The 56408-nt window shown below is 66.3% G+C and carries 56 protein-coding genes (1 of these 56 running past the window's edge); 17 read left to right on the forward strand and 39 right to left on the reverse strand.

Features of this window, described 5'->3' with window-relative positions; genetic code table 11:
- Positions 1–107 precede the first annotated feature (107 nt).
- From fdxA to dapA, 3 genes are read right to left on the reverse strand one after another with little or no spacing between them, the layout of a single operon-like run.
- Positions 108–431: a ferredoxin FdxA gene (gene fdxA, locus F3N42_RS13685; RefSeq protein WP_150865052.1), complete on the reverse strand. Its 324-nt coding sequence runs from the start codon at positions 429–431 to the stop codon at positions 108–110.
- Positions 428–1045, reverse strand: a complete 618-nt coding sequence (locus F3N42_RS13690) for a hypothetical protein (protein ID WP_150865053.1) — start codon at positions 1043–1045, stop codon at positions 428–430. Before F3N42_RS13690 ends, fdxA begins: the two co-directional genes overlap by 4 nt.
- Positions 1046–1050: 5 nt before the next feature.
- On the reverse strand, positions 1051–1941 hold the full coding sequence (dapA, locus tag F3N42_RS13695; protein WP_150865054.1) for a 4-hydroxy-tetrahydrodipicolinate synthase: 891 nt from the start codon (positions 1939–1941) through the stop codon (positions 1051–1053).
- 101 nt (positions 1942–2042) lie between these two features.
- Between dapA and F3N42_RS13700 the strand changes: the two genes are divergently transcribed.
- Positions 2043–2510, forward strand: coding sequence for a peroxiredoxin (locus F3N42_RS13700; protein ID WP_150865055.1), 468 nt, complete (start codon positions 2043–2045; stop codon positions 2508–2510).
- A gap of 70 nt (positions 2511–2580) precedes the next feature.
- On the forward strand, positions 2581–3975 hold the full coding sequence (locus F3N42_RS13705; protein ID WP_150865056.1) for a PhoH family protein: 1395 nt from the start codon (positions 2581–2583) through the stop codon (positions 3973–3975).
- 201 nt (positions 3976–4176) lie between these two features.
- On the opposite strand, the gene F3N42_RS13710 is transcribed toward F3N42_RS13705, so the two are convergent.
- The 7 genes from F3N42_RS13710 to F3N42_RS13740 all read right to left on the reverse strand — a co-directional run bounded on the left by F3N42_RS13710 (position 4177) and on the right by F3N42_RS13740 (position 9311).
- Complete coding sequence (locus F3N42_RS13710) at positions 4177–5241, reverse strand: AI-2E family transporter (RefSeq protein ID WP_150865057.1); 1065 nt, start codon at positions 5239–5241, stop codon at positions 4177–4179.
- Between the two features lie 74 nt (positions 5242–5315).
- Positions 5316–6425: a hypothetical protein gene (locus tag F3N42_RS13715; RefSeq protein ID WP_191621439.1), complete on the reverse strand. Its 1110-nt coding sequence runs from the start codon at positions 6423–6425 to the stop codon at positions 5316–5318.
- 333 nt (positions 6426–6758) lie between these two features.
- Entirely contained in the window at positions 6759–7769 is a 1011-nt protein-coding gene (locus F3N42_RS13720) for an isocitrate dehydrogenase (RefSeq protein WP_150865059.1), read from the reverse strand.
- Positions 7770–7922: 153 nt separating this feature from the next.
- The gene (locus F3N42_RS13725; protein WP_150865060.1) at positions 7923–8264 is read right to left on the reverse strand and encodes a TusE/DsrC/DsvC family sulfur relay protein; all 342 of its coding nucleotides are present in this window, start codon (positions 8262–8264) and stop codon (positions 7923–7925) included.
- The gene (locus F3N42_RS13730; RefSeq protein ID WP_150865061.1) at positions 8261–8581 is read right to left on the reverse strand and encodes a DsrH/TusB family sulfur metabolism protein; all 321 of its coding nucleotides are present in this window, start codon (positions 8579–8581) and stop codon (positions 8261–8263) included. The genes F3N42_RS13725 and F3N42_RS13730 overlap by 4 nt, the downstream gene beginning before the upstream one ends.
- A 5-nt stretch (positions 8582–8586) precedes the next feature.
- Positions 8587–8958: a DsrE family protein gene (locus F3N42_RS13735; protein WP_150865062.1), complete on the reverse strand. Its 372-nt coding sequence runs from the start codon at positions 8956–8958 to the stop codon at positions 8587–8589.
- The gene (locus tag F3N42_RS13740; protein WP_150865063.1) at positions 8958–9311 is read right to left on the reverse strand and encodes a DsrE family protein; all 354 of its coding nucleotides are present in this window, start codon (positions 9309–9311) and stop codon (positions 8958–8960) included. The genes F3N42_RS13735 and F3N42_RS13740 overlap by 1 nt, the downstream gene beginning before the upstream one ends.
- Before the next feature lie 72 nt (positions 9312–9383).
- On the opposite strand from F3N42_RS13740, the gene F3N42_RS13745 reads away from it, so the two are divergent.
- The 7 genes from F3N42_RS13745 (at position 9384) to epmA (ending at position 18677) form a co-directional block, all read left to right on the forward strand.
- Positions 9384–10898: a M48 family metalloprotease gene (locus F3N42_RS13745; protein ID WP_150865064.1), complete on the forward strand. Its 1515-nt coding sequence runs from the start codon at positions 9384–9386 to the stop codon at positions 10896–10898.
- Between the two features lie 83 nt (positions 10899–10981).
- Entirely contained in the window at positions 10982–11680 is a 699-nt protein-coding gene (phoB, locus tag F3N42_RS13750; RefSeq protein WP_224784941.1) for a phosphate regulon transcriptional regulator PhoB, read from the forward strand.
- 6 nt (positions 11681–11686) lie between these two features.
- Positions 11687–12997 carry a phosphate regulon sensor histidine kinase PhoR gene (gene phoR / locus F3N42_RS13755; RefSeq protein WP_150865065.1) on the forward strand — a complete coding sequence of 437 codons (1311 nt, stop codon included), beginning with the start codon at positions 11687–11689 and terminating at the stop codon, positions 12995–12997.
- The gene (locus F3N42_RS13760; protein ID WP_150865066.1) at positions 12994–14022 is read left to right on the forward strand and encodes a PstS family phosphate ABC transporter substrate-binding protein; all 1029 of its coding nucleotides are present in this window, start codon (positions 12994–12996) and stop codon (positions 14020–14022) included. The genes phoR and F3N42_RS13760 overlap by 4 nt, the downstream gene beginning before the upstream one ends.
- A 32-nt stretch (positions 14023–14054) precedes the next feature.
- Entirely contained in the window at positions 14055–16187 is a 2133-nt protein-coding gene (gene ppk1 / locus F3N42_RS13765; protein ID WP_150865067.1) for a polyphosphate kinase 1, read from the forward strand.
- Positions 16188–16199: 12 nt separating this feature from the next.
- Positions 16200–17723, forward strand: a complete 1524-nt coding sequence (locus F3N42_RS13770; protein WP_150865068.1) for a Ppx/GppA phosphatase family protein — start codon at positions 16200–16202, stop codon at positions 17721–17723.
- Between the two features lie 3 nt (positions 17724–17726).
- Positions 17727–18677, forward strand: coding sequence for an EF-P lysine aminoacylase EpmA (gene epmA, locus F3N42_RS13775; protein ID WP_150865069.1), 951 nt, complete (start codon positions 17727–17729; stop codon positions 18675–18677).
- A gap of 21 nt (positions 18678–18698) precedes the next feature.
- Here the strand turns inward: epmA and F3N42_RS13780 are convergent, their stop codons facing one another.
- From F3N42_RS13780 to F3N42_RS13790, 3 genes are all read right to left on the reverse strand, one after another.
- Complete coding sequence (locus tag F3N42_RS13780; protein ID WP_191621440.1) at positions 18699–19730, reverse strand: DUF481 domain-containing protein; 1032 nt, start codon at positions 19728–19730, stop codon at positions 18699–18701.
- Positions 19731–19806: 76 nt separating this feature from the next.
- Positions 19807–21129 (reverse strand): sensor histidine kinase, encoded by a 1323-nt coding sequence (locus tag F3N42_RS13785; protein WP_150865071.1) that lies wholly within the window; start codon positions 21127–21129, stop codon positions 19807–19809.
- On the reverse strand, positions 21129–21821 hold the full coding sequence (locus tag F3N42_RS13790) for a response regulator transcription factor (protein WP_224784942.1): 693 nt from the start codon (positions 21819–21821) through the stop codon (positions 21129–21131). The genes F3N42_RS13785 and F3N42_RS13790 overlap by 1 nt, the downstream gene beginning before the upstream one ends.
- Positions 21822–22031: 210 nt before the next feature.
- Between F3N42_RS13790 and F3N42_RS13795 the strand changes: the two genes are divergently transcribed.
- A complete protein-coding gene (locus tag F3N42_RS13795) occupies positions 22032–22523 on the forward strand; it encodes a Spy/CpxP family protein refolding chaperone (RefSeq protein WP_150865072.1) in 492 nt (163 codons plus the stop codon).
- A gap of 240 nt (positions 22524–22763) precedes the next feature.
- Here the strand turns inward: F3N42_RS13795 and F3N42_RS13800 are convergent, their stop codons facing one another.
- The 12 genes from F3N42_RS13800 to F3N42_RS13855 all read right to left on the reverse strand — a co-directional run bounded on the left by F3N42_RS13800 (position 22764) and on the right by F3N42_RS13855 (position 38733).
- On the reverse strand, positions 22764–24494 hold the full coding sequence (locus tag F3N42_RS13800) for a hypothetical protein (RefSeq protein WP_150865073.1): 1731 nt from the start codon (positions 24492–24494) through the stop codon (positions 22764–22766).
- 133 nt (positions 24495–24627) lie between these two features.
- Positions 24628–27807, reverse strand: coding sequence for a carboxypeptidase regulatory-like domain-containing protein (locus tag F3N42_RS13805; RefSeq protein WP_150865074.1), 3180 nt, complete (start codon positions 27805–27807; stop codon positions 24628–24630).
- Entirely contained in the window at positions 27798–28958 is a 1161-nt protein-coding gene (locus F3N42_RS13810; protein ID WP_150865075.1) for a tetratricopeptide repeat protein, read from the reverse strand. The genes F3N42_RS13805 and F3N42_RS13810 overlap by 10 nt, the downstream gene beginning before the upstream one ends.
- Positions 28959–28962: 4 nt before the next feature.
- Entirely contained in the window at positions 28963–29607 is a 645-nt protein-coding gene (locus F3N42_RS13815) for an energy transducer TonB (RefSeq protein ID WP_224784943.1), read from the reverse strand.
- A 1-nt stretch (position 29608) separates the two neighbouring features.
- Positions 29609–30019, reverse strand: coding sequence for an ExbD/TolR family protein (locus F3N42_RS13820; RefSeq protein ID WP_150865076.1), 411 nt, complete (start codon positions 30017–30019; stop codon positions 29609–29611).
- Positions 30020–30023: 4 nt separating this feature from the next.
- Positions 30024–30668: a MotA/TolQ/ExbB proton channel family protein gene (locus tag F3N42_RS13825; protein ID WP_150865077.1), complete on the reverse strand. Its 645-nt coding sequence runs from the start codon at positions 30666–30668 to the stop codon at positions 30024–30026.
- A 3-nt stretch (positions 30669–30671) separates the two neighbouring features.
- On the reverse strand, positions 30672–32087 hold the full coding sequence (locus tag F3N42_RS13830) for a MotA/TolQ/ExbB proton channel family protein (protein ID WP_150865078.1): 1416 nt from the start codon (positions 32085–32087) through the stop codon (positions 30672–30674).
- Positions 32084–32863: a DUF3450 family protein gene (locus tag F3N42_RS13835; protein ID WP_150865079.1), complete on the reverse strand. Its 780-nt coding sequence runs from the start codon at positions 32861–32863 to the stop codon at positions 32084–32086. Before F3N42_RS13835 ends, F3N42_RS13830 begins: the two co-directional genes overlap by 4 nt.
- 373 nt (positions 32864–33236) lie before the next feature.
- Entirely contained in the window at positions 33237–33959 is a 723-nt protein-coding gene (gene phoU, locus F3N42_RS13840) for a phosphate signaling complex protein PhoU (RefSeq protein WP_150865080.1), read from the reverse strand.
- Between the two features lie 25 nt (positions 33960–33984).
- On the reverse strand, positions 33985–34812 hold the full coding sequence (gene pstB / locus F3N42_RS13845) for a phosphate ABC transporter ATP-binding protein PstB (protein ID WP_150865081.1): 828 nt from the start codon (positions 34810–34812) through the stop codon (positions 33985–33987).
- 5 nt (positions 34813–34817) lie between these two features.
- Entirely contained in the window at positions 34818–36476 is a 1659-nt protein-coding gene (pstA, locus tag F3N42_RS13850; protein ID WP_150865082.1) for a phosphate ABC transporter permease PstA, read from the reverse strand.
- 7 nt (positions 36477–36483) lie between these two features.
- Positions 36484–38733, reverse strand: coding sequence for an ABC transporter permease subunit (locus F3N42_RS13855; RefSeq protein ID WP_150865083.1), 2250 nt, complete (start codon positions 38731–38733; stop codon positions 36484–36486).
- A 118-nt stretch (positions 38734–38851) separates the two neighbouring features.
- Here F3N42_RS13855 and F3N42_RS13860 point away from each other — a divergent pair, with 118 nt between their 5' ends.
- Positions 38852–39529 (forward strand): TIGR00153 family protein, encoded by a 678-nt coding sequence (locus F3N42_RS13860; protein WP_150865084.1) that lies wholly within the window; start codon positions 38852–38854, stop codon positions 39527–39529.
- A 30-nt stretch (positions 39530–39559) separates the two neighbouring features.
- Positions 39560–40813 (forward strand): inorganic phosphate transporter, encoded by a 1254-nt coding sequence (locus F3N42_RS13865; protein WP_150865085.1) that lies wholly within the window; start codon positions 39560–39562, stop codon positions 40811–40813.
- A gap of 54 nt (positions 40814–40867) precedes the next feature.
- Here the strand turns inward: F3N42_RS13865 and F3N42_RS13870 are convergent, their stop codons facing one another.
- Genes F3N42_RS13870 through F3N42_RS13885 form a run of 4 tightly spaced genes read right to left on the reverse strand, consistent with a single transcriptional unit; the run spans position 40868 to position 45472 of the window.
- The gene (locus F3N42_RS13870; RefSeq protein WP_150865086.1) at positions 40868–41965 is read right to left on the reverse strand and encodes a DUF4340 domain-containing protein; all 1098 of its coding nucleotides are present in this window, start codon (positions 41963–41965) and stop codon (positions 40868–40870) included.
- A complete protein-coding gene (locus F3N42_RS13875; protein WP_150865087.1) occupies positions 41962–43830 on the reverse strand; it encodes a Gldg family protein in 1869 nt (622 codons plus the stop codon). Before F3N42_RS13875 ends, F3N42_RS13870 begins: the two co-directional genes overlap by 4 nt.
- The gene (locus F3N42_RS13880) at positions 43827–44561 is read right to left on the reverse strand and encodes an ABC transporter permease subunit (RefSeq protein ID WP_150865088.1); all 735 of its coding nucleotides are present in this window, start codon (positions 44559–44561) and stop codon (positions 43827–43829) included. The genes F3N42_RS13875 and F3N42_RS13880 overlap by 4 nt, the downstream gene beginning before the upstream one ends.
- Positions 44561–45472: an ABC transporter ATP-binding protein gene (locus F3N42_RS13885; RefSeq protein WP_150865089.1), complete on the reverse strand. Its 912-nt coding sequence runs from the start codon at positions 45470–45472 to the stop codon at positions 44561–44563. The genes F3N42_RS13880 and F3N42_RS13885 overlap by 1 nt, the downstream gene beginning before the upstream one ends.
- Positions 45473–45746: 274 nt before the next feature.
- On the opposite strand from F3N42_RS13885, the gene F3N42_RS13890 reads away from it, so the two are divergent.
- From F3N42_RS13890 to F3N42_RS15670, 3 genes are all read left to right on the forward strand, one after another.
- A complete protein-coding gene (locus F3N42_RS13890; protein ID WP_150865090.1) occupies positions 45747–45980 on the forward strand; it encodes a hypothetical protein in 234 nt (77 codons plus the stop codon).
- 104 nt (positions 45981–46084) lie between these two features.
- Positions 46085–46324 carry a hypothetical protein gene (locus F3N42_RS13895; RefSeq protein WP_150865091.1) on the forward strand — a complete coding sequence of 80 codons (240 nt, stop codon included), beginning with the start codon at positions 46085–46087 and terminating at the stop codon, positions 46322–46324.
- A gap of 200 nt (positions 46325–46524) precedes the next feature.
- Positions 46525–46680 carry a hypothetical protein gene (locus F3N42_RS15670; RefSeq protein ID WP_191621442.1) on the forward strand — a complete coding sequence of 52 codons (156 nt, stop codon included), beginning with the start codon at positions 46525–46527 and terminating at the stop codon, positions 46678–46680.
- A gap of 177 nt (positions 46681–46857) precedes the next feature.
- Here F3N42_RS15670 and F3N42_RS13900 read toward each other — a convergent pair whose 3' ends face one another.
- Both F3N42_RS13900 and F3N42_RS13905 read right to left on the reverse strand, forming a co-directional pair.
- Positions 46858–47499 carry a response regulator gene (locus tag F3N42_RS13900; RefSeq protein WP_150865092.1) on the reverse strand — a complete coding sequence of 214 codons (642 nt, stop codon included), beginning with the start codon at positions 47497–47499 and terminating at the stop codon, positions 46858–46860.
- A gap of 5 nt (positions 47500–47504) precedes the next feature.
- Complete coding sequence (locus F3N42_RS13905) at positions 47505–48695, reverse strand: sensor histidine kinase (RefSeq protein WP_224784944.1); 1191 nt, start codon at positions 48693–48695, stop codon at positions 47505–47507.
- A gap of 46 nt (positions 48696–48741) precedes the next feature.
- Between F3N42_RS13905 and F3N42_RS13910 the strand changes: the two genes are divergently transcribed.
- Positions 48742–49269: a hypothetical protein gene (locus tag F3N42_RS13910; protein ID WP_224784946.1), complete on the forward strand. Its 528-nt coding sequence runs from the start codon at positions 48742–48744 to the stop codon at positions 49267–49269.
- A 24-nt stretch (positions 49270–49293) separates the two neighbouring features.
- Here the strand turns inward: F3N42_RS13910 and F3N42_RS13915 are convergent, their stop codons facing one another.
- From F3N42_RS13915 to F3N42_RS13950, 8 genes are all read right to left on the reverse strand, one after another.
- Positions 49294–50166 (reverse strand): class I SAM-dependent methyltransferase, encoded by an 873-nt coding sequence (locus F3N42_RS13915; protein ID WP_150865095.1) that lies wholly within the window; start codon positions 50164–50166, stop codon positions 49294–49296.
- Positions 50167–50231: 65 nt separating this feature from the next.
- On the reverse strand, positions 50232–50780 hold the full coding sequence (locus tag F3N42_RS13920; protein WP_150865097.1) for a hypothetical protein: 549 nt from the start codon (positions 50778–50780) through the stop codon (positions 50232–50234).
- The gene (gene ispF / locus F3N42_RS13925; RefSeq protein ID WP_150865139.1) at positions 50777–51250 is read right to left on the reverse strand and encodes a 2-C-methyl-D-erythritol 2,4-cyclodiphosphate synthase; all 474 of its coding nucleotides are present in this window, start codon (positions 51248–51250) and stop codon (positions 50777–50779) included. Before ispF ends, F3N42_RS13920 begins: the two co-directional genes overlap by 4 nt.
- 2 nt (positions 51251–51252) lie before the next feature.
- Positions 51253–51999 (reverse strand): 2-C-methyl-D-erythritol 4-phosphate cytidylyltransferase, encoded by a 747-nt coding sequence (gene ispD / locus F3N42_RS13930; protein WP_150865099.1) that lies wholly within the window; start codon positions 51997–51999, stop codon positions 51253–51255.
- Complete coding sequence (gene ftsB, locus F3N42_RS13935) at positions 51996–52310, reverse strand: cell division protein FtsB (RefSeq protein WP_150865101.1); 315 nt, start codon at positions 52308–52310, stop codon at positions 51996–51998. Before ftsB ends, ispD begins: the two co-directional genes overlap by 4 nt.
- A 51-nt stretch (positions 52311–52361) precedes the next feature.
- Positions 52362–53657: a phosphopyruvate hydratase gene (eno, locus tag F3N42_RS13940; RefSeq protein ID WP_150865103.1), complete on the reverse strand. Its 1296-nt coding sequence runs from the start codon at positions 53655–53657 to the stop codon at positions 52362–52364.
- A 52-nt stretch (positions 53658–53709) separates the two neighbouring features.
- Complete coding sequence (kdsA, locus tag F3N42_RS13945; RefSeq protein WP_150865105.1) at positions 53710–54543, reverse strand: 3-deoxy-8-phosphooctulonate synthase; 834 nt, start codon at positions 54541–54543, stop codon at positions 53710–53712.
- Positions 54540–56195, reverse strand: a complete 1656-nt coding sequence (locus F3N42_RS13950) for a CTP synthase (protein ID WP_150865107.1) — start codon at positions 56193–56195, stop codon at positions 54540–54542. Before F3N42_RS13950 ends, kdsA begins: the two co-directional genes overlap by 4 nt.
- Positions 56196–56327: 132 nt before the next feature.
- Between F3N42_RS13950 and F3N42_RS13955 the strand changes: the two genes are divergently transcribed.
- Positions 56328–56408, forward strand: partial view of a hypothetical protein gene (locus tag F3N42_RS13955; RefSeq protein ID WP_150865109.1) — the beginning only. The gene runs 441 nt beyond the window's last position; the window shows 81 of its 522 coding nt (coding positions 1–81); its start codon is at positions 56328–56330; its stop codon lies beyond the right edge, outside the window.

Here is a 56408-nt window from a genome sequence, read left to right on the forward strand (position 1 = left end):
TGCTCCCGGGAACTTCGGCGGCATGGATGCCGCCGATGAGCGCCCATGGACGGGTTCACAGCGATTCCCGGGAGCAGCACACCCCCGGCACCCCGCTTCGAAGCGGCTCAGCGCTCCAGGAGTTCGGCCTTGCCGGTCTTGTCCGCCCACTCGTCGGCGTCGGCCGGCGCGGCCTCCATCTCGGTGATGACGGGCCAGATGCGGGACAGCTCGGCGTTGATCTCGATGAAGCCTTCCTGGCCGTCGGGCAGGTCATCTTCGGGGTAGATGGCCTCGACCGGGCACTCCGGTTCACACAGGGTGCAGTCGATGCACTCGTCGGGGTCGATGACCAGGAAATTCGGGCCGGCGTGAAAGCAGTCGACCGGGCAGACCTCGACACAATCGGTATAGCGACACTTGATGCAGGCCTCGGTGACGACGAAAGTCATCCCAGGTCCTCCATGAAAATGCCCAGCACGTGCTCGGCCGCGCCGGTGGATGCCGGCTGGCCGGTGTCCTGCATCAGGAATACGCGCGCGCCCTTGCCATCCGGCTCGATGCGGGTGCGGTAGACGCCGGAGTAGTTGGGGATGTCACCGCCGGTCCAGAACGCCATCTTCTGCCACCAGGCGCGCGGGTCAGACGGCGCGTGGCTGTACTCGAAGCGGTACCCGCCGTTGGCGCCTTCGGACAGCAGGTCCATGCCTTCGGACTGGATCGACAGGCCGATGCGCCTGGCCACCTCGTCGGTGCCGTAGTTGACCTGCAGGTAGGCGCCCTCGGCCGACCACGCCATGAAGGCGTCGGTCCTGCCCTGGCCACCGGTGTTGACCACGCGGGGCGGGCTGGGGTTGAGTTCGTCACCGGCCGGCATGCGCATTTCCGGGACGGTGATCAGCACCGGGTTACGTTCCGGCGGCTGGTCCATGCCCTCGGGCACTTTCACCCGGGGCGCCTCGGTGGCGGCCAGGTATTCCGGGGGCCGGTCCTTGAACCAGCTACACCCGCCCGCCAGTACGGCAAACAGGGCCAGCGCCGCGGCGCGAGTCGTAGATTTCAGCATTGGGTCTAAAGCGTCCTGCCGGGCACCAGGCCCAGCGTCTGCAGGCAGGACTCGACATCCTGCCTGTACGCGCCATCCAGGGGCATGAGCGGCAGCCGGATCCCCGGGCCGATCATCCCCATGGCGCAAAGCATCCATTTTACAGGAATCGGGTTGGTTTCCACGCCCAGCAGCCGATACAGGCCCTGGAGTTCGGTGTCGATGGCGCGCGCCTGCTCCAGGTCACCGTCCGCGACCGCCGCGCACAGGCGGCTCATCGGGCCCGGAACCACGTTGGTCGCGACCGAGATCACGCCGGAGGCGCCGGCCTCCATCGCGGCCCGGCAGCTGCCGTCATCTCCGCTGAGCAGGTCCATGGTCGTACCGCAGGCGGCCAGCTGTTCGCTGACCCGCGTGGCGTCGCCGACCGCTTCCTTCAGCGCGACAATATTGTCCTCGCCGGACAGTCGCTGCACCGTGGCGGGCAGCAGGTCAACGGCGGCACGGGTGGGCACGTTGTACAGGATCAGCGGCAGGCCACCATGGCGCGCCACCTCGCGGTAGTGCGCCTCCAGCCCGCGTTGCGGCGGCCGGTTGTAACACGGCGTCACCGCCAGCGCGGCATCGGCGCCCAGGCTCGCGGCCTTCTGGGTGCGGCGGATGGTGCGCGTGGTGGACTGGTTGCCGGTGCCGGCGATGACAGGCACGTGGCCGTCAATATGGCGCACGGCCAGCTCCAGCAAGCGATCGGCCTCTTCATCGGTCAGGGTGGCCGCCTCGGCGGTGGTGCCGGCGATGACCACGCCGGTGGTGCCGTTTTCAAGCTGGAAGTCGAGCAGGCGGAGGAACGCGTCCTCGTCCACCTGGCCGGACGAATCCATGGGTGTCACCAGCGCGACGATACTGCCGTGAAACATGCGGGAGAAGCCTTGCGATACGAGGCGCAATAGTACTTGCGACCCCCGGGACTGACAAGTATCCTGCCGGTAAGGGCGCCGGGCCCGGAACAGGAGGATTCATGGTCACCGTCGGCAAGCGCGTAGACAACTTCACCCTTCCCGCTACCGGCGACACCGAACTCTCGCTAGACGATTTCCGCGGCACCCACCTGGTCCTGTATTTCTACCCCAAGGACCACACCCCGGGCTGCACCCGCGAAGGCCAGGACTTCCGTGACCTGTACGACCGCTTCAAGGCCGCCGGCGCCGATATCCTGGGCGTCTCACGCGACAGCGTACGCACACACGAAAACTTCTGCGCCAAGCACGACTTCCCGTTCCGGCTGTTATCTGACAAGGAAGAAACCCTGTGCAAGCAATTTGACGTGATCCGCGAGAAGAAACTCTACGGCCGCACCTACATGGGCATCGACCGCAGCACTTTCATCATTGACGCCGAAGGTGTCCTGCGCGCCGAGTGGCGCAAGGTCAAGGTCCCCGGCCACGCCGAGGCCGTCCTTGAAGCCGTCGAAGCCCTGAATGCGTAACCTGTAACGAGTATTCTGTCACGCGTCACCTGTCACCCGTAACCACTCACCGGAGACCCACCAACACCCCATGGGAAAAAACAAGCGCCTCTACGTGCTCGACACCAATGTCCTGATGCACGACCCCACCGCGCTGTTCCGCTTCGAGGAGCATGACGTATTCCTGCCCATGATGGTTCTTGAGGAACTCGACGCCGCCAAGAAGGGCCTGTCGGAAGTGTCCCGCAATGTTCGCCAGGTCAGCCGCTTTATCGGCGAGATGATGACCCGCCAGGGCGTCGACGACCTGGAGGAAGGGCTGCAACTGATGGTCCCCGACGAACTGGAGATGGACGCTGGCCGCGGTCGGTTGTTCTTCCAGACGACGATGCCGGAGACCCACTCCAGCCTGCTTCGCGACGCCTCGTTCGCCGACAACGAGATCCTGTCGACGGTCATGTACCTGCGCGAGACCATCGAGGACCACCAGGTCATCCTGGTGTCCAAGGACATCAACCTGCGCATCAAGGCCGCCATCCTGGGCGCCGCCGCCGAGGACTACTTCAACGACAAGGCCCTGGACGACCTGGAACTGCTCTACCGCGGCCTGCGCGAAGAGGACGAGTCGTTCTGGGAGCGCTATCCCGACATGGAGTCGTGGACCGAAAACGGCGCCACCCATTACCGCATTCCTCGCGTCGACGGCGACGACTGGTTTCCCAACCAGTGCGTCTCGATCGGCCAGGGCGACGGCGTCGAGGCCATCGTCAGCGAGGTGACGAAGGACGCCGTGGTACTGCGCCTGGTGAATGACTACAAGTCCGGCAACCGCAACGTCTGGGGCATCCAGGCCCGCAACCTGGAGCAGAATTTCGCCCTCAACCTTCTGATGGACCCGCAGATCGACTTCGTCACGCTGCTGGGCCAGGCCGGCACCGGCAAGACCCTGCTGACCCTGGCCGCCGGCCTGGCGCAGACACTGGACGAGAAGCGCTATACCGAGATCATCGTTACCCGCGCCACGGTGGCGCTGGGCGACGACATCGGCTTCCTGCCCGGCACCGAGGAAGAAAAGATGACGCCGTGGATGGGTGCGCTGACGGATAACCTGGAAGTGCTGACCCAGCCACAGGAGGGTGGCGACTGGGGCCGCGCGGCCACCAACGACCTGCTCTCCAGCCGGGTCAAGGTGCGCTCGCTGAACTTCATGCGCGGCCGCACCTTCATGAACCGCTACGTCATCATCGACGAGGCCCAGAACATCACGCCGAAACAGATGAAGGCCCTGCTGACCCGCGCCGGCCCCGGCACCAAGATGATCTGCCTGGGCAACGTCGGCCAGATCGACACCCCCTACCTGACCGAAACCACCTCCGGCCTGACCTTCGCCGTCGACCGCTTCAAGGACTGGTCACACGGTGGCCACATCACCCTGCGCCGCGGCGAACGCTCAAGACTCGCCGACTTCGCCTCCGAAGTACTTTGACGGCGACGCGTGACGGGTGACGCGTGACGCGTGACGCGTGACGAAAAGCGTTCCACCCTGGGGAGGGGCTTACTCCTTTCCGGACCTTCGGCGGCATGGATGCCGCCGATGAGCGCTACATGGACGTACTCGAGCGAGTCCGGAAAGGAGTAAGCCCCTCCCCAGGGCATGCGACACCGCCCCGCCGTCACGCGTTACGCGTTACGCGTCACCCGTCACCACCGCCTGGCGGGGCCAGGCATTGATGACCGCGTTCACCACGGTGGCCAGCGGAATGGCGAAAAAGATGCCCCAGAAACCCCACAGGCCGCCGAACACCAGGATGGCGACGATGATGGCGACCGGGTGCAGGTTGACCGCTTCGGAGAACATCAGCGGCACGAGCACGTTGCCGTCGAGGATCTGGATAATGGTGTAAACGATGACCACCCAGCCGAAATCCCAGCCCCAGCCAAACTGGAAGTACGCCACCATGGCCACCGGGATCGTGGCCGAAAACGCGCCGACGTAGGGAATCAGCACCGAGAAACCGACCACGGTGGCCAGCAGTGCCGCGTATTGCAGGCCCAGCAGCAGGAACGCGATGTAAGCCACGCTGCCGACGATGATGATCTCACCGAACTTGCCGCGCACGTAGTTGGCGATCTGCGATTCGACCTCGGTCCAGACCCGCGACACCAGGTCGCGGTGGGCCGGCAGGAAACCGACATACCAGCCGATGATCCGATCCTTGTCCTTCAGGAAAAAAAACACCAGCACGGGCACCAGGACGAGGAGGATCACCAGGCCGGCGAGGTTGGCCACCGACGCCAGTGACCAGCTCAGGGCCTGCTGGCCCCAGCGGCCGATCTCGACGCTGATGTTCTCGGTCACGGCGTTAACCTGCGCTTCGGACACCAGCTGCGGGTAGCGCCGCGGCAACTCAACCAGCAGTTCCTGGCCCTGGCTGATGTAGTTGGGCAGCGCGGTCAACAGTTGCGTCAGCTGGCGTGACAGCATCGGCACCAGGCCGAACAGCAAAAGGAACAGCGAGGCCAGGAAGAACAGGAACACGATGATCACTGCGGGCAGGCGACCGAGCCCGAACCGCTGCAGCAGCTGCACCGCGCCTTCAAGCAGGTAGGCGACGACCAGGCTGGCGAACACCGGCCACAGCATGGCGCCCAGGCCGAACACGATCAGCGCGCCGATGACCAGGATCAGCGCCAGCAGCACGATCTGCGGGTCGGAGAATGTCCTTTGGAACCAGGCCTTCAGGAAGTCCACGGCGTTCAGCCTTCAGTTCGGGTGGGGGAGACGTGCGACGCGGGCCGGTGACGGACACCGGAACGCCGCGGCGATCAGAAGTCCCAGCTCCAGGAGGCCTCAACCTCCAGGTCCAGGCCCAGGCTCTCGGTCGCCACGCCGAGTACGTTGCCACCGAACACCAGGTCGGCAGGCGCATACGCGGCATTCAGGTTGAAGCGGCTGAAGTCACCGGTGCGGCGCGAGTACCCCACCATCATGGCGTGGTCGGCCAGGTCATCTTCCAGCGCGCGTTCCAGGGTGCGTGATGTGGGTGACGGTGTTGAGCGTGAGCTCACGTCGACCCGCCACTGGGTGTCCTTGCCGTTATCCCAGGTGTAACCCAGGGTGTAGACGGTCAGGTCGTCCCAGCCAAACACCGGGCTGGTCGAGTCACCCAGCAGCGACAGGAAGCGGTCCGGCAGCATGCGGCTGGGGAACGCGGCCACGTCGCTGTAAAGCACCCGTTCGATGGACACGCTCAGCCAGGAGCGCTGGTTGGCCTGGAAGGCCACGTCGAAGCTGGCGCGGGCCGGGATATCGAAGTCTGCCGGGCTGGAGTAGACGCCGCGGTAGTAGGCGAATTCTTCCATGTCGATACGCGACTGGAAGCCGGCGCCAAAGCTGACGCGGCGGCTGACTTCGCTGCGCACGGCCAGGCGCACACCGGTGCCGTAGGACGACTCCTGGTAGGGCTCGTACGGGTCCAGGTTGCGCAGCATGGACTGCTGGTCATTCAGCGCCACCAGGCCCAGGCGCGAGGTGCCGTAGCTCTGGTAGGCCAGGATGGCCTCCACGCCCAGCACGCTGTGGTCATTCAGGGCGTGGAACACGCCGGGGGCCAGCAGCTGCCGCTCGAAGCCCATGCCGGGCGACGCCAGGCCGACGGAACCATTGCCACCCTGGTACTGAAAGGAATTGAGCTGTTGCACGTCCCACTCGAACCGCGACCAGGTATCCGGCTCCGAATCCAGGCCGGAGGCAAACATCGGCAGCAGCGACACCATTTCCGGCTGCAGCCAGGAAATGCGCAGCGGCGGCAGTTCCGGGTCCGCCATGTAGTCGGGCGTCAGCTCCCGGGCCAGGTAGTCCTGCCAGGGTCCGAGCTCGAAACCGAGCACGTAAAACGGTGTCAGGCCCGTTCCGCCGGAGACAAAACCGGTCATCGGCAGGCCCGGAAGCTGGGCAGCACAAAGCCCGGGAACCATGCCCGCGGCCATCACTGCTGCCTTTAACCTGCCTGCTTTCACCGCCGTTTGGCGCTCCTGTATTCAACCCGGTGGGATTGACGTGGAAATATGGCAGGAAAACAACACGGTGTCAATGTAAACACCCCTGCCCCGACGCCCATCCTGCTTGGCAGATTAGCGCCTTAAACCGTTGTATTTTATCACTTAACCCAACCACCAACTGATCAGGCGCTGACCACGGCCGGGACCAGTGATCGATGGCCGGGGCCGGTGGCCCTGTTGCACACCCGCAACAGGGCACCGGCAGCCTCAGGCCTGGATGCGTTCGACGATCGCGTCCGCCATCGAGCGGGTGCTGCCGTTGCCGCCGACATCGGGTGTGACCCGGTCGCGGGCCTCCAGCGTGTCGCGAATCGCCTGGCGCAGGCGGCGCGCCTGCGGCTCCATGTCCAGGTGGGCCAGCATCTGTGCCGCGGCCAGCATCAGTGCGCAGGGGTTGGCAATCCCCTGGCCGGCGATGTCCGGCGCGGAACCGTGTACGGCCTCGAACATCGCCGCGTTCTCGCCGATGTTGGCGCCCGGCGCCAGGCCCAGGCCGCCGACCAGGCCGGCGCAGAGATCGGAAATGATGTCGCCGAACAGGTTGGTGGTGACGATCACGTCGAACTGCCACGGGTCCATGACCAGCTTCATGCAGGTCGCGTCGACGATCATCTCGCTGCTCTCGATGTCCGGGTAGTCGGCGGACACCTCGCGCGCCACGTCCAGGAACATGCCGGACACGGCCTTCAGGATATTGGCCTTGTGAACGATGGTGACCTTCTTGCGGCCCTCGCGGCGGGCCATGTCGAAGGCGTAACGGGTGATCCGCTCGCAGCCCTTACGGGTGACGATGGTCTTCGACTCCGCCTGCTTGCCGTCCTCGCTGACCTGCGCGTCGGCCGCCAGGTAGGCGCCCTCGGTGTTCTCGCGCACGGTGATGATGTCGATGTTCTCGAAGTTCGAACGCGTGCCCGGCAGGCTGACCACGGGGCGCACATTGGCGTACAGGTCGAACTCCTTGCGCAGGGTCACGTTGATGGAGCGGAAGCCCTTGCCGACCGGGGTCGTCAGCGGGCCTTTCAGCACCAGCTTGTTGCGGGCGATGGACTCCAGCGTGGCGTCCGGAATCAGGTCGCCGTGCGCTTCCAGCGCCGCCAGGCCCGCGAAGGCCTCCTCGTATTCGAAATCGGTATCCAGCGCGTCGAGGACACGCAGGGTCGCGTTCATGATCTCCGGGCCGATGCCATCGCCGGGAATAACGGTAATCTTGGTCGACATGTGTTTTTCTCTCCAGGAACGCGCCACCCACCACCCCCGCGGAACGGGGCACGGTCTCCAACGTCATGGGACTGGCGCGGAAAACCGGCCATTATATAGGAAACAAACGCTTGAATCGCCTGCGGCCGGTTCGGCCGCTGGTGCGGACCAGGCTCAGATACAGCTCACCGGGCGTGGCAGTCCCGCGTAACGCACGCCCTGCAGGCCGGGGCCGTCGGGAAACAGCCGGTAGAGTTCGCGGCTGCCCAGGGTCGTGTCGCCGGTGCGCTTTCGCAGGCGCATGACCAGGGCGCGCATCGGCGGCTCGATGCCGTGCTCGTCGAAATACCGGCGGGTCTCCTCCAGCACCTGCCAGTGCGCCGGCTCCAGGGTCACGCCATCGGCGCCGGCCATGGTCTCGGCCACCTCGGCGCGCCACTGCGAAGGGTCGAGCAGGTAGCCCCTGTCGTCAATGGCCAGCTCGGTGCCATCGTCCAGCGCCAGCACGCCGCTCATGTCCAGCTCAGCACGTGACGATGGCGGTGCACCATGCGGACCCAGTCGTCGTCACCAACCAGCGGAATGTCGGGACTGGCGGGCAGGCCGCGGGCGCGGACATCGGTCTCCAGCGCGCACACCCGCCGGGCACGGGCCAGCAGGCCGGCCAGCGCCGGAGCGCCATCGTCACCCGGACGTACGGGCGCCAGCAGCGACACGCCGCTGTCCACCAGCAGCACCTCGTCATCCGGGCCGAGCTGGCCCAGGCAGTCGGCCACGGCATCGGCGCGCGCGCTCATCAGCAGGTGCAGGCGACTGGTGATGTCGTCGGACACGCTTGTCAGGCCACCAGCAGGCGATCGCAGTCGCGCTGGCGGGCGCGCATGTCGGTGGATGACAGCGGCTCGACCTCGACACCGAATGCCATGCCCGACGCGCGCATGGCCTCCAGCGGCCCGGCCTCGGCCATGAACCGCACCGGGCCCAGCTCGTGCAGCGCCGTCCAGGCGTTGGCCGCGGCCGGCAGTCCCGCAGCGCCGGGTTGGCGCCCGGCCACCAGCTGCAGCAGGCCATCACCGACAAAGAACAGTTCCAGGCGCACGTCCATGCTGGCCGCCGCCATGGCCAGGTCCAGCTGGTCGCGACCGCTGCGCCCCTGCCACGGGGGCTGGCGGACGATCAGCCCCAGCGTTTCCAGGCTGTCGTTGCCCATCAGAAGCTCACCACGCGCGCGCTCTCGCCCATGCGTTCGACCACCTCGGCCAGGCCGGCGGGTCGGAACGGGCCAGGCACGGCCGCTTCCACCGCATCATCCCAGCGCCGGGCGGCGGCCGCGGAGCACAGCAGCAGGTCGACATCGTGCTGGCGCGCCAGGCTGGCCCACTCAGCGGCCAGGTCGGCGGCACCGGCGTCGCGGGCGCGCCCGGACCAGGCGTTGTAGACGCCGTCGCCCTGGAAATACACGGCCGCCAGCGGCGCACCGGCGGCCAGCGCCGCGCGCGCGAAACGCATGGCGGTGTGCGCCAGGGTGCTTCCCCATGGGCTGGCATTGACTATCAGGAGCATGTTCACGATCGCTTCGCTTCGGGATAAACTGGTCGCTGAAACCGAGAACCCTTCTGGCTCCCGGCTGTCCCAATGAGTCTCATGCAAACCCAACCCACGGTCAAGATACCTACCCGCCGCCTGCCCCGCTGGCTGCTGGCCCTCATCGTGGCCGCGGCGGCAACCGCGAGCGTGGCCCAGGAGCGGCGCATCGACCTGCCCGACATGGGCAATTCGGCCGACAACTACCTGTCGGACTCGGAAAAGCGCGAGTACGCCGAGGCCATCCTGATGCAGATGCGGGCCTACAACATCCTGGTCGATGACCCGCTGATCGCCGGCTACTTCTCCGACATGGGCTTCCGCCTGGTGGCCATGAGCGACGAGCCAACCAAGCCGTTTACCTTCGTGGTGCTGGACGAGAACCGCGTCAACGCCTTCGCGGCGCCGGGCGGCGTGGTCGCGCTGCACAGCGGGCTGATCCTGGAGGCGGAAACGGAAAGCGAGGTCGCCGGCGTGCTGGCGCATGAAATCGCCCATATCACCCAGCTGCACCTGTACCGCACGCTGCAGAACGCCCAGAACCTGACCATTCCCATCGCCCTGGGGATGCTCGCCCTGATCCTGGCCGGCGGCGGTGGCGGCGAAGCGATTGCCGGCGCGGTGGCCACCGGCACGGGCCTGCAGCAACAGGCGTACATCAATTTCACCCGCGCCAACGAATCCGAGGCCGACCGCATCGGCATCCGCACGCTGGCCATGGCCGGCTACGACCCGGAAGGCATGGCGGATTTCTTCGAGCGCCTGAACCGGGTCAACCGCACCGGCGGTGAGCAGCCCCCGGAGTTCCTGCGCACGCACCCGGTCACGGTTAACCGCATCGCCGAGGCCAAGGATCGCGCCGCCACGATGCAGCAACCCGAGCGCGGCAATGATTTCGGCTTCTACCTGGCCCAGGCCCGGCTGCGTGCGATGTTCGAGCCGCGGCCGGCCGACGCCGAGGCGTGGTTCCGCAACCGCCTGGAGTTCACCCACGACGAGATCCGCGCCGACGCGCTCCGCTACGGCCTGGCCATTGCCCTGCAGAAGCGGCGCGAGTTCGACGAGGCCCGCGAACTGCTCGACGAGCTGCTGAAACGACACCCAGGCCGCCTGCCATTCGAATTGCAGATGGCCGCCCTGGATGCCGACACCGGCGATGATGCCGCGGCCACGGAGCGACTGGCGTCACTGTGGGCCCTGTTCCCCGGCAACCACGCCATCGCCATGCAGTACGGAAAAATTCTGGTTCACCAGGACAACCCCGAAAGCGCCGCCCTGGCCACCGAGGTGTTACGCCGCCAGCTTCGCGACAAGACCGACGACCCGGCGCTGTACGAACTCTATGCCCGCGCGGCCGCACAGGCCGGCGAAAGTGTGCGCGCGTCAGAGGCGCTGGCGGAGTCCTACTTCCTGCGCGGCGGCGTCAAGGAGGCCCTGCAACAGCTGGAAATGCTCAAGCGCCGTGATGACCTGAACTACTACCAGCGCGCCCGCGTCACGGCCCGCCTGGAGGAGATGCGCATCATCCTGGCGGACTTTGACGTCAGCACGCCGGACGACGCCTGAAACACGACTGCCATAACTGTCATGAAACTGTCATGCGCAGGCCTATAATGGGCTGTCATGGTTATAGTGGCTGGGGCAAACCCGTGAATAACAAGCAGTCGCGTGTACTGGTGGTCGATGATGAATCCGCCATCCGCGAGATGATCCAGTTTGCCCTGCGCCGGGCCGGAATGGACGTCACCGGCGCCGAAGACGCCCGTGAGGCGCTCGCGCGCATCAGCGAAAGCAAGCCGGACATCATCCTGATGGACTGGATGATGCCGGGCGTCAGTGGCATCGAACTCACCCGCCGCCTGCGGCGCGAGCCGGTCACCGCCGATATCCCGATCATCATGCTGACCGCCAAGGTCACCGAGGACGACAAGGTCGCGGGCTTCGAGGCCGGCACCGACGACTACGTCATTAAGCCGTTCTCGCCGCGCGAACTGATCGCTCGCATCAACGCGGTCATGCGCCGCACCAGCCCGGCCGATGACGAAGGCCGCATCGGCGCCGGTGAACTGACCCTGGACACGGTGTCGCGGCGCGTGCTCGCCAGCGGCGAAGAAGTGCACCTGGGCCCCACCGAGTATCGGCTGCTGGAATTTTTCATGAGCAACCAGGGCCGGGCCTATAGCCGCTCGCAACTGCTTGACCATGTCTGGGGCACCAACGCCTACCTGGAAGAACGCACCGTGGACGTGCATATCCGCCGCCTGCGCAAAGCCCTGCAACCGTCCGGACTGGACGACTACGTGCAGACCGTCAGGGGACACGGGTACCGTTTCCTGGCGGGGGAATGACCCCGCGTGACACGGCGCCAGTGGCGGTTCCACGCAACCCGCTTTGCCCTTGGCACGGCGGTGGTGTTGCTGGTGGGCGGATTCAGCGGTTACTGGTGGCCGGCCATCGGCATTGCCCTGGCCGCCTACACGGCGTGGCTGCTGTACAACACCTGGCGCCTGCATCGCTGGTTGCGTGACGGGGACTCCGAGCCACCCGAAAGCCTGGGTGTCTGGTCCGACCTTTTTGAACAGATCTCCCGGTTACAGCGGCGTTACCGGGAACAACAGGCCCGGAACCAGGCCATCATCAAGGAGTTCCAGAGCATGACCGACGCCTTTCCCGACGCCACGCTGGTGCTCGACGAACAGGACGGAATCACCTGGTTCAACAGCGCCGCCGAGCGCATGCTGGGCCTGCGCTTTCCCGAGGACAGTGGCCAGCCGCTGACCAACCTGCTGCGCGACCCGGAATTCGCCAACTGGATGGCCGTGGACGGCAAGGTCGAGAGCCGTTTCGAAATGGCCAGCCCGCTGGATCCGAACGTGCACCTGAGCGTGCACTCGGTGCGCCACCGCGAAGACCAGCGCCTGCTGATTCTCCGCGACGTGACCGACCTGCATAACCTGGAGCAGGTGCGTCGGGACTTCGTCGCCAACGTCTCGCACGAACTACGCACGCCGCTGACTGTGCTGCTGGGTTACCTGGAGTCGCTGGGCGACCAGTTCGATGACGAACTGGGGCCCGCGGTCAGCCGCATGCAGGAGCAGGCCCGGCAGATGCAGGCACTGCTGAACGACCTGCTGGAACTGTCGCGGCTGCAGTCCGACAACCTGGGCGGCGAGCAGACCTCGGTGGATGTCTGCGCGATTCTCATGCAGCTCAAGGAGCAGGCGCTGGAGATCAGCCAGGGCAACCACGACATCGACGTTGACTGCCAGGGCGGGCTGTACCTGACCGGCTCCGAGGCCGACCTGGAAAGTGCATTTCGTAACCTGATCAACAACGCCATCCACTATACTCCCGAGGGCGGGCGCATCACGGTACGCTGGAAGGAGAATGCCGACGGCCAGCTGGCCTTTAATGTCAGTGACACCGGCATCGGCATCCCGCGCCGGGATATCCCCAGGCTGACCGAGCGGTTCTATCGCGTCGGCAGCGACCGGTCCCGCCACACCGGTGGCACCGGGCTGGGGCTGTCAATCGTCAAGCACGTGCTGAACGCGCATGACGCCCGCCTGGTCATCGAGAGCGTACTGGGAGAAGGCAGCACCTTTACCTGCCTGTTTCCCGCCAAGCGCCGGTCATTGCGGCAGGAGCGCAAGGAGCAAGCATGAAATTCAGGAACATCATCACCGGGGCGCTGATCCTCGGCACCCTGGCCGGGCCGGCCTGTGCTTTTGCGCAGGCGCAGCTTGACGAGGCCCTGCCCCGTTACGAGAAAGTGTCCGGTGTGTCCGGCAACCTCTCCAGCGTGGGCTCGGATACGCTCGCCAACCTGATGACGCTGTGGGCGGAACAGTTCAAGCGCTACTACCCCAACGTCAACACCCAGGTCCAGGCCGCGGGCTCGTCGACCGCGCCGCCGGCGCTGACCGAGGGCACCGCCAACATCGGCCCGATGAGCCGGCTGATGCGCGACCAGGAGATCGAGGCCTTCGAGGCTCGCTACGGTTACCAGCCCACCCTGGTGGCGGTCGCCATCGATGCACTGTCGGTGTTCGTGCACAAGGACAACCCCATTGACGGCCTGACCGTCGACCAGCTCGACCGGATCTTTTCCGCCACCCGCAACTGCGGCGGCGGCGCGCCCATCGATCTCTGGGGCCAGCTGGGACTGTCCGGCTCGTGGGAGAACCGCGGGATCCAGCTGTACGGGCGCAACTCGGTGTCCGGCACCTACGGCCACTTCAAGGAGCGCGCGCTGTGCCGCGGCGACTTCCGTGACACCGTCAATGAACAGCCGGGCTCGGCCTCGGTAGTGCAGTCGGTCTCAACCACGCTGAACGCCATTGGCTACTCGGGCATGGGTTACTCGACGTCGTCCGTAAGGGCCGTGCCCATCTCCCTGGGCGAGGATCGCCCGTTCGTGGAAGCGTCCATGGAAGAGGCCATCGCCGGCCGCTACCCGATGTCGCGGTTCCTGTACCTGTATGTCAACAAGGCCCCCGACCAGCCGCTGTCGCCGCTGGTGCGCGAGTTCCTGCGCATGGTGCTGTCCTACGAGGGCCAGGCCGTGGTGGTGCGTGACGGCTATGTGCCGTTCCCCGCGGCCGTCGCCGAGCGTGAGCGCGACAAGGTCGCGCCCGCCATGCCGGTGATCGACGCGGCCGCCGACGCCGCCGACAACCCGGGGTCATGAAAGCGCAAAGCTGAGCCCGTATACTCAAACGCATGGAATCCAACATCGTCGAGCTGCCGTCGAAGAACGCCTTCCTGAAGGATCTCGACCAGTACCCACCGGAGTCGCTGCGCGACCCCAGGCTGTTCGTCAGCCGCGAGCTGAGCCTGCTTGAATTCCAGAAGCGCGTGCTGTCACTGGCGCTGGACGACGCCATTCCCCTGCTGGAGCGACTGCGCTTTCTGAGCATATCCCGCGCCCTGCTGGACGAGTTTTTCGAAGTCCGTGTTGCGGCGCTGAAGCAGCGCATCCAGCACGGCGCGGCGCGGCCCGGCCCGGACGGCCTGACGCCACTGCATACACTGGCGATGATGCGCGAATCGGCGCTGGATATCGTCAACCGCCAGTACGGCGCCTGGCAGTCGGTGCTGCGACCCGCGCTGGCGCGCGAAGGCATCCGCTTTCTCGAAGCCTCGAGCTGGACCGAGCGCCAGCGCAGCTGGCTGCACAGCTACTTCCGCCGCGAGCTGCTGCCCATTCTCAGCCCGCTGGGGCTGGACCCGGCGCACCCGTTCCCGCGACTGCTGACCAAGAGCCTGAATTTCCTGGTCGAACTGCACGGCCGCGACGCCTTTGGCCGCGAGGGTTCCGTCGCCCTGGTACGGGCGCCGCGCTCATTGCCGCGACTGATCCGTATCCCGGTGTCCTATACCCGCGGGCCCTACGATTTCGTCTTCCTGTCATCGGTATTGCAGGCCTTCATGGCAGAACTGTTCCCGGGCATGGAGATCGTCGGTAGCCACCAGTTCCGTGTCACCCGCGATTCCGAACTACTGGTCGACGAAGAGGAAATCGAGGACCTGGCCAGTGCGCTGCGGCGCGAGCTCATGGACCGCGGTTATTCCGAAGGAGTTCGACTGGAAGCGCGCCAGACCTGCCCGCCCAACGTGCAGAAGTTCCTGGCCACGCGTTTCGAACTCAGCCCGGAAGACGTCTACCTGTGTGATGGCCCGGTCAACCTGTACCGCGTCACCGAGGTCATCGACCAGATCGACCGGCCCGACCTGTGCTACCCGGCGCGGCGTCAGCAAATGCCGAGACGGCTGGTCAGCAAAACCGACCTGTTCGCCGAGATTCGCCGTGGCGACATCCTGCTGCACCATCCCTACCAGAGTTTCTCACCGGTACTGGACCTGTTAAGCCAGGCCGCGGTTGACCCGGATGTGCTGGCCATCAAGCAGACGCTGTACCGCACCGGTGTCGACTCGCAGGTGGTCAACCTGCTGATCGAGGCCGCCCGCGCGGGCAAGGACGTCACCGCGGTCGTCGAGCTGCGTGCGCGCTTCGACGAGGACACCAATATCAGCCTGGCGACGCGGCTGCAGGAGGCCGGTGTGCAGGTGGTCTACGGCATCGTCGGTCACAAGACCCACGCCAAGATGCTGATGATCGTACGCCGCGAGCGCCGCAAGATCCGTCGCTACGTGCACCTGGGCACCGGCAACTACCATTCCGGCACCGCCAAGCTCTACACCGACTTCGGCTTACTGACCTGCCACCAGGAGATCACCGAGGACGTACAGAACCTGTTCCAGCAGCTGTCCGGGCTGGGCCGCGTCATCGAACTGAAGCGCCTGCTGAACTCGCCGTTCACGCTGCATCCGGGGCTGATGGACATGATTGCGCGAGAGGCCGAGCACGCCCGCGCGGGCCGCCCGGCGCGTATTGACGCCAAGCTCAACTCCCTGACCGAGCCGAAGATCATCCGCGCCCTGTACGACGCCGCCCGGGACGGCGTCGACGTGCGTCTCGTGGTGCGCGGCATGTGCTGCCTTCGCCCCGGCATCCCCGGGGTGTCCGAAAACATCCGGGTGCGCTCGATCATCGGCCGCTACCTGGAGCACTCGCGCATCTACATGTTCGAGAATGGCGGCGAGCGCGAAACCTGGCTATCCAGCGCCGACTGGATGGAGCGCAACCTGTTCCAGCGTGTCGAAGTGGCGTTTCCTGTTCTTGAGCCGGAACTGTCCGAGCGGGTGCGGCGCGAAGCCATCGAAACCGCCTGGGAGCCGCGCACCGAGGCCTGGGACATGCAGCCCGACGGCACCTACGAGCGCACGCCGGAGCCGGATGGGCGCAAGTATCGCCATCCGCAGAAGCGCGCGCAGAAAAAGATCCCGCGCTGAACCCATGACGGCATGACACCGCGTCGCAACGAGGACACCTACGCCGCCATCGACCTGGGCAGCAACAGCTTCCACCTGGTGGTTGCGCAGCGCCAGCACGGCGAGTTGCGCTTCGTCGACCGCATCCGCGAGATGGTGCGCCTGGGTGGCGGCCTGGACCGTCGCGGCTACCTGGACATGGAAGTACAACAGCGCGCCATCGAATGCCTGGCCCGCTTCGGCCAGCGACTGCGCGGCATCCCTGCCGGTAATATCCGCGCCGTGGGCACCCAGACCCTGCGCCGCATGCGTCACTCCAGCGCCTTTCTCATGGTCGCCGAGACCGCACTGGGCTGCCCCGTGGACATCATCGCCGGCCGCGAGGAGGCACGCCTGATCTACCTGGGCGTGTCCCAGGGCGTGTCCGGTCACGATGACCGGCGCCTGGTCATCGACATCGGCGGCGGCAGTACCGAGATGGTCATTGGCGAGGGGCTGGAGCCGCTGGAACTGGAAAGCCTGCAGTTTGGCTGCGTCTCGCTGACGCGCTGGTACTTTGGCAGTGGCAAACTCAGCCGCCGCAAGTTCGACAAGGCCAAGCGCGCCGTGCTCGCGGAAATGCAGGAACTGCAGGTGCGTTACCGGCAACTCGGCTGGGCCAGCGCCATCGGCTCGTCCGGCACCATCCGCGCCATCGCCGGCATCTGCCAGGCCAGGGGCTGGTGCGAGGAAACCATCACGGCCGACGCGCTGAACCAGCTGGTCAGGGAAACACTGGCCTTCAAGACCATCGACGCGGTCAACCTGCCGACCCTCAGTGACCGCCGCCACCCGGTCTTTATCGGTGGCCTGGTCATGCTCTCCGCCTGTTTCGATGCACTCGGCATCGACCGGCTGCGGGTCTCACCCTTCGCGCTGCGCGAAGGGGTGCTTCACGACCTGCTCGGGCGACTGGAACACCGCGACCCGCGGGCCAAGACCGTGGATGCGTTCATGGCGCGTTACGGCGTGGATCCGGCGCAGGTCGCCCGGGTCCGGAATGTAGCCCTGGCCGCGTTTGAAGGCATCGACGACGGCGATTTCAACACCACTGCCCTGCGCGACATCCTGGGTTGGGCCGCCGGCCTGCACGAAACCGGCCTGGGTGTCTCCCACAGCCACTACCAGGTGCACTCCGGTTACCTGGTCGCGGAATCGGACATGGCGGGTTTTTCACAGCAGGAGCAGCAGTTCCTGGCCACCCTGGTGCGCCACCACCGCCGCGAAATCCCCGGCAAGTACGCGGCCGGCCTGCCCGCCCGCCTGCATGAACCCCTGCGTCGCCTGCTGTTTTGCCTGCGCTTCGCGGCCATCCTGTGCCGCACCCGCGATGACACTGCGCTGCCACGGTTCGAGGCCAGCCGTGATGGCCACCGCGTGACGGTCGACTTCGAACCGGAATGGGCCATGGGGCACCCGCTGACGCTGGCCGACCTGGAGCAGGAGCGGGTCCAGCTGCGGGTACCCGGCATCGACCTGGATATCAGCCTGGGCCTGGTCCGCAACTCCGGCGCCTGACGGGTGCGGTCCTTTGAGCCGACGGCAAGCACCCGCGCGTTGCGCGCACGGGCGGACGTGCTGGCCACCATCCGCGACTTCTTCGCCCGTCGCCATGTCATGGAAGTGGAGACCCCGGTGCTGTCGGCAGCCGGTAATTCCGACCCGGGAATCGAACAGCTGGCCGGCGGCGATCGCTGGCTGCGCACCTCGCCCGAGTACGCGATGAAACGCCTGCTGGCGGCGGGCAGTGGCGATATCTATGAACTGGGCCGGGTCTTTCGCGCCGGCGAGGCCGGCCGCCGTCACAATCCCGAATTCACACTACTGGAGTGGTACCGGCTGGGTTGGCCACTGTCCCGCCTGATGGACGAGACGGCCACGCTGGTGAATGCCTGCGGCGCCTGCTTCGACCGGCAATGGCGGGTCAACACGCTTGAGTACGGCGACTGGTTGCACGAAACGACCGGCATCGACCCGCATCGTGATGATGTCACCCGCCTGCGTACGGCGGTGCGTGATCACGGCATCCACTTCGACGGGCTGGCGCAATGTGACCGCGATACCTGCCTGGACCTGCTGGTCAGCCACGTCGCCGAGGCCGCGCTGCCCACCGATGCCATGACCCTGGTCCACGGCTACCCGGCCAGCCAGGCCGCGCTGGCACGGCTGGATGGCGGCGACCCGCCGGTGGCCCTGCGATTCGAGCTGTACCTGGGCCAGGTGGAACTCGCCAACGGCTATGATGAACTGACCGACGCCGCGGAGCAGCGCTTCCGTTTCGAGTCGGAGAACCGCAAGCGCCAGGCCGACGGGCAGCCCATCCGTCCCCTGGACGAGCGCCTGCTGGCGGCGCTGGCATCGGGCCTGCCGGCCTGTAGCGGCGTGGCCCTGGGTGTCGATCGCCTGCTGATGGCCTGCCTGGACGCCGAGGCCATCGACCAGGTCATCGCCTTTCCCGCCCCCATCGCCTGAACACCGCGATACCGGGGGGTATCAGTAAGTCCAACCCACCGATGACGTCAGGCCATAGTCCGTGGTCTCGGCGTCCTGCGACAGCGGATCACTGTCGTAGTTGAGGTAAGCCTGCATCGACCAGTACAGGTCACTGACGATCTCGAGCTTGAACGTCGAGGTGAAATCGGCGCGCCAGCGACCGAAGTCGGTCAGGCTGGGATAGACCAGCAATTGCGTGTCCCAGGAGCGCTTGGGGTGGGCATAGCGGAAATAACGATGGCGCAAGCCGCCGACGGCCTCGACACTGAGCTCGGACTCGGCGTCCTTCGGGTTCTCCTGTGACACCACCAGGCCGGCCTGGCCGGTAAACCAGGTACGGTTGGTCTTGGTGAAATACTGGCCAATGGCCCCACCCGCGTAGATACGCAGGTCAACGCCCAGGGCCTCGTTGCTTTCCAGGCCGGCCATGTAAGTCCGAAACCGCAGGCTGGGCAGGAAATACTGGTAGGCGACGGTCAGCGACTGCTTGGTCTGCTCGTCGACATCGTCACTGCCCTGGCGGGTGACATAGGAACTGCCGTTCGCTTCCAGCAACCGGTTCTCGGTCAGGTAGCTGAAACTGCCGGCGAAATTCAGGTTGGTGATCTCGGTCGACTTGGCGTAGTCGATGCCCGCGGACAGGTCGATGTTCATCTTGTCCCAAACGGTCGCCTCCACCGGCCATGCGGCCACGACCTCCGAGGGCTGCAGCTCCAGCGTGCCATTGGCCGTCACCAGGGAAATACCCTCACCCTCTTCCGGCTTCTGCATCCGCCCCAGGTAACGCTCACCCGTGGTGGTCTCCACGGTCTGGTACTTGCTGCTGATGATGTCGTCGATAAAGCGCCACTCGATATAGACCGTGCCCATGGTATCGGTCTTGAACTCGAGCTGGCCGGCCTCCAGGCTCTTGATTTCACCAGTAATCTTGTCGCCATTACTGAGAATGACCACATCGGTCTTGTCGGCAATCGCCGCTACCGGACCAACCAGCAGCAGCACCAGGCAAAACAACTGAGCGAGGCGCAACATGGGACTTTCACCAGCAAACAAAAGGGACCATTGATGATAACGCGCCTTGGCAAACAGTTCTGCTTCGCGCGCGCCCTCAACCCGCCAGCGGCAGGTGAACACCCATTTCCAGGCCGCCCTGCTCGCGATTGCATGCCTGCAGCTGCCCCTCGTGCCGCCGGACGGCGGCGGCGGCAATCGCCAGTCCCAGGCCATGACCGCCGCTGTGGCGGTCGCGCGCTTCCTGGACGCGATAGAACGGGTCGAAGATGCGCGCTAACTGCTCCGGCGGCACACCCGGCCCGTCGTCGGCGACGATGACGTCCACCCCACCGCGGCCGTCCAGCCGCGCAGCGACCGTGACACTGCCGCGCTCACCGGTATGCCGTATGGCATTGCGAAGCAGGTTTTCAAACGCACGCCAGAGCAGTTCGCGGTTGGCGTCAACGGGTAGTTCACCGGGCAGGTCCAGGCTGATGGCCCGTCGATCATCGGGAATTTCGTAGCCAACCACGTCCACCAGGTCGGACAGCAGCTCGCCCAGGTCGAACCTCGACCGTTCCAGCGGCACGGCGCCGGATGATTCGCGCAGCAGGTCGAGCACCTGGTCCACCAGTTGCTCCAGGCGGTCGCCCTCCAGCTCGATGCGGTCGAGTTCGGCCAGCGCCGGCTGGCCATCCCGCCCGCGCGCCAGCTCCAGCGCGACCCGCAGCCGCGCAAGCGGAGAGCGGAGCTCGTGACTGACATCGCGCAGCAACCGGTGATTGGCGGCCTGCAGCCGCTCCAGGCGCATGGCCATGTCATCGAAATCACGGGCCAGGAGCCCGAATTCATCACGGCGGTCGACCAGTGGCGCACCCACGCGCGCGCTCAGGTCGCCGGTCGCCAGCTGCCGGCTGGCCCGACCCAGTGATTCCAGAGGCCGCGCCAGGTAACGCGCCAGGAAAAAACTCACGATGGCGGCAATCACCGCCGCCAGCAGCAACCGGTGCACCACGCCACGAACGCCGGGCTCCAGCAGGCTCAGCGGCGGTGGACGGCGCAGGATCACCAGCTCGTAGCGGCCGCCGTCTGGCGCGCGCAGCGTCTCGCGCTGCTGGTGCAGACGGCCACCATCGAAGCGGTCGCGCGGCCGGTCACGGCCCAGCACTTCCCGGCCATCCTCGTCGAAAAGGTAAACCTGCCGGCGCATGCCCCGTGGCAATCCGGCGATGGCGTCACGGGCGGCCGGCTCGCCACCGCGGCGCAGCGTCATCGACACCAGGTGGGCGGCCTTGTGGGCACCGCGGTCCCTGTCTTCGAGCTGGGGGTCCTGGAGCACCTGGCGTGCCAGGTGCAGGTTGACCATGGCGCTGACCGCGGCAAAGCCCATGATGCTCAGCCACAGCGCCAGGAACAGCTTCCAGAACAGCCGTGGCATCAGCCGGCCCCGTCCGCGGCCAGCACGTACTGGTAGCCAATCCCGCGCACCGTCTGGATGCGCTCGCGGCCATCGGCCAGCGGGCCCAGCTTGCGGCGCAGGTTGCTCATGTGCATGTCGATGCTGCGATCGAAACGGACCGGCTCGCGCCCCAGCGCCGCCAGGTAGAGATCACGCTTGTCGACCACCTGCCCCACGCGCGAAAGCAGCGCCTGCGCCAGGCTGAACTCAGTGCTGGTCAGGGCCACGGGCTGGCCGTCGACGCGCAGCTCACGGCTGGACGGGCGCAACTCCACGTCATCGGCGCGAAGCACCTCGGCCATCATGCCGCCCGCCCGGCGCAACACGGCCCGCAGGCGGGCGACCAGCTCGCGTGGATTGCAGGGCTTGGGCAGGTAGTCGTCAGCGCCCAGTTCCAGGCCCAGGATGCGGTCCAGGTCTTCGCCGCGTGCAGTCAGCATCACCACCGGCAGCGCCGAGTCCCGCCGCAGCGCCTTCAGCACCTCCAGGCCACTCTGGCCCGGCATCATGATGTCCAGCACCATGGCGTCGACCCCGGGCGCCCTCGCGGCGTCCAGCGCCGCCTGGCCATCATGGGCCATGCGCACGTCGAAACCCTCCTGGCGCAAATACTCGCCCAGCAGCTCGACCAGCTCTTCGTCGTCATCGGCAATGAGGATGGTTTCTGCCACTGTCGCTCAGCATTCCAGGAGGCGGTTCATGCAGCGATTCTAATCAAAGCCGGCCTTGATGGCCCGCTCACCAGGGCGCCCGCACACCCTTCTTTACACGCTTTTACACGCGCGAGAGGTAATCCGACACCCCGCTGGTGTCCTATATGTCGTGAGTGATGCGGACGGCCACCCGGGCCCCGCCACCGCGATAACCACAGGAGCTATGACATGACATTTTCACTGAAACGCACCACCCTGGCATCCACCGCGGCCGCCCTGGCGCTGATGGCCGGCACGGCCGTCGCCGGACCCGGCCACGACCATGACCGCGGCCACCGCGGCGCACCGCCGGACATGTCCGCGATGATGCTGCGCCACCTGGGCCACCAGGTGAAGTCCCTGGACCTGGACGATTCCCAGGAAGCCGCCATCAAGGCGATCTTCGAGTCCAGCAAGGCCGACCTGGAAGCCAACAAGCTGGCCGCGAAAGATAACCGCAAGGCCCTGCACGAGCTGCTGATGGCCGATACCCTGGATGAAGGCGCCCTGGCCACGCTGGCCCGCGCCGAAGGTGAACTGGTGGCCGAGCGCATCGTCATCGCCGCCACCACCGCCAGCCAGGTGAAGGCCAACCTGAGCAGCGACCAGCCCGCCGAACTGGAAGCCAACATCGACGAGCGCCGCGAGCGCTTCGCCTCCCGGGCGACGCGTAACGAGTGACGCGTAACGGGTGACGCGTGACGCGTGACGCGTGACGCGAAGGCTGCAGGGTGCCTGCAAGGTCACATCAAGAACCCGACCTTGCCCACCCGCCACAATCACGCCACGGTCACGCGCGACCTCTCAACTGGCACCGCGTTACGCGTCACGCGTCACGCGTAACCTGTGAAGCGTCACGCGTAACCAAAAAAAAGGGCCGGAAAATCCGGCCCTTTTTTTGTACCGCTTTGAGTTCAGCGATTATTCGCCACCGGTCACCTGGTGGGTCCAGCCAACGGTCCAGTCGCTGGAGCCGTCGAAGCCACCACGGTAGGACGTGGCGTCGATGAACTGGTTGCTGGTGTCAGCCACACCGCCGGAGAGGGCCGGTGAGCCCGGCATCGGCAGGTAGATGTTCAGCATCGGGTCAACGGCTTCGTTGCCGGTGAACTCGCTGGAGCCGAAGTAATCAGCCACTGAGAACGGTGCGGCGTCGTCGTCGACGAAGTCCACGTCACAGTCGATGATCACACCGTTGAAGGCGCTGACGTCGGCGTTCGGAGCAGCCGGGGTGCCAGCGGCGTTGTACGTGGCCGGGGCGTCGTCCCACTCGATGCAGCCGGTCGGGAAACCGGAAACGATGGTGTTGAAGATACGACCACCGGAACCGTCCTTGAACAGGATGCCGGAGTCACCGTTGCCGTTACCCAGGAAGGTGTAGTTGGCGACGGTCGGGGTGGCACGCGGATCAGCGTCAAACGAATCCGGGTTGCTGGCACCTTCGATACCGAAGTCTTCGCCGAAACCTTCGCCGTGGATGACCAGGCCGTACTGCAGGTTGCCGCTGTAGCCCAGGTCCCAGTCCACCGCGTCATCACCACCCTCGGTGACGACCATGTACTTGACGTTAACGGTGCCGCCGAAGAACTCGACGCCGTCATCCTGGCCACGGTAGGCCTGCAGGTGATGCACGGTGGTGCCGCTGCCGACGCCCTGGAAGGTGAAGGAGTTCACCTCGGCGTTGGGCTGGAACTCGATGCCCGCGTAACGCACCTGGAAGTAGCTGATTTCACCGCTGGAATCGAACGGGTCATCGCCACCGAAAGACTGGGTCTGGTCGAACTCGGACGCACACGGTGCGGCGTTGCACGGCGCGTTACCGGACACCACCAGGCCACCCAGGTCACCCGGGTTCGGCGTGGTGCCAGCGATAAAACCGTCGTTCGGGCTGGTCAGCACGATCGGGGCCGTCGGCGTACCGTTGGCGAAGATCTTCGAACCCGGGCTGACGTACAGGTAGTCCGTCGTCTGGCCGGCGCCGATGATCGTGGTGCCCGGCTCGATGGTGATCGTGCCCGGGTTTTCGTTGTAGTCACCGATACGCACCAGGCCGTCCAGCACCCAGGTGGTGTCGTTGGTCAGCACGATGTCTTCGTTGTAGACACCGGTCAGCGTGCAAGCGCGCGGAATGACACCGAAGTCACTGGCGAAATCGGGGCAGCCCTCGAACTCGGTCTTGTAGGCGCACTGCTTGTTGGCGCCGGCCACCGGCTGCAGGGCGCCCAGGTCCATGTCGGCGAAACCGGAGTCTTCGCTCATGTCCAGGTTGAAGCTGATGCTGTTGCACGAGTTGATCGTGACCGTCGCCGTACCCACCGGGGCGCCACCGACCAGGCTGGCCGGAACCGGACCCTCGAAGGCCAGGACGGGGACTTCGGCATTCTCGAACTGGTTCTCGAGGAAGTTACCGGTGATGATCAGCCAGGTCGGTGCGCCGGCCTCATCGTAGGTGTACAGCGCGCCGTAGAAGTTGTGCATGCCGTTGCCGAGCGGGGTGATCGTGGTGACGACACCTTCGCCATCTGCTGCCGGGTTGTAGTAGGCATTGTTGAACGACTCGCTCAGCTTGACCGCCGCGGACGCGTCGCCGGCGTAGATCGCGCCAGCTGCCACGCACAGCGGGGCAAGGTAACGTACAGAAGAAATGTTCACTCTGACTCCCTCCAGGGATTAATTTATGACTTGAGTAAGGACATGGCCGTCTGCCGGGACATGCGACCTGCTACGTTACCGATGGTTTGTGACAGTAATGTTTCCCGGAGACGGGAAATCGTCATATTCAGAGTCAGAAGCTCCATTCCAGGCCGACGCTGATGTCCACGCCACGCTTGTAGTAGCGGGTGATCTCGTCGCCCTGGGTGAACTCGACGCCCGGGTCGAGCAGGTTCTTCAGCTTCAGGCTCAGGCGCCAGTCGTCGCCAAAACGACGCTTGTAGACGAAATCCAGCTGCGGATACGGCTCTTCGTAGATGTCGGGCTGGCCCAGCACACCCGCCTGGGTGATGCGTGCGCCAAACTCGTTGTACAGCAGCGTCCACTCGGTCGGGCTTTCGGGGTTGTAGTAGCCCAGGCTGAGGTTGAACACCCACGGTGACTGGCCCTGCAACGGTCGGTCGGGGTTGGTCTGCGTGGTGGTGCTGGTGTCGATCTCCACGCTGGACTCGATCCAGGCATAGTTGACCGAGAACTGGTAGTTGTCCCAGTCGAACGGGCCAATAAAGCCCCAGTCGAGTTCTTCCAGCCAGTTCAGCCAGCCGACCTTGCCGATCCACTCCAGGGTCTGCGAGTAGTCGAACTCCACGCCCGACAGTTCGGCGCCCAGTGCGTTCTGCAGGGTGATGATCTTGGCCGAGCCGCCCGACGAGAAGGTTTTTTCGATCGGGTTGGTGAAGTCCTTGTAGAACGCGGCCACGGAAAAGCTCTCGCTGGGCGAGAAGTAGTATTCCCAGCGCAGGTCGTAGTTCTTCAGCTGCGCGGTCACCAGGTCCGGGTTACCCACGGTAATGATGTCCAGCAACGGGTCCAGGTACGGCGCCGGCGCCATTTCACGGAAGTCCGGACGGTTCACGGACTCGGCGTACACGGCGCGGAACTGCGCGGCATCGCTGTAGGCCCAGGTCGCGGCCACGGACGGCAGCATGTCCTTCTGCTCGATGGTGCCGATCACCGGCGGCGCGTCGGGGTTGGCCAGGTTGGCGGTGACCACTTCCTGGTAGTTGTCTTCCTCGCGCAGGCCGGCGGTCAGGCGGAACTGCTCGTCGAACAACATGACGTCCAGGTTCAGGAACATCGCTTCCAGCGTCTGCGTGGCCGTGTAGGTATCGGTCGCGCGCGTGGATTCCCTGAGCTGCAGGATTGACGGCTCGATGTAGTCCGGCGTGTACAGCTCCCAGTACTCCAGGTTCCTGAGATCGTTGGGAATCCGGCCCTGGAACGAGAAGGTACGGATGCTGGCGAAACGGTCACGCTCCAGGTCGCTGACGCCAGCGGTCAGCGCCAGGCGATGGCGGCCGAAGGTAAACGGCAGTGTGCTGTCGACGGTAAAGTGGTCCAGGTTGTCTTCCAGCTCCGACCAGGTCTGCGAATTGCTGTCCGAGCGGGTGGAAACGATGTAGATGCCATCCTCGTCATCGTCGTCGCGACGGCTCTTGCGGGTGTTGGGCTCATCGCGCATGGCCGTGGCGTCGGTGTACTGCCAGTCCAGCGTCCACTCGGGCAGCGGCAGCGCGTGCGAACCCAGCAACTGGTAGGACAGCAGCTCGTTCTCGATCCAGATGAACTCCGTGCGGCGCAGGACCTGGCTGTCCTGCTCGCCGTCGGTCACCTTGGTCTCGTCCGCGGCCTGGCGCAGCAGCATGGCGTTGAAGCTCAGCTTCTGGTTGCTGGCGAGTTCCAGGCCGGTGTTGGCGAACAGGCCGGTGTCGATGTAGTTGATGGTGCGGTCGACGACCGTGTCATCCGCCTGCTGCAGGTCGCCCTCGGTACCGACGGCGCTGTAGGTGCGGCGCTCTTCTTCCACCTGGCCCCACTTGTTGTCGTACTTGAAGGCGGTCATGAAGCCCCAGCGATTGCCGTTGCCGAAACCCCAGGAATTGCCGAACGACCCGGACAGCCCCAGGTCCGCCGGGATGTCTTTTTCCAGCGGCTCGTAGCTGCTCTTGGCCGCCAGGTCTTCGCCGAAGACCTCGACCTCGTCCTGCTTAAAGCCGTCCGGGTTGGTGAACGAGAACGGCGTCAGGAACGTGCCGTCGGCCAAAGCCTCGCGCATCGACTCGGGCGGCTCGCGGGTGCCGTCGTCGTAGCCCAGCCAGTCGTCGTCACCGCCTTCGTAGGTCAGGCCGGTTTCGCCCGTCGTGCCCTCGCGGTAGCCCACGCTGGCGCTCAGGTTCATTTGCAGCTCGGGCGGGTACGACACGGTGCGAAGTTGCACGGTACCGCCGCCGAAATCACCGGGCAGGTTGGCCGACGCAGTCTTTTGCACCACCACGGCCTCGATGACATCGGTGGGGAACAGCGTCAGCGGCACCACGCGCCGGGTCGGGTCCGGGCTGGGGATGACGGCGTTGTTCAGCAACACGCTGGAATAGCGCTCACCCAGGCCGCGCACGTAGATGTACTGGCCGCCGACCAGGGTCAGGCCGGTCACGCGCTTGAGCGCGCCGGCGGCGTCGGAGTCGCCCGCGCGGGAAATCTGTTCGGAACTGAGCACGTCAGTCACGCCGTCAGATTCACGCCGCTCGGCCAGGACGGAGGCCAGGGAGCCGGCGATATAGGGTTCGATGACGACGAACTCCGGCAGCTCGGAACCGGCCGGGGTCAGTTCCAGCGCCAGTTCCTCGCGGTCGTTGGCGGGCACGGCAATGCCGTCGCGGGTCACCGTGTTGAAACTCGAATGCAGCACCGAAATCGAGTACTCGCCGGACGGCACTTCGACCTCGAAGTGGCCCTCGTCATCGGTGCGGATATCCCGCGACAGGCCGCTGATGAACACGCGCGCGCCGGCGATCGGCTCGCCGCCATCGGCGCTGACCAGGCGTCCGGCCAGGATGCCGGGCTCGCCGTCGGCCTGCTCGGCCACGCCGGTCTCCGCCGCACCGGCGGACACGCCCGCGGCCGAGGACTCGACATCCACCAGCGTGCTCAGGCCGCGGGTGATGTTGACGATCCACTGGCTGACTTCGTCTTCATTGGCCAGGACCTGCTGGTCCAGCACCACCAGGTCCTGGTCACGCAGTTCCAGCACGTGCAGGCCGGGCGGCACCGGGAAGGTGGCCACGCCGCCGTCGTCGGTGGCGGCCACAACCTGGCCGTCCACCAGCACCTCGATGTACTGCTGCGGCAGGCCTTTCTTGAACACGTACAGGGTCATGCTGGCGTCGTCGGCCAGTGCCCCGGTGGCCAGCGAGGCCGTGATGACGGCCGCCAGCAGGCGGCCGCGCGCGCGCGCGCCGAATGTCACAGGCATTGCCAGCTATCCCCTTCGCAGTCCTGGATGGCGCTGCGCAGCTCGGCGGCCTTGCGGAACAGGTCCGACCGGGTCAACTGCGACAGGTTGGCTTCGGCGGCCGTGAACTGGCCGGTCTTGAATTGTGAATAGGCCAGCGCGTAGCGAATGTCTTCATCCGACAGCAGGCCCAGGCGCAACAGGTCCTGCTCCATGGCGGCGGCCTGCGCGAAACGCTGCATTTCCAGCAACAGGGCCAGGCGCTGCTTGATCTTGGTGGCCTGGTCGGTGATCGAGCCGTTCAGCAGCAACGCCCGGTACGGCTGGCCGGCACGACGGTACAGTTCGGCGGCTTCGCTCAGCAACACCGGGTCCAGGTGGCTGGCCTCGTAGATCAGGTCGGCGGCCGAATGCATCTGGCCGCGGTCGATATAGGTATGTGCCAGCACCTTCTTGACGTTCACATCGGCCGGAAAACGCAGCTGCGCCAGTTCCAGCAGCCGGGTGGCCTCAATCAGTTCACCGCTGGCGCGCATGGCGTTGCCCAGGGCGACATAGTCCTCGAGCTTGCCGTCGCTGCGGGCCAGGTAGTCACGGCCCTGCTCGGCGGCTTCCTGGAACAGGCCCATGTCCATCAGGAAAAAGACCTTGCGCCGCTGGAACGCCGCATCATCGGGGAAAATCTCCGAGGCCTGGTCCAGCGTGGCCAGCGCCATGGCGTGATCTTCCAGCAGCCAGTAACACTGCGCGCGCATGTGGTAGATGGAGGCGACGCGCTGCAGGTCGGGGCCGGCGCGGTCCAGCGCCGAGATCACGTCTTCATAGCGCTCCAGCGAAAAGTACGCCTGCGCCAGGTAGACGTAGACCACCGACTGGGCCTCGCCGGTGGCGACGGCCTGCTCCAGCGCGTCGATGGCGGGCGCGTATTCATTGCGACGCAGGTGGGTCATGCCGCGCAGCGTGTAGTAGCGCAGCAGGTCGGCGTCCTCGGCCTCCAGGTCGACCTGGTCCAGCGCCGCCACGGCGCGGTCCAGGTTACCGTCGCGCAGCATCAGCGCGGCCAGGTCCAGGTAGTTGACGTCATCATCCTCACCCTGCCCCAGCGCGGGGACGGCGATCGCGAATGCCAGCAGCAGCGCCAGGAGGCGTATGGTGTTGTTCAGGTTTTTCACGTTATCAACTCAGGTCGAAGCGCACGCGCTGCTTGGCCCAGGCGCGTACGGCCTTGCCCTGGTAGGTGGCGGGCTCGAATCGCCAGGTGCTGACGCCTTGCACGGCCACTTCGTCGAACACGCCTTCGGGCGAGGACTCGACAATCTCGATTTGCTCAATCTCACCGGTCACGCCAATCAGCAGCGACAGCACCACGTAGCCCTTCACACCCTGCGCCTTGGCGCGCGGCGGGTACTGCATCGGCGACTGGAAGGTCGCGCGCGGCGGGTCATCGACGGTGTCGTCGGTCATGACCATGGAATCCGCACCGCCCAGCAGGTCGCCGTCCAGCGCGTTCAGGTCGGACATGTCGAAGCCCGGCAGGCCAAAGTCGATGCCGGACAGGTTGCCGGACAGGCCGGCCAGCGGTGGCGGCGGCGTGCGCGGCGCGCGGCGCGGTTTCGGCTTGGGCTTGGGCTGCTGCACCACTTCCTTCTTCGGCGGCGGCTTGCGCTCAAACACGATCTGGTCGCCGTCGTCGCCGTCGTTACGGTCAAGGCCGTCGGCAAAGTGGTTGATCAGCACCACCATGCCCAGCACCAGGATCGAACCCAGCACCATGGACGCGAACGCGCTGACCAGTCGTTTCATGCGGGTGGAACGCTTCATATCAGCCCGCCCCCGCCTCCTCGACGGTGGCCACGCCCACATCGGTGGCGCCGGCCAGGCGGGCCTGGTCGACCACTTCCACCAGGCGGCCGGCAGGCACGCCGTCGTCGGTGATCACCAGCACGGACTTGCCGGTGCTGCCGGCCAGCAGGTCGCGGATGCGGCTCTGGATCACCCACACGCGCACGGGCTCACCGTCCAGGTAGATGTCGCCAGCGTTGTCGATGTACAGGCGAATCGCCTTGGTCGACGCCGTGGTCGCGGTGCTGGCCGCGGGCCGGTTCAGGTCCAGCTTCATGTCCTTGACGAAGGTCGTCGAGACCATGAAGAAAATCAGCAGGATGAACACCATGTCGATCAACGGCGAGATGTTGATGTCGTCGACGGTGTCTTTTCGCTCACGATAACGCATGTCTTCAGCCTCCCACCGGGACGGCGCCGGCGGCGGCCATCTCATCGGTGTGTTCGGCGCAGAGGATGTCTTTCATCTGCGCCAGTTCCAGTTGCATGTCCTGCTGCTTGCGATTCAGCATGCCGTTGACGATCAGGCCCGGGATGGACACGGCCAGGCCCATCTGGGTGGTGAACAGCGCCTGCGAGATGCCGCCGGCGATACCACCGGACTGCGAGTACAGCGACATGTCACCCAGCGAATCGAAGGTCTCGATCATGCCGATGACCGTGCCCAGCAGGCCCAGCAACGGCGCCACCATGACGATGGTCTTGATCAGCACGTCGTAGCGCTTGATATCGCGTTCCTCTTCCCAGAACGCGTCGTCCAGGAAACCGCGCAGTTCGATCACGCCGCTGCCCTTCAGGCGCAGGCCCTTGCGCGCCGCGCGCACCATTACGCCATCGCTTTTCGGCGGCTTGCCGGCGGCCAGGCGTTTCGCCGTCTTGTCCAGCAGGTTGCGCGCGCCGCGTGCGGTGCCGCGCTGCAGTGCCGCGAAGCGGTAGCCGATGGCGAACCACAGCACCACCATCAGCACGATCAGCGGTGGCATCACCCAGCCGCCGGCCTCGACGTACGACAGCAGTTCAGAGATAAACGAAGCGCCCATGGGTCAGGCCGTCCGCCGGTGTTCCTTGAACTGGTTGATCACCCGCAGGGCGCCCTTCTCCATGCCGTCCTTGATGGACTCGGCCCAGCCAGACAGCACGTTGCCGAACAGCAGCGCCGGGATGGCCACGGCCAGGCCCAGTTCGGTGGTCACCAGGGCGATGGAGATACCGCCGGACAGCAGCTTCGGATCACCGGTACCAAACTCGGTAATGATGTCGAAGGTGGTAATCATGCCCGTCACCGTGCCCAGCAGGCCCAGCAGCGGCGCCACCGCGGCGATCACCAGGATGATCGCGCCGAAGCGGTTCAGGTGCGAAGACTCGTGCAGGATCGCCTCGGAGATAATGTCCTCCAGGTGATCGCGGTCGCGCTCCAGGTTGCGCACCGCGGCGCCCACCACGCGGGCGGTGGAGCCCTTGAAGTTCTTGCAGGCCTCCAGCGCACCGTCGATATCACCGGCGCGGACCTTGCCGCCGACGCTGTCGACAATCTTCGAGGTCGAGGCGCTGGCGCCACGCAGGAAGAAGAAGCGCAGCACGACCAGGACCAGGGCCAGGATGCCCAGGCCGACGATGATCCAGCCGATGGTGCCGCCGGAGTTGATGACGCTGAGGATGGTCTTGCCTTCCTTCTCCTCGATGGCGCGGGTCTCGTTCTCAAACAGGAAGATCCCCAGCTGGTCCGGGCGGCTGCCGGCGGCCAGGGCGTCGGCCGTCGCCTCGGCCGGCACCGACCAGACTTTCAGGCGGCCTTCGCCTGCCGGCGCCAGCGCGCCGCTGCCCTGGGCGCTGTGGCCATAGGCAGCGATGTTGCCAACGCGGACGATCTCGCCCTGCACCTCGGTGCCGTCACGCAGGAAGTACGCGCCCGGCTTCGTGTGCATGGTGCCGACCTGGTCCAGCAGGCGCACGGCATGGCCGAACACGGTGCCGATGCGCTCGCCATCCGGGCTCGACAGGTAGGCCTCGGAGCCCAGTTCCTCGACGCCGTAGGGTTCCAGCGTCGAGTCGGCCTGCAGGAAGGTCGCTTCCAGCGTCGTGCGGGCGTCGTCGACGCCTTCCAGTTCACGCTGCGCGTCGGTCATCAGCGCCTGCATGCGCTCGGCCTCGGACTGCAGGCCGATCCACTCACCCTCTACGCGGTCGATCTGCGCTTCCTTGGTGGATTCGTCATTGCTGGCCTGCGCCTCGAAATCGGCGACGCGCTTCTGCAGGTCGCGCAGCTGCGCGTTCAGGAAGGCGTATTCTTTCTGGTAGGCGGCTTTCAGCTGGTCCAGCGCCTCGGTGGGGTTCACCGGCGGCACCGGCTCCGGGGCCGGCTGGGCCGGCGCGGCCTCGTCCTGCGCCCAGGCGGAGGCGGTGAACAGCAGGCCAGCGGCCAGGCCGGCACGGGTCAGGTAGTGGCTAGCGAGCTTCACGACGCTTCTCCTTCCAGCGGCAACGCTTCGGGCAGTTCGAAGTAGCCCTGGCGTATCTGTTTGCGCAGTGAGTCGAACAGGCGCGCGACCAGGTCCTGGTCCTTGGCGGAATCCAGCTTCTCCCAGCGCCAGCCCTGCGGCGTGGCCACGGCGCGGCCGTATTCCAGGTCGCGGGTGCGGAAATACATCATCACGCTGCCCAGCTTGGCCACGTCGACCAGCACGTTGCTGCCCTCGAGCTCGATCGACTGCGAGTAGATGGCGTTCTCGCGGGAAATACGGAATTCGTCTTCGATGAAGGCCCACAGCCGGTTGACGCCGCGCTGCGCGGTGATCACACCGTTATCCAGCTGCGTCTCCAGCTCCTGCAGTTCGGCCAGGCGCTCGGTCACCTTGAACGGGAAGCCGCCGCGCACGTGCTCGCGCAGCGCCGAAACCTGGTTCTTAAGAAATGGCGTCAGTGACTCGGAGCTGACCCCGGCCTCGGCGATCTCGGCGCGCATCTCGTCCAGGTCTTCGCGCAACTGCGTCACTCGCAGGGTTTCGCGGTCGCGGTTGGCTTCCAGGTCGGCCAGCTGCGCGGCCAGGTAGGCCATGCGGTTCTTGTGCTCTTCGCGCCGCAGGTCCAGTTCGGTCTGCAGCTCGTCCACCTGGCCACGCAGGGTGATCAGGCGTTCGGTCAGGGCGTTGGCATCGTCCTGCGCCAGCGCCGCCAGCGGCGACAGCAGCGTCAAGGCCAGCAACACGCGGACAGTCCAGTTCTTTATATGAGTCATCACTTGGTTCCGTTCGAATCACGGTACGGCACGGCCACCCCGGCCAATACCCAGTCGGCGGCATTTTAGGAACCGTGTATGACAGGGATGTGACAAAAACGGTGACGGTCGTCACGCCGCTGTCACACAACCGTCACGACACTGAAACGATGACGTCGCAATATGAATTGCGTTAGTGGGGGGAGTTGGGAAACGGCGCGCTTCGGTGCGCCTTTTCTTTTTGGGTGACGCGTGACGCGTTACGCGTTACGCGGGGGCACAGGCGCCCGCTGCGCCCCATCGAAAACCACAACGAGACCTCACAGCACGAACCGAGTCGCGCTCTCCGCGCGCCCTACCGGCCCAAACCGCGTCACGCGTCACGCGTAACCCGTCACTCCCCGCGGGCTTCGAGCTCCGCAAGGACGCCCTCCAGTCCGGCGTGACGCACGTCCTTGCCGATGACCAGGTAGATCACGTATTCGGCAATGTTCTGGCAGCGATCACCCATGCGCTCGATGGCGCGCGCGGCCCACATGATGTTGAGCACGGTGGGGATGGTGGTGTGGTCCTGGGCCATGTAGGTCATCAGCTGGCGGGTGATGGCCTGGTACTTGATGTCGACCTTTTCGTCGGCACGGGCCACGCGCACGGCGGCACGGACATCGGTACGGGCGAAGGCATCGAGCACGTCGCGCAGCATTTCGCGCACCTGCCCGCCCATGTGCTCGATTTCCAGCCGCGCGGCCGCGTCCAGCGTGCCGTCCAGCTCCTCGTGCACCATGCGCGCGACCCGCTTGATCTCATCGCCGATGCGCTCCAGGTCGTTGATGGTGCGGATCACCGCCATCACCAGGCGCAGGTCGGTGGCCGCCGGCTGGCGCAGCGCGACGATGCGCGTGCACTCCTCGTCGAGTTCCACTTCCAGCGCGTTGACGCGCTGGTCGTTGGCGATGACCTCGGAGGCCAGGTTGCGGTCACCGGTCAGCAGCGCCTGGATGGCGTGCGCCATCTGCTCCTCGACGATGCCGCCCATCTGCAGCACCTTGCTGCGCACGTCCTCGAGTTCCTCGTTGAACTTCTGCGAGATGTGCTGGCCCAGGTTAAGTTTGTCCATTGTCGTATTGCCTTTTTATGCCGGCTCAGCCGTAGCGGCCGGTGATGTAGTCTTCGGTGGCCTTCGCGCGCGGGTTGGTGAACACCTGGTCGGTCTCGCCGAATTCCACCATGCCGCCCATGTACATGAACGCGGTGTAGTCGGACACGCGCGCGGCCTGCTGCATGTTGTGGGTCACGATGATGATGGTGAACTCGCGCGCCAGGTCGTGGATCAGCTCCTCGACCTTCAGCGTGGAGATGGGGTCCAGCGCCGAGCACGGCTCGTCCAGCAGGATGACCTGCGGCCGCACGGCGATAGCACGGGCGATGACCAGGCGCTGCTGCTGGCCGCCGGACAGGCTCAGCCCGGATTCATCCAGGCGGTCCTTGACCTCGTCCCACAGCGCCGCGCCACGCAGCGCCCATTCCACCGCCTCGTCCAGGCGCCGGCGCCGGTTCATGCCCTGCACGCGCAGGCCGTAGGCCACGTTTTCGTAAATGGACTTGGGGAACGGATTCGGCTTCTGGAACACCATGCCGACATCGCGGCGCAGGTCGGCCACGTCCACGCCCTCGTCGTAGATGTTCTCGCCACCCAGCTCGATACGCCCCTCGATGCGACAGTCGTCGACCAGGTCGTTGAGACGGTTGAAGCAGCGCAACAACGTCGACTTGCCGCAGCCGGACGGGCCGATGAACGCGGTCACCTTCTTCTCGGCGATATCCAGGTCGATGTCGCGCAGCGCCTGCGCCTGGCCGTACCAGAGGTTCAGGCCGCGGGCGGTAAACAGCGTCTTGCCCAAGTCCAGGTTGGGATCCATGACCGGCAGGCTCTGTTGCCCAGCCGGCAGCACGGGACTCGGATCGTTCATGTCATTCATGTCTCCAGGCCGCGGTAGCGCTCGCGCAGCCGGTTGCGTATTCCAATCGCCACCAGGTTCAGCAGCAGCGTGATGATCACCAGCAGCAGCGCGGTGGCGTAGACCAGCGGGCGGGCCGCCTCGACGTTGGGGCTCTGGAAGCCGACATCATATATGTGGAAGCCCAGGTGCATGAACTTGCGTTCGAAATGCACGTAAGGGAAGTCGCCGTCCAGCGGCAGCGATGGCGCCAGCTTGACCACGCCCACCAGCATCAACGGCGCCACTTCGCCGGCCGCGCGGGCCACCGCCAGGATCACGCCGGTGAGGATGCCGGGCGTGGCCATCGGCAGGATGGTGCGCCACAGCGTTTCCCAGCGCGTCGCGCCCAGCGCCAGGCTGCCCTCGCGGATGGTCCGCGGGATGCGCGCCAGGCCTTCCTCGGTGGACACGATCACTACCGGCAACGTCAACAGGGCCAGGGTCAGCGCGGCCCAGAACAGTCCGCCGGTGCCAAAGGTCGGTGCCGGCAGGGCCTCGGAGAAGAACAGCCGGTCGATGCCGCCGCCCACGGTATAGATAAAGAAACCCAGCCCGAACACGCCGTAGACAATGGACGGCACGCCGGCCAGGTTGTTGACGGCGATGCGCAGGAAGCTGGTGAACGCACCCTGCGGCGCGTATTCGCGCAGGTAGACCGCGCCGATCACGCCCAGCGGGGTGACGAATACGGTCATCAGCATCACCATCAGCACGGTGCCGTACAGCGCCGGAAAGATACCGCCCTCGGTATTGGCCTCGCGCGGGTCATCGGCCAGGAAGCGCCAGGCCGAGCCCAGCCAGTGCCGCGTCTTCTGTCGCGCGCCCATGGTGTTGGGCTGCCAGGCATCGAGCACGCCGGACAGCGGGTAGCGCTGTTCGTCACCGCCGCTGTCACGCATGATGACGCTGTCGCGGGCGATGTCGTCGTACAGTGATTCCAGGTCGGCCACGGCAGTGTCGAATTCGGACTGCAGGGCGGCCCGTTCGGTTTGCAGTTCGGCATGGGCCTCACCGCCCAGGCGGTCGTCCAGCTCCAGCCGCCGCTCTTCCAGGCGCAGGCGTTCGAGCCGGTAGTTGATGCTGCCGATGACATCCCGCTCGAGGGTGTCAATCTGCGCCCGCAGCTCGGTCGTCCGGGCCAGCCGCTGGCCCAGCTCGGACCAGGCATCATCCGTCACGACCAGCGCGCCCTCCTCTTCCAGGCCCACCAGCCAGCCGAAGAAATCGCCCCAGGTCTCGCGTTGCAGCACCACCAGGGAACGCGGCTGCGAGCGGGCCAGGATGTCGGGCTCCAGCACCCAGGTGAAATCCTGGCCATAGAGGTCGCGGTTGCCGACCTTGACCAGGTGGCGGGTGACCGTCTCCATCTCCTCCGGCAGTTCGCGGCCGGCCTCGCGCAGTCGCTCGGCCGACACGGTCTCGCTGCGGCGCAGCTGGCCGACCATCAAATGCTGGCCGCCGTCCGCACCACGTACCGTCCATTCATGCAGGCCGGACGGCCAGAAGTGCCCCAGGCCACGCCAGCCGATCAGCGCCAGCAGGCCAGCCACCAGCAGGATGCAGGCCGCCACGGCCGCGGCCTGCAACCAGATCCAGGGCATGCCGCCGGAAAGCCATTTGCGGAATCCGTCCATGGCCACCTCAGAGCGAGCTGTACCGCGCGCGCAGGCGCTGGCGGACCAGCTCCGCGCCGGTATTGACGATGAAGGTGAACACGAACAGCACCAGCGCCGACAGGAACAGGATGCGGTAGTGGGTGCTGTGCACGGCCGACTCCGGCATCTCCACGGCGATGTTGGCGGCCAGCGTGCGCATGCCCTCGAACAGGTTCCAGTCCGTGATCGGCGTGTTGCCGGTGGCCATCAGCACAATCATGGTCTCGCCCACGGCGCGTCCGAAGCCGATCATCAGGCCGGAGAAAATGCCCGGGCTGGCGGTGGGCAGGACCACCTTGACCAGGGTCTGCCAGCGGGTCGCGCCCAGTGCCAGCGAGCCGTCGGACAGTGAGCGCGGCACCGCGAACAGCGCGTCTTCGGCAATCGAGAAGATCGTCGGCACCACGGCGAAGCCCATGGCGATGCCCACCACCAGCGCGTTGCGCTGGTCGTAGCTGACGCCGCCCTCCAGCGTCAGCCAGGTGCGCAGGTCGCCACCAAAGAACAGGTTCTGCAGCGGATCCGCCAGCCACAAGGCCAGCGCGCCCAGCACCAGCAACACCGGCAGCAGCACCAGCGGCTCCCAGCCCAGCGGCAGGGCCAGGCGCCGGCGCAGCCCGGCACGGTGCCAGCCCCAGGCCAGCGCCAGCACACCGGTGGGCAACACCACCGCGAGCGCGAACACGCCGGCCAGGTGGGCCTCCAGCCAGGGCGCCAGCCACAGGCCGGCCAGGAAGCCCAGGATGACCGTGGGCAGCGCCGCCATGATCTCGATCATCGGCTTGATGCGCCGGCGCAGCGCCGGGGCCATGAACACGGCGGTATAGGCGGCGCCCAGCAGCGCCAGCGGCACCGCGAACAGCATCGCGTAGATGGCCGCTTTCAGGGTGCCAAACACCAGCGGCACCAGGCTGAACTTGGGCTCGAAATCGTTGGTCGCCGCCGACGACTGCCAGGTATGGCGGGGGCCGGGGTAGTTCTCGTACCAGGTCTCCGACCACAGCGTCCCCATCGACACTTCCGGGTGCGGGTTGTCCAGCGTGGTCCAGCGCGCCACGCCGTTCGCGCCCAGGCTGAACACGCCATCCGCGCGCGGCGTCAGCGCCAGCACGGCCGGCGTGGCCTCGACCAGCGGCCGCCGCATCAGGGTGCGGTCCGATGTCGTGTAGTGCACGCCCAGTTCGCCGCCGGCATCCAGCGACAGGAAACCGCGGCGGCGATATTCCGGGTGGATATCAATGATGGCGTTATCGTGAGCGGCGAACTCGCGCACCACGGTCAGGCGCGCCGGGCCGGTGTCGTTCTCGCGCACCGGGAACGCCTGGCGGATCACCCCGCCAGCATCACCGGCCAGAAGCGATGTGCCGCCCAGCAGCATGCGCATGGCGGTGATCGCCCGCGTGCCGGGCCGGATGACACCGGATTCCTCCAGCCCGGGCAGGCTGAAGCGGTGAATGCCGCCGTTGCTGTCACCCACATAGGCCCAGCGCCGCTGCCCGTCCAGCGCCAGCGTGGTGGCCTCGAACGGCAGCTCAACTGACGCCGTGGTCGACTCCACCTGCGACTCGCCGGTCAGGAAGTTCTGCTGCAGGGATTGCTGATGGATATGCAGGTCACCACCCGACAGCGCCGCCAGCAGCAGCCCGTCGGGATGGTCGCGTGCCGCCAGCGCGGTCACCGCACCGGGCGCCAGCGCCAGCGGCGCCTCGCCGTGCGGAAACTCCAGCCGGCCGACGCTGCGGGCCGCCTCGACGCCATCGCTGAAATCCATCATGAAGCGGTAGCGCGCCACCACCGCGCGGCCATCAGCGAAGGCCACGGCAAAGGTGCCCGGCGATTCCAGGTCTTCGGCGGCGGCGGTGGCACGGCCCGCGTCGCTGGCCAGCGGCGTGCGGCCCAGGCGCTCGAAACCGGGCAGAGAGAAAAACGTGGCCGCGCCACCGACGCCTACCCGCAGGCCGGCCTGGCCGCGCTCGTCCAGCACCAGCAGGCGGGTATCGGCGGCACGCCAGTCAGGGCCCGACTCCAGCGTGACGGTGTCCTCGTCAGCACCGGAAAACAGCGGCGCCGTCTCCCAGGCCAGGTACAGCAGGATGGCCACCATGGACGCGAATACGGCCAGGCCGCCGCCGGTAATCACCCAGCGCGCCACCCGGTCCTTGCGACCGCGCCAGAGTTGGTATCGGGGGTCCCGCGCGCGGGCACGGCCTTTCCCCGCGGCTGGTGAATCAATCATCCGGGCATGGTATGCGTGAAATATGACAACTTTGTAACAACCCTGTAACAGTTCCGGTCAAAACTGCTACGCTATTGTCCGCTTCATTTTCGAGCGTTCCCACTAGGATACAGAACCCATGGTCGGCGGTTACCTCAGCGGCATCTTTGCATCTTCCCCCATCGGACCCCTGCAGACGCACATGAAACAGGTGGTCAAGTGCGTGCACGAACTGATCCCGTTCCTGGACGCGGTCACCGAGGGTGACCGGGAAGCGCGTGACGCCAGCCATAAGCTTATCGTGGAACACGAACATAAGGCGGATGATCTCAAGAAAGAGCTGCGCCTGCAGTTGCCGACCAGCCTGTTCATGCCCATCGACCGGCGTGACATGCTGGAAATCCTGTCCATGCAGGACGGCGTGGCCAGCCGCGTTCGCGACGTCGCCGGCATTATCGCCGGGCGCGACATGAAAATCCCCAAGTCGATGGTGCGTGACTACCGCAAGCTGGTGAAAACCTGCATCAAGACCTGCGAGCAGGCGCTGTCGGCCATCAGCGAACTCGATGAACTCATCGAAACCGGCTTCGACAACGCCGAGCGCATGCGTATTTCCAACATGCTGGTGGAGCTGGACGCGATGGAGCACGAGACCGACGTCATGGTCTCCGACCTGTGCGACCAGCTCATGGCCATCGAAGACAAACTGAACCCGATCGACGCGATCTTCCTGTATCGCGTCCTGGACAAGACCGGCGCCATTGCCGACCGCGCTCAGCAGGTCGGCAGCCGATTGCAGCTGACCCTGGCGCGCTAGTCGCGACAGCAACGAGGAGTTAGAAGAACAATGGACCACGCCACGATCTACCTGGTGCTGGCAGCCGCGTTCGGCCTGTTCATGGCCTGGGGTATCGGCGCCAACGACGTCGCCAACGCCATGGCCACCTCGGTCGGCGCCAAGGCGCTGACCATCAAGCAGGCCATTATCGTGGCCGCCATCTTCGAGTTTGCCGGCGCCTTCCTGGCCGGCGGGCAGGTCACGGCGACCATTCGCAAGGGCATCGTCGATTCCGAGCAGCTCTCCGGCAACCCGGAATACCTGGTCTTCGGCATGCTCTCGGCCCTGCTGGCCGCGGGTATCTGGCTGGCGATTGCCTCGCGGCGCGGCTGGCCGGTGTCCACCACGCACTCCATCGTCGGCGCCATCGTCGGTTTCGCCATCGCCGGCATCGGCATGGAAGCCGTCAAGTGGGGACAGGTGTCCTCGATCGCGGCCTCCTGGGTGGTGTCGCCGCTGGTCTCCGGCTTTATCGCCTTCCTGATTTTCCTCAGCGTGCAGAAACTGATCCTGCGCACCGATAACCCGATCGCCAACGCCCGCCGCTACGTGCCGATGTACATCTTCTTCGTCGGCTTCATCCTGTCTCTGGTCACGCTGTTCAAGGGCCTGAAGCACATCAACCTGGACCTGAGCGTGGCGCAGTCCTACGCCATCGCCGTGGGTTGTGGCCTGGTGACGATGGCCATCGGCATCGTGCTGATCGGCCGCCTGAAGATCAAGAAGAAGGCCGACAAGGATTTCCGCTTTACCAACGTCGAGAAGATTTTCGGTGTGCTGATGATCTTCACGGCCTGTGGCATGGCTTTCGCCCACGGCTCCAACGATGTCGCCAACGCCATTGGCCCTGTGGCGGCCATTGTCAGCGTGGTGGCCTCCGGCGAGGTCAGCCAGAGCGCGGCGCTGCCCACCTGGGTGCTGCTGCTGGGCGCGCTGGGTATCGTTTTCGGCCTGGCCACTTACGGCTTCAAGGTGATCCGAACCGTCGGCCAGCGCATTACCGAACTGACGCCGTCACGCGGCTTCGCCGCCGAACTGGCGGCGGCTACTACCGTGGTGATTGCTTCGGGCACCGGCATCCCCATTTCCACCACCCACACGCTGGTGGGCGCGGTGCTGGGCGTGGGCTTCGCCCGCGGCATGGAGGCCATCAACCTGCGGGTGGTGGGCAACATCTTCCTGTCGTGGATCGTCACCCTGCCGGCCGGCGCCATCCTGGCGGTGTTCTTCTTCTACACGCTCAAGGGCATGTTCACGCCCTGAGGCTTCAACACCTGGTGGTTCACCCCCTGGCGGTGTGAACCCTGACGGCCGGCCCTAGGGCTGGCCGTTGTCGTTTTCGGCCTCGGCCAGCGGCTTGAGCAGGTCGTCCAGCTGCTGGTCCAGGGCATCCGCCTTGAAAGACGAAATCCGGTAGGCCCAGCCGTCGGTGCGCTCGCGGATGCGGGCGGCGGCTTCGTCGGCCGTGACCACGTCGGCGGGCTCTGCCGGGTCGTCATCCGCCGCTGGCTCGTCACCGACCTGGGTCTCGAACGGCGCGGACGCGGCCACGCGCACCCAGGCGCCATCGTCTTCGCGAACCAGGTCCAGGTTGACCTGCAGGCCAGAGAAGGTCAGCGCGCGCACCTGGGTGGCGCCTTCCCAGTCGAACCCGTCCTGCGGACGCACGTCTTCGAACACCAGCCCGGCCAGCGCGCCGCCCAGCGAGTTCATCGCCCAGGTAGATTTGAGTTCGCGGCCTTCCGGCAGGCCACCCTCGAGGATGAAGTCGGTGTCGTCCGCCGAAGTCTTCCAGACCCGCAGGGTCTCGCCACCGGCGGGGGTCACGCGAACGTCGGCCACTTCGGCGGCCGCCAGGTCGATGACCGCGGTATCGGCCCAGCCGATGGGCGTGCGCGGCACGTCGACATCGAAATCGGCCAGCACGCTGGCGACCTGGCCCAGGGGCCTCAGGTAGCGCCCCTCGCGGCCGGCAGCCGCGTTGCCAACAATCACGCCCAGGGGCTCGCCGTCCGCAAACGCCAGCGTCAGCAGCACTCCGGCGGCATCTTCGCCATCGACATCCTCCACGCCCAGGCGGTCGTAATAGTCCGGGTTATCGGTTTTCGGCTCGATCACCGTGGCCTGAGCCAGCCCGGCCAGCGTGTCGCGCACCCGGGCCCAGTCGGCCGGGTAACCCTGCAGCTCGGCAATCGTCCAGCGGTCACCCTGGCGCGCCAGGCTGGCGACTGTCTCGTCGCCGGCCACGGTCACGCGCAGCGACTGCGTGTCGTTGACGCGCGCCGCCAGGGCCGGCAGGACGGCGCCTTCCGCCCCGCCCGCATTGCCGCCGCGATCGCCGGACGACAACAGCGCCACGGCGCCTGCCACCACGGCCAGCGCGATGGCCAGCCCAACCAGTGTCTTCGTGCTCATGCCGAACCCTCCTGGCGCCGACGCCGTCGCAGGTGCCCGATCCACAGGGCGATACCGATAACCACCACCGGCACGACGACGATGTTGATGACCTTCAGCCGCGTTCCCAGCGCGTCGATATCGCGATCCAGGTTGTGCTGCACCGCGCGCAGGTCACGGCGGATCTGGATGCGCTGGTCCATGAAACGCTGGATCTCGTCCGACTGCGCCTGATTCAGCACGCCCAGGTCGTCACCGCTACGCTGCGACTGCATCTCCGTCAGCTTGCGCTCGGTCTCGGCCAGCTCGGCATTCAGGCGTTCCTCGGTCTCGCGGTACTGGTTCTCGGCCTGCAGGCGCAGGCGCTCGACCCGGTCGAACGGCCGCGCCGAGGTGCTGCGCGCACGAATGCTGATCAGGTCGCTGGAGCCCAGCAGGTTGTCGACCGCGTTCACCGCCAGCGTGCCGTTATCGGCGAAAGCGCTGGTGACGGACTGGCCGAAGAAGTTCTGCCGGCTCACCCACAGGCGGTCGCTGAGCATGTCGGTATCGGCGAACAGGATGACGTTGATGCCCTCGTCAACGGCCTGGCCGCGATGTGTCTGCCCGGCTGACCCGCCCGGCGCCGCCTCGAACGCCGAGGCCGCCGGTCCGGTCACCCGCGCCGCCAGCGTGTAGCGATCGCCGGTAGAGACGAATCCGCTGGCCAATTCGGAGGGGTCGGCCAGGAAACGCAGCCGGCTGGCATCCAGCGGTGCGGCGGTATCGCTGCTGCGCACCAGCGGCACCAGCGTGGTGGTCGCGCCCTCGGCGGCCTCGAACCAGCCCGTGGACGCCAGGTTCACGGCCTCCAGGTCGGCGCTGACGATGTCGCCGCCATCCAGCCCGTCGGCCGGCACCGACAGGATCGCCAGGTGCCGGGCCGCCTGGCCCATGCCGGTGCTCACCTGCAGGGCGTAAAGCGGGTCGCCCACCACGCGCGTGGTCTCGAAGCTTACGCCCCAGGCATCAAACAGCTCGCCCAGCGTCGACGAACCACCGGCGTTCATTCGCGCCATCGGGTCGTTCGGGTCGCCGCTCAGGTCGGCCTCGGCGAAGGGGTCGACGAAGGCCACCAGCCGGCCGCCGCCCAGCACGAACTGGTCGATGGCGTAGCGCATATCGTCCGACAGGTCCTTCGGGTGCACCACCATCAGCAGGTCAATGCCCTCCGGCAGCGCGTCGGCGCCGCTGTCGATGGTCTCGACCTCGAACAGCTGCTCCAGCTGCTCGTGGATCACCCAGGCCGGGCGCGCCTGGCGCGTCTCCATGTCGAAACCCGGCCCCATGTCCAGGCCGCTGAGCAGGCCCACGGTCAGCGGTTCGGGCTTCGACAGCGTGGTGATCATCTTGATCACGTCGTACTCGAAGAACGCCTGCTTGCCGGGCTGCAGGAACGGCATCGCCTGCACGTCATCCAGCGTGTTGGTGCCGGCGATCCCCAGGTACAGCGAATCCCCGCCGGTCCCCACCGGCAGCGCCTGCAGGCCAAAGGCCGCGGCCTCGTCCTCCTCGGGTGAAAACGGCTCCGGATTCACGCGGCGCACGGTCAGCTTGCCGCCGGCGCGGTCCTCCATGTCGTCCAGCATCTCGCCCACCCAGCGCGCGTAGTCGCGAATCTGCGGCAGTTCGCGGCTGGCGTCCTCGGAGAAGAAGTAATACAGCGTAACCGGCTCCTCGAGCTGGCCCAGCAGGTTGATCGTGCCGTCGCTGAGCGTGTACTGGCCGTTCTCGGTCAGGTCCACGCGGCAGCCCTTGAGCAGCCCCCCGGAGAGAATGACCAGGCCGATGAACAGCCCCGCCAGCAGCGCCAGTGAGCCGGTTGAATTCCACAGTTTCCGGTTCATTCGCCTTTCCTCATGTCCAGGACGATGATGTTGGCCAGCAGCCAGAAGCCGATGACCAGGGCGAAGTAGACCAGGTCCCGCAGGTCGATCACGCCCTTCGAAATATCGACGTAGTGGGCCAGGAAGCTGAGCCCCGCGATGGCGTCCAGCAGCACCTGCGGCGCCCAGCCGTTGAACAGGTCCATGACCATGGGCAGGCCGCTCAGCAGGAACACGAAACAGGCCACCACGCTGAGGATGAACGCCACCACCTGGTTGCGCGTCAGCGCCGACATGCACGAGCCGATCGCCAGCATGCCGCCCGCCATCAGCCAGCTGCCGATGTAGGCCGCCAGGATCACGCCGTTGTCGGGGTCACCCAGGTAGTTGACGGTCAGCCAGATGGGCACGGTCAGGTCCAGGCAGATGCCCAGGAACACCCACGCCGCCAGGAACTTGCCCAGCACCGCCTGCGGCAGTGAAATCGGCAGCGTCAGCAGCAGTTCGATCGTGCCCGAACGCCGTTCCTCGGCCCACAGGCGCATGGCAATCGCCGGCACAAGGAACAGGTACAGCCACGGGTGGAAGCGGAAAAACGGGTCCAGGTCGGCCACGCCGCGCTCGTAGAATCCGCCCAGGTAGAACGTGAACACGCCGGTCATGACCAGGAAGATGACGATAAATACCCAGGCCACCGGGGTGGCGAAATAACCGGCCAGTTCGCGCCGGAATACGGTCCAGATTGCGCTCATCAGTCCGCCTCCCCGTGGGTAATCTCGCGGAACACCTCGTCGAAACGGCCCGCCTCCAGGCGCAGCTCGGCAACATTCCAGCCCCGCTCGGCAATCACCCGCGACACCGCCGGCAGCAGCCCTTCGGCGGCGGGAAACACGGTCAGCTCGGCGCCGCGAATCTCCGCCTTGCGCACCTCCGGCAGTTCGCTGAGCACGCTGGCCGCCTGCTTCGGCGACTCCAGCACCAGGGTCACGGCATTGTGGTAGCGCGAGCGCGCCACCATGCCCGCCGGCGTGTCGTCGGCCATCAGCCGGCCATGGGCGATGACCATGACGCGGTTACAGACCGCCTCGACCTCTTCCAGGATATGCGTGGAGATGACGATGATCTTGTCGCTGGCCATGTCCTCGATCAGCCGTCGCACCTCGTGCTTCTGGTTCGGGTCCAGGCCGTCGGTGGGCTCGTCCAGGATCAGCACCTGCGGGTCATGCAAAATGGCCTGCGCCAGGCCGACGCGGCGCTTGAAGCCCTTCGACAGGGTCTCGATGGACTGGTGCAGCACGCCGCCGAGAGACAGCCGTTCGACGGCCGCGCCACGCGCATGGGCCGGGTTATCCAGCCCCCGGGCCCGGCCGACGAAATCGAGAAACGCACCCACGGTCATTTCGCCGTAGCTGGGCGCGCCTTCGGGCAGGTAGCCCATGGCCCGCCGCGCCGCCAGCGAATCGCTGACGATGTCATGGCCGTTCACACGGGCCGTGCCGGCGGTGGGGGCCAAAAAGCCCGTGAGCATCTTCATGGTGGTGGACTTGCCGGCCCCGTTGGGGCCGAGAAAACCGAGCACCTGGCCCGGCTCGACGGTAAACGACAGGTCGTCAACCGCCGTGAATCCACCATATTCCTTGCGCAGGTTGATCGCTTCGATCATCGCTGGGTGGTCCTTTTTTGCTGTTGGTTTCGAGCGTTCGCCACGTATTCTACCGGCCGGGTCACGGCAGGACCGGCCGGACAGCGCGATATTTTGGAATCCTCACAGAAAATTTCAAGCACCCCGGCCGCGCCAGTGGTTAATGACCCTGTCCGGGCCCCGCGGTTCCCTGCCCTTTGCCGCCCCGCCCACACACCCGTGTGACTTGTCACACTGGCGTGCCAGGCTGCAAAACCGCATGATCAATCATCGAACAACAAGGGAGGGAACACCCATGGGCTTCTGGACTGCCATCGTCGCACTCGCCGCCATCGGCATGATCGGCCTGGTGCTGATCGCGCGCGCCACCAGCCGCCAGGACAACGGCGCCGACGAGCGCCTGGCCGCACTGGAAGACCGCTTCGAACGCCTCGACGCCGACATCCGCCACCGCGTGGAGGTCCTCGAGCGCATCATCACCGACGGCAAGGCCGGCCTGAAGCGCCAGTTCGACGACCTGGAGCGCTGAAACCGGCCCCTTGCCGTTCGTCACCGGGGCATGACTTGTTGCACTTACACCCGGCGGCATAATTCCGCAGGCTGGGGGCGCATGATCAGTGGAGGGAATGCACCATGAGTTTCTGGACAGCCATCGTCGCCATCGTCGCCATCTGCACGATTGGCGAAGCCATCCGTTCACGCCGTGATTCGAAGCATGACGCCGCGGCCGATGAAAAGCTGGACGAAATCTCCAGCAAGCTCGACCGCCTCGACGGCGACCTGCGCGCCCGCGTGGAAGTCCTCGAGCGCATCGTCACGGACCGCAAGGACGACCTCAAATCGCGGTTTGACGACCTTCGTCGCGCTTCTTGACCGTGTCGCGTGACCGGGGTGGCCTGTTGGGCTATCGCCGGACACGCTGTGGATACATCCTTGTACGCTTATCGGCGCCATCCATGGCGCCGATAGTCCGGCGCTAGCCCAACAGGCCACCCTGGCCATCGGAACGGAGACGTGTTGTGAAGGCAGGTACGAAGGGGTTTCTGGGTGGGTTGGTGGTTGGTGCGGGGGTGATGCTTGTGGGGGCCGTGTATTCGGTCAACACCGTCAGCCGCATGCACTACACGCTGGACGCGGTGAGCGCCAACGCGGGTTATTTTGCCAGCGTCCAGGCCGGCATCGACCACGCACGTGAACAACGCACCAAACGCCAGGCCGCGGCCCGGTGACGCGTGACGCGTGACACGTGACACGTGACACGTGACACGTGACACGACAAGGCTCCAGCCCCCGACCACCCACGTCAACTCCTTTCGCGCCCTTCGCGAAATTTGCGTAATCTGCGGTAAAAACCTAGTGGAACCCTAGCCCCACCCCAGGCCCACGCCCCAACGCCAGCGCCCCCTTCAGACGAACCCCAACTCAAACGCCTTCAACACCGCCCGGGTACGATCCCTCACCCCCAGCTTGGACAGGATGTTGGACACGTGATTTTTCACCGTCCCTTCCGCCACGCCCAGCGAGTTGGCGATCTCCTTGTTTGAATAGCCGCCGGCCATCAGCCGCAGGATCTCGGTCTCGCGATCGGTGAGCGGGTCCGGGCGGTCGAGGGCGGAGAAATCGGTCTGCATGTTTTCCAGCCCCTTGAGCAGGCGCTGGGTGACGGCCGGTTTGACGATGGAGCCGCCCTGGGAGACGGTGCGGATGGCGTCGACCAGTTCGGCCAGGGACACGTCTTTGAGCAGGAAGCCCTTGGCGCCGTTCTGGATGCCGGCCAGCACCAGTTCGTCGTCGTCGAAGGTGGTCAGGATGATGGTGGGCGGCAGTGTGCCGGCCTCGTTGAGCGTGCGCAGCACGTCGACGCCGGACAGGCCCGGCATGCGCATGTCCAGCAGCACCACGTCGGGGCCGATCTCCGGGATCATGCGGATGGCCTCCTTGCCGTCGGGGGCCTCGGCGATCACCTCGATCTCCTCGGACAGTTCCAGCAGGCTGCGGACGCCCTTGCGCACCAGGTTCTGGTCGTCGACCAGCATGACCTTGATCATTGTTGTTATCCCTCCATGGGCAACCAGGCGTGCAGTGTGAAGCCCGCACCCCGTGCCGATTCGATTTCAAGTTTACCGCCCAGCGCCAGCAGGCGCTCGGACATGCCTTTCAGGCCGTTGCCGCGCTCCAGCCGCGAGGTGCCGCGGCCGTCGTCGCGGGCGCTCATCGCCAGGCCGTCGCTGGACGTGGACAGGCGGATCCACAGGTTGCGGGCGCGGGCGTGGCGGACGCTGTTGGTGATGATTTCCTGCACGCAACGCAGCAGCACCTGGGCGCGCTGCGGGTCCACCTGCACGGTCGACGACGGCAGGTCCAGGTGGATGCGTGGCTTGGGCACGCCCTCGACCAGGGTGCGCAGTGCGTCAGCCAGGTCGACCTGGTCGGACTGGCGCATGTCGCTGACCACTTCGCGGACGTCGGCCAGCAGCAGCTTGGCCAGCGAATGGGCCTGCTGTACGTGTTCCAGGGCCTTGCCCTCGACCAGGTGGGTGACCACCTCCAGGTTCAGGGTCAGCGCGGTCAGGTGATGGCCCACCAGGTCGTGCAGCTCGCGCGAGATGCGCACGCGCTCGGCGATGCGGGTGTTCTGCGCCAGCAGCGCCTGGGTGGCCATCAGCTCGTGGTTGACCTTGCGCAGTTCGTCGCGGGACTGGCCCTGGCGCACCGAGGCGACCGAGCCGATAAAAATGAACAGTGACACGGCCAAAAAGACGGCCGCGTTGATGGCGGCATCGGCGAACGGCAGCTGCGGCATCAGTGCCAGCACCCAGGCCAGCACCACGTTCTGGCCCACCAGCCAGATGGCCGCAGGCACCGGCGCCAGCAGCCAGGGCAGCAGGCCCGCCACCACCAGCAGCATGACGCCGCCGATGGACGTGACGCTGATCCAGCTGGCGCCGAAGGCCAGCGCCGTGAGTGTCACCAGGCAGGCCAGGCGCATGGGCAGCGCGGGCCGTGCCGGCAGCTGGCGCAGGTAGCGCCAGTACACACCGCCAAAGACCAGGTACATCGCCCACCAGGCCAGGTAGTGACTGAGTGGCAGCGGGTCCTCGTACAGCAGGCCGGGCATCAGCAGCGGCATGCCGGCGCAGAACCAGATAAACAGCCCGGCGTAGCGGAGCAGTTCGATGGGGCGGTGTTCTCGCTTGAAAAACGACATGGAGCGGCGTGGCTGGCCTTGCGCGAGCGGGTTCACCGCGCATAATAGCCCAGTCCCCGCCCCGGTCCACCTGCGAATGGTCATGATTCCTACACCCGCACCTGCGGACACCGCCAACGGCGATGATGTCCTGCGCCTGGCCGACGCCGACAACGCGGCGCTGGCGGCGCTGCTGGCGCGCTACGGCCTGGCGCTGGAGCGGGTGGCGGCGGATGCCGACATCCCGGGCAGTTTCTGGGGCGACGAGGAAGCCGGCCTGGTCGGCGCACGGCTGCTGGCGCGACCGGACACGCCGGTGCACTCGGTGCTGCACGAGAGCGGCCACTTCGTCTGCATGGACGGCGCCCGTCGTGACGGCCTGGATACCGACGCCGGCGGCGACTACGACGAGGAAAACGCCGTCTGCTACCTGCAAATCCTGCTGGCCGGCGAACTGGCGGACATGGGCCGGGCGCGCATGTTCCGCGACATGGACGCCTGGGGCTACAGTTTCCGCCTGGGTTCGGCCCGGGCCTGGTTCGAAAACGACGCCGAGGACGCCCGCGAATGGCTGCGCCGCCATCGGCTGGTCAACGACGACGACACCCCGAGCTGGCGACTGCGGCCCTGAACGGGCCGCCGCCGCTCGCTCACCTTACTCCGGCTTACGGAATTTCAGCGTCATGCGGTTGGACTCGCCAATCGCCTGCATGGCCGCGCGTGCCTCCGGGTCTTCGCCGGTGCCGTTGAATGACGGTGGCAGGCGCCAGACGATATCCGTCTCGCCGGGCTGGTCGGCCGGGTTCTGGTTGATGTCCGATTCGGCGACGAACTCAAAGCCGGCCTGCTCGAACAGGGCGATGACATCGGCCTTCTTCAGGTAGCCGTGGCTGCCATCGGCGAATTCGTCCGAGCGCTCGGGCCTCGCCTCGTGCTGGACCACGCCGACGATGCCGCCGGGCTTGAGCACGGCCAGGGTGTCGGCCAGCGCCGCATCCAGGAAGCCGCCCTGGTCCTGGAAGCGCTGCATGTTGTGCAGCGCACGGATCATCAGCACGGCATCGGCGCTGCCGGCCATGTCATCGGGCAGGCTGCCCAGTTCGAAGGCCTGGACCGCGGCACCGTCATCGACCCAGTCCCCGGCCTCTTCCGGCCAGTCATCGACCCAGGTCGACATGGTGGCAATGAAGGCGTCATCGAAAAAGCCGAACAGCGGCCAGATATCCTGGTCGTAATTGGCACCCACCAGCGTGCCGTCGGGGCCCAGGTAGGGCACCAGGATCTTGCTGTACCAGCCGCCGCCGGGCAATGCCTCGACCACGGTCATGCCGGGCTCAATGCCAAAGAACGCCAGCGTTTCCGCCGGGTGGCGATAGACATAGCGCGCCTGCACGTCCTCGGGCTGGGCCGCCAGCACCGTATCCAGCCGGTCATTGCCGGCCCATGCCGCGTTGGCGGACAGCATGACGATGGCACCGGCGAACGCCGGCAGTACCCGGTTTCGGGCAGAAGCAAAAAACCTGTTCATGAACGCACCTCGTTTCCTGTCAACCGCCGGCGCCGCGCGCCGGTGTTCCCAGTATAGGTGCTGCGTCAGGGGTTGGTGGACGGGTCCGTGGCCGAGTCGGTGGCCGGGTCGTTGGGCGGGTCCGTGGCCGGCTCCGTAGCCGGCGGCGCTTTGTCCGGCTCGGTGGCCGGTTCGATGGCTGGCGCAGCGGCCGGCGGCGTGGTGGCCTGGCCGCGGACGAACCAGCCCAGCTGCCAGCCGGCGATTGCGGCGGCGGCCGCGGCCAGCAGCGCGGCCAGCACCCAGGGCCAGGGCGAGCGGCGCGGGCGCACCGCGTCTTCAGTCAGCACGCGGTCGGGCCGCAGGCCGGGGGCCTGGACCATGAAGCGGCAGGTGGCCACGCGGATCTCGTCACCGCCTACCAGCTGGGCGCTGTCGACGGTCTCGCCGTTGACCTGTACCTCGGCATCGCCATGCCGCGCCAGCGTGATGCGGCCGTCGGCAAAGCTGATCTCGGCGGCCAGTTCGCCCACCGGCGGAATGCCGCCGTTGACACCGATGCGTACCGGCTCGTCCAGGTCGAACTTGCGATTGATCACCGCGCCTGCGGTGCCCTTGAGTCGGTACAGGCTCATGTCCTCTCCATCAGCACGATGGCCGTGGCCGCGATGCCTTCGCCGCGGCCGCAGAATCCCAGTGTTTCGGTGGTTGTGGCCTTGACCGATACGGCGTCGGTGTCCAGCCCCAGGTCAGTGGCGATGTGGCCACGCATGGCCGCCACATGCGGGCCCACGCGCGGGGCCTCGCAGACCACGGTCAGGTCGGCGTTGACGGCGCGCCAGCCGCGCTCCGCGGCCATGGCGGCCACGGCGCGCAGCAGGTCGCGGCTGTCGGCATCGGCCCAGCGCTCGTCGGACGGCGGAAAGTGTTTGCCGATATCGCCCAGCGCCAGCGCACCCAGCACCGCGTCGCAGAGCGCGTGCAGCACCACGTCGCCGTCGGAATGCGCCGCCAGGCCGCGGTCGTGCGGCACGCGCACGCCGCCCAGCATCACGTGATCGCCGTCGCAGAACGCGTGCACGTCCAGGCCCTGGCCAACGCGCAGGCTCACGTGTCGCTCCCGTTGCCCGCTGATTCGCCGTCGGCGTCGGCGCCGGCGCCGAGCCAGGCGCGAACCGCCAGCAGGTCTTCTGGCCAGGTGACCTTCAGGTTCATACCCGAGCCCATGACCAGCCGCGGCCGGGCGCCGGCGCGTTCCATGGCCTGGGCCTCGTCGGTGGGGGTCTCGCCGGCGTCCAGCTGCGCCTGCAGCGCGTCGAGCAGGCCCTGCACGGGGAACAGCTGCGGCGTCTGCGCCGCCCACAGGTCCTCGCGGTCGACGGTGGCGGCCACGCAGCCATCGGCGTCGGCGCGCTTCAGGGTGTCGCGGATGGGCAACGCCAGCAAAGCGCCGTCCGGTGAGGACAGGCCGGCTTCCAGCAGTCGGTCAATTGCGGCATGGTCGAGCCCGGGGCGGGCAGCGTCGTGCACCAGCACCCACTCGGCATCATGCTGGTCGCGGATGTAGGCCAGGCCGTTGAGCACGGACTCGGCGCGGGTCGCGCCGCCGGCGACTACGCCGATGGTGGGGTCGGCGCCCAGCGCCAGGCCGACGAAGTAATCGTCATCCGGGGCCAGCGTCACGGTCACGCCCTCGACGGCCGGGTGCGAGGCGAGCACGCCCACGGCATGCTCGATCACGGCCTTGCCGGCCACGGCCAGGTACTGCTTGGGCACCTCGGCGCCGAAGCGCGAGCCGGCACCGGCGGCCGGCACCAGGGCATGTACCCGGGGCTTGCCCGATGCCGCGCTCACGCGCCGCCCTCCTCGTCGACCCGGCGCGGCGCGGCGCTGCCTTCCGGCACCACCTGGTAGAAGGTCTCGCCGTCACGGATCAGGCCCAGCTCGCTGCGCGCCCGTTCCTCGATGGCATCCAGGCGCTCGCGCAGGTCATCGACCTCGGCGCGCAGTTCGCGGTTGCGGTTCAGCAACATCTCGTTTTCGGCTTCCTGGGTGGCCACGCGCTCCTCAAGGCTGGCGATGTCACGGTAGCCGCCATCGCCAAACCAGAGCTTGAACTGCAGCAATGCCAGCAGCAACACGAGGACGATGATCAGAACGCGCATCCCGCCCTCCCTGTGCCCCCCGCCGGCATCAGCTGTTCCGCGCGGCCCGGATCAGATGTCCAGGCCGGGCACGTTGGCGAAGGCGTCACGGCCGCCGTAAACGGCCTTGTCGCCCAGCGCTTCCTCGATACGCAGCAGCTGGTTGTACTTGGCCACGCGGTCGGAACGCGACATCGAGCCGGTCTTGATCTGCGTGGCGCTGGTGGCCACGGCCAGGTCGGCGATGGTGGAATCCTCGGTCTCGCCGGAGCGGTGCGAAATCACCGCGCCGAAACCGGACGCCGCCGCCAGGTTGATGGCGTTCAGGGTCTCGGTCAGCGTGCCGATCTGGTTGAACTTGATCAGGATGGCGTTGGCGATGGACTCGTCGATACCGCGCTTGAAGATCTCGGTGTTGGTGACGAACAGGTCGTCGCCCACCAGCTGGCAGCGCGCGCCGGTCAGGCGGCTGTGCGTGGCCCAGCCTTCCCAGTCGTCCTCGGCCATGCCGTCCTCGATGGAGATAATCGGGTACTGCGACACCCAGCTATCCAGGTATTCGGCGAAACCGGTGGCGTCGAAGGAGCGACCCTCGGAATCCAGGTGGTAGCGGCCATCGCGGTAGAACTCGGTGGAGGCTACGTCCAGGCCCAGGTAGACGTCCTTGCCGACGGCGTAGCCCGCTTTTTCGATGGCCTCCAGGATCACTTCCACGGCCGACTCGTTGGACGGCAGGTCCGGCGCGAAGCCGCCCTCGTCGCCCACTGCGGTGCTCATGCCGCGGCCCTTCAGTACTTTTGCCAGCGCATGAAACACCTCGGCGCCGCAGCGCAGGGCCTCGGAGAAGCTGGGCAGGCCCACCGGCAGGATCATGAACTCCTGCATGTCGACGGAGTTATCGGCGTGCGCGCCGCCGTTGATAATGTTCATCATCGGCACCGGCATGCCCACCTTGCCATTGCCGGCCAGCTGCGCCCACAGCGGCTTGCGGTGATGGTCGGCAAGCGCGCGGGCCGTGGCCAGCGACACGCCCAGCAGCGCATTGGCGCCCAGGCGCGCCTTGTTGGGCGTGCCGTCCAGGTCGATCATCGCGGTGTCGACGGCGGCCTGGTCTTCCGCGTCCATGCCCACCACCGTGTCGGCGATCTCGCCGTTGACGTTGGCCACCGCCTGGCGCACACCCTTGCCGCCGTAGCGGCTGGCGTCGCCGTCGCGCAGTTCGATCGCCTCGCGGGTGCCGGTGGAGGCGCCCGAGGGCACCGCGGCGCGGGCGAAAGCGCCCGAATCCAGCGTGACTTCGGCTTCCAGCGTCGGGTTACCGCGCGAATCGATGATTTCCCGCGCGTGTACGGTCTTGATGGTGGTCATTGGGTACGTCCTGTCAGTTCGTGTTGATTTGAAATTCTGTCGATCGGCGGTGTCAGAACCGTGACTCCAGCCACGGCGAGCGCTTGCTCACTTCGTCCAGCGCCATCAGCGTTTCCAGCAGTTCCTCGACCATGCCCAGCGGCCAGGCGTTGGGGCCGTCGCTGAGGGCTTTCGCCGGGTCCGGGTGCGATTCCATGAACACGCCGGCTACGCCTGTGGCCACGGCCGCGCGCGCCAGCACCGGCACGAACTCGCGCTGGCCGCCGGAGGTCGCGCCCTGCCCGCCCGGCAGCTGCACCGAGTGCGTGGCATCGAACACCACCGGGCAGCCGGTCTCGCGCATGATCGCCAGCGAGCGCATGTCGGACACCAGGTTGCCATAGCCGAAACTGGCGCCGCGCTCGCAGACCATGATCTGCTCGTTACCGGTCGCGCGCGCCTTGTCGACCACGTTGGTCATGTCCCACGGCGACAGGAACTGGCCCTTCTTGATGTTGACGGGCAGCCCGGCCTCGCAGGCGCGGGTGATGAAATTGGTCTGCCGGCACAGGAACGCCGGCGTCTGCAGCACGTCGACCACTTCGGCCACCGCCTGCATGTCGGTGTCTTCGTGGACGTCGGTGAGCACCGGCACGTCCAGCTGCTTCTTCACCTCGGCCAGGATACGCAGGCCCTCGTCCTGGCCCAGCCCGCGAAAGCTCGACAGCGAGGAACGGTTGGCCTTGTCGTACGACGACTTGTAGATGAACGGGATGCCCAGCCTGGCAGTGATTTCCTTCAGCTGCCCGGCGGTGTCGATGGCCAGCTGCTCGGACTCGACCACGCAGGGGCCGCAGATCAGGAACAGCGGCTGGTCGGCGCCGACCTCGAAGCCGCAGAGCTTCACAGCTGCGCCACGTCGGCCGGCACTTCACCGCGCTGGTGCTTCAGCGCCGCCTCGATAAAGCCGGTGAACAGCGCGTGACCGCCACGCGGCGACGACGTGAACTCGGGGTGGAACTGGCAGCCCAGGAACCACGGGTGATCAGGGATCTCGACGATCTCGACCAGGGTCTCGTCCATCGACAGGCCGGACAGGCGCATGCCGTTCTTCTTCAGGTCTTCGCGGTAATGGTTGTTGAACTCGAAGCGGTGACGATGACGCTCGGTGATGATGTCCTCGCCGTAGGTTTTGCGCGCCAGCGAACCGTCCTGCAGGCGGCAGCGCTGGCCGCCCAGGCGCATGGTGCCGCCCAGGTCGGAATCCTCGTCGCGGGTCTCAACCTTGCCGGAGCGGTCGGTCCACTCGGTGATCAGGCCGATGACCGGGTGCGGGGTCTGCCTGTCGTTCTCGGTGCTGTTGGCGCCTTCCAGGCCGCAGACGTTGCGCGCGAATTCCACCACCGCGGCCTGCATGCCGTAGCAGATGCCCAGGTACGGAATGCCATTCTCACGCGCATGACGGATGGCCGCCACCTTGCCCTCGAAGCCGCGCTCGCCAAAGCCGCCGGGCACCAGGATGGCGTCGGCGCCGTCGATGACGCTGATGCCCTTGGTCTCCAGGTCCTCGGACTCCACCGCCATGATGTTGACCTTGATGCGCTGGCGCAGGCCACCGTGGACCAGGGCCTCGGTCAGCGACTTGTAGGCGTCGGAATGGTTGACGTACTTGCCGACCATGGCGACGGTCACCTCGTGCTGGGTGTTGACCATGCGGTCGACGACCTCGCGCCAGTCGGACAGGTCGGCCTCGCCGCTCACCTGCAGGCCCAGCTTCTCGACCAGCAGGTCGTCCAGGTCCTGCTCGTGCAGCAGCATCGGGATCTCGTAGATGCCATGGCGCGCGTCCAGCGCGGCGATGACGGCCTTCTTCGGCACGTTCGTGAACAGCGCGATCTTACCGCGCTCCTCGTCGGTGATCGGGTTCTCGCAGCGGCACAGCAGGATGTCCGGCTGGATACCGATGGAGCGCAGTTCCTTCACCGAGTGCTGGGTCGGCTTGGTCTTGGTCTCGTTGGCGGCCTTGATGTACGGGATCAGCGTCAGGTGCATGAACAGCGTGTTGTACTCGCCTTCCACGTCCAGCTGGCGGATCGCCTCCAGGAACGGCATCGCCTCGATGTCGCCCACCGTACCGCCAATCTCGATCATGGCCACGTCATAGCCCTCGGCGCAGCGCTTGATGCAGGCCTTGATCTCGTCGGTGATGTGCGGGATCACCTGCACCGTGCCACCCAGGTAGTCGCCGCGGCGCTCCTTGTTGATCACGTTCAGGTAAATACGGCCGGTGGTGACGTTGTTCACCTGGCCCATGCGCGTGCGCACGAAGCGCTCGTAGTGACCCAGGTCCAGGTCGGTTTCGGCACCATCCTCGGTGACGTAAACCTCGCCATGCTGGAACGGGCTCATCGTGCCCGGGTCGACGTTGATGTAGGGGTCGAGTTTCATCAGCGTGACCTTCAGGCCACGTGACTCGAGAATGGCGGCCAACGAGGCCGAAGAAAGGCCTTTGCCCAACGAGGAAACAACGCCACCAGTGACGAATACAAGAGATGTCATGCCAGAACCCGCAGAAGTGAATCGGTCTGGATGTGAATTATAGTGGCCGGGGCGGCATGGCGCGAGGGTTGAAGGTACAATGCCGGCTTTTCAGGGGGAGCGGATTCTCCGCAAAGGCCAGGTATAGTCATCATGAACCGACGTTCACGCCTCGTTCGCGCGACGCTTTTGCTCGCCACGCTCATGTTCACCGCACCGGCATTGGCCGATGAC

Source organism: Marinihelvus fidelis, assembly GCF_008725655.1.
GTDB lineage: Bacteria > Pseudomonadota > Gammaproteobacteria > Xanthomonadales > SZUA-36 > Marinihelvus > Marinihelvus fidelis.

Bases quoted from the DNA above. Each gene is read 5' to 3' on its own strand.
- dapA (WP_150865054.1), bottom strand. From the start codon at position 1,941: ATGTTTCACGGCAGTATCGTCGCGCTGGTGACACCCATGGATTCGTCC.
- F3N42_RS13815 (WP_224784943.1), bottom strand. From the start codon at position 29,607: ATGAAGCGTTCCACCCGCATGAAACGACTGGTCAGCGCGTTCGCGTCC.
- F3N42_RS15670 (WP_191621442.1), top strand. From the start codon at position 46,525: ATGCTTGTGGGGGCCGTGTATTCGGTCAACACCGTCAGCCGCATGCAC.
- ppk1 (WP_150865067.1), top strand. From the start codon at position 14,055: ATGGAATCCAACATCGTCGAGCTGCCGTCGAAGAACGCCTTCCTGAAG.
- F3N42_RS13795 (WP_150865072.1), top strand. From the start codon at position 22,032: ATGACATTTTCACTGAAACGCACCACCCTGGCATCCACCGCGGCCGCC.
- F3N42_RS13835 (WP_150865079.1), bottom strand. From the start codon at position 32,863: ATGACTCATATAAAGAACTGGACTGTCCGCGTGTTGCTGGCCTTGACG.
- F3N42_RS13690 (WP_150865053.1), bottom strand. From the start codon at position 1,045: ATGCTGAAATCTACGACTCGCGCCGCGGCGCTGGCCCTGTTTGCCGTA.
- F3N42_RS13875 (WP_150865087.1), bottom strand. From the start codon at position 43,830: ATGAACCGGAAACTGTGGAATTCAACCGGCTCACTGGCGCTGCTGGCG.
- F3N42_RS13760 (WP_150865066.1), top strand. From the start codon at position 12,994: ATGAAATTCAGGAACATCATCACCGGGGCGCTGATCCTCGGCACCCTG.
- F3N42_RS13915 (WP_150865095.1), bottom strand. From the start codon at position 50,166: ATGAACAGGTTTTTTGCTTCTGCCCGAAACCGGGTACTGCCGGCGTTC.
- fdxA (WP_150865052.1), bottom strand. From the start codon at position 431: ATGACTTTCGTCGTCACCGAGGCCTGCATCAAGTGTCGCTATACCGAT.
- F3N42_RS13880 (WP_150865088.1), bottom strand. From the start codon at position 44,561: ATGAGCGCAATCTGGACCGTATTCCGGCGCGAACTGGCCGGTTATTTC.
- ftsB (WP_150865101.1), bottom strand. From the start codon at position 52,310: ATGCGCGTTCTGATCATCGTCCTCGTGTTGCTGCTGGCATTGCTGCAG.
- F3N42_RS13910 (WP_224784946.1), top strand. From the start codon at position 48,742: ATGATTCCTACACCCGCACCTGCGGACACCGCCAACGGCGATGATGTC.
- F3N42_RS13900 (WP_150865092.1), bottom strand. From the start codon at position 47,499: ATGATCAAGGTCATGCTGGTCGACGACCAGAACCTGGTGCGCAAGGGC.
- phoU (WP_150865080.1), bottom strand. From the start codon at position 33,959: ATGGACAAACTTAACCTGGGCCAGCACATCTCGCAGAAGTTCAACGAG.
- F3N42_RS13720 (WP_150865059.1), bottom strand. From the start codon at position 7,769: ATGTCGACCAAGATTACCGTTATTCCCGGCGATGGCATCGGCCCGGAG.
- F3N42_RS13870 (WP_150865086.1), bottom strand. From the start codon at position 41,965: ATGAGCACGAAGACACTGGTTGGGCTGGCCATCGCGCTGGCCGTGGTG.
- F3N42_RS13885 (WP_150865089.1), bottom strand. From the start codon at position 45,472: ATGATCGAAGCGATCAACCTGCGCAAGGAATATGGTGGATTCACGGCG.
- F3N42_RS13780 (WP_191621440.1), bottom strand. From the start codon at position 19,730: ATGTTGCGCCTCGCTCAGTTGTTTTGCCTGGTGCTGCTGCTGGTTGGT.
- pstA (WP_150865082.1), bottom strand. From the start codon at position 36,476: ATGGACGGATTCCGCAAATGGCTTTCCGGCGGCATGCCCTGGATCTGG.
- F3N42_RS13745 (WP_150865064.1), top strand. From the start codon at position 9,384: ATGAGTCTCATGCAAACCCAACCCACGGTCAAGATACCTACCCGCCGC.
- F3N42_RS13740 (WP_150865063.1), bottom strand. From the start codon at position 9,311: ATGCTCCTGATAGTCAATGCCAGCCCATGGGGAAGCACCCTGGCGCAC.
- eno (WP_150865103.1), bottom strand. From the start codon at position 53,657: ATGACCACCATCAAGACCGTACACGCGCGGGAAATCATCGATTCGCGC.
- F3N42_RS13855 (WP_150865083.1), bottom strand. From the start codon at position 38,733: ATGATTGATTCACCAGCCGCGGGGAAAGGCCGTGCCCGCGCGCGGGAC.
- F3N42_RS13865 (WP_150865085.1), top strand. From the start codon at position 39,560: ATGGACCACGCCACGATCTACCTGGTGCTGGCAGCCGCGTTCGGCCTG.
- pstB (WP_150865081.1), bottom strand. From the start codon at position 34,812: ATGAACGATCCGAGTCCCGTGCTGCCGGCTGGGCAACAGAGCCTGCCG.
- F3N42_RS13920 (WP_150865097.1), bottom strand. From the start codon at position 50,780: ATGAGCCTGTACCGACTCAAGGGCACCGCAGGCGCGGTGATCAATCGC.
- F3N42_RS13700 (WP_150865055.1), top strand. From the start codon at position 2,043: ATGGTCACCGTCGGCAAGCGCGTAGACAACTTCACCCTTCCCGCTACC.
- F3N42_RS13785 (WP_150865071.1), bottom strand. From the start codon at position 21,129: ATGCCACGGCTGTTCTGGAAGCTGTTCCTGGCGCTGTGGCTGAGCATC.
- F3N42_RS13950 (WP_150865107.1), bottom strand. From the start codon at position 56,195: ATGACATCTCTTGTATTCGTCACTGGTGGCGTTGTTTCCTCGTTGGGC.
- F3N42_RS13890 (WP_150865090.1), top strand. From the start codon at position 45,747: ATGGGCTTCTGGACTGCCATCGTCGCACTCGCCGCCATCGGCATGATC.
- F3N42_RS13805 (WP_150865074.1), bottom strand. From the start codon at position 27,807: ATGCCTGTGACATTCGGCGCGCGCGCGCGCGGCCGCCTGCTGGCGGCC.
- F3N42_RS13770 (WP_150865068.1), top strand. From the start codon at position 16,200: ATGACACCGCGTCGCAACGAGGACACCTACGCCGCCATCGACCTGGGC.
- F3N42_RS13705 (WP_150865056.1), top strand. From the start codon at position 2,581: ATGGGAAAAAACAAGCGCCTCTACGTGCTCGACACCAATGTCCTGATG.
- F3N42_RS13725 (WP_150865060.1), bottom strand. From the start codon at position 8,264: ATGAGCGGCGTGCTGGCGCTGGACGATGGCACCGAGCTGGCCATTGAC.
- F3N42_RS13735 (WP_150865062.1), bottom strand. From the start codon at position 8,958: ATGGGCAACGACAGCCTGGAAACGCTGGGGCTGATCGTCCGCCAGCCC.
- F3N42_RS13715 (WP_191621439.1), bottom strand. From the start codon at position 6,425: ATGACCGGTTTTGTCTCCGGCGGAACGGGCCTGACACCGTTTTACGTG.
- F3N42_RS13820 (WP_150865076.1), bottom strand. From the start codon at position 30,019: ATGCGTTATCGTGAGCGAAAAGACACCGTCGACGACATCAACATCTCG.
- F3N42_RS13860 (WP_150865084.1), top strand. From the start codon at position 38,852: ATGGTCGGCGGTTACCTCAGCGGCATCTTTGCATCTTCCCCCATCGGA.
- F3N42_RS13895 (WP_150865091.1), top strand. From the start codon at position 46,085: ATGAGTTTCTGGACAGCCATCGTCGCCATCGTCGCCATCTGCACGATT.
- F3N42_RS13825 (WP_150865077.1), bottom strand. From the start codon at position 30,668: ATGGGCGCTTCGTTTATCTCTGAACTGCTGTCGTACGTCGAGGCCGGC.